This is a genomic window from Halopseudomonas xiamenensis (genome assembly GCF_014219065.1).
GTDB lineage: Bacteria > Pseudomonadota > Gammaproteobacteria > Pseudomonadales > Pseudomonadaceae > Halopseudomonas > Halopseudomonas xiamenensis.
Map to the genome: position 1 here is coordinate 1 of NZ_JACLGO010000022.1, position 56,260 is coordinate 56,260.

Sequence of the window (56,260 nt, forward strand, 5' to 3'; positions counted from 1 at the left end):
GGTTGTCGAAGCCTTCCGAGGCTGTGCGCTCGATCAGGACGATACACTTGCAGATCTCATCGGGGCCCGCAGTCAAGCACTGCATACAGAGGCCGGATATACGACAGACAACCTGCTCTTGTCATTGAATGTTGAAAGCCTTGCAATGAGGGAGGAGACCATATACGACAACCCAAGCTCCGCCGCAATGGGGCTACATTTCCCCACCCTGATAACCACAGCCCCTGAGCCGCTGCCCATCACGCACCAGCACGGCGCTCAGGTGGTAATAGTCGCCGGTGCTGCGGTCGATGCAACCGGAGGGGTACAGCCACAGTTCCAGCCCCTGGTCCTGCACGCCGCGGAACCCCAGCACGCCGTCGGGCATCTGCTCGGAGATCATCGACAGCTGCCGACCGCTTTCCGCATCCTCGCTGGTCAGCCGCATGCCCTGGGCGGTGATGTCCACCCGCCAGGCCGGATCGAAGCTGAAGCCGACCCACTGGCTCGCCGCCGCGCTGCTATCCATGCAACCCCGGCCAGTGGACTGCACCCGATGGGTCTTGCGCACTATCCAGCGGCCATCCTCCTCGGCCACCTCCAGCTCGGCGAACATCGACTGCTGCCCCGGCTGGCCGACGTCATCGAACAGCCGACGCAGCTCAGGGGTCGGTTGCAGCAGGCGATCGTGTTCCTGCCCACAGGCGCGCAATGTCCAGTGCCTGTCTCCGCGCTCGAGCATTCCCGCGACGCGCTGCGGCCCCGATTCATCACCCTTGGGCCACAGCGACCAGGAGGCGCACCCGCTCAGGCTGAGCGCCATTCCCAAGGCCGCCAAGAGCGGAAATCGGCCATTGCTAACTGCCATAGTGTGAACCTCTTTGAAGAATCGTCTATAAACCGATGAATTGCTTGTGTTTGATGGTCACATTCTGCTTTTGCAGTGGTAATCTGTGACCACTTTTCCAATTGGCCCGGGTTTACCCACTGTCTGGATAGAACATGAATATCATAAAAACCGTGACGCTGGCTTCGCTGGTTCTCCTTAGCGCCTGTTCCTCGAAGCAGGAGGTAGTACAGGCTCCCCCGGCACCGTCCTGGGCCGACTCCCGCATCGACAACCTCACCGCACTGGCTACCCAGCAAGGTTACGAGGTCGAACGTGAAGGCGAGCAGATCCGCCTGCTGATCCCGGTCGATGGCAACTTCCACCCCAAGCGTACCCTGTTGCTGCCCTCCGGCCTGGTGCCACTGAGCAAGGTAGCACAAGCGCTGAAGATCGATGGCGCCAGCCGCCTCACCGTGGTCGGCCACAGTGACAGCGATGGCAGTCACGAACTGAACGAGAAGCTGAGCCTGGAACGGGCCCAGGCCGTGGCTAACGTGCTGCGCCTGGGTGGCATCGAGCGCCAGCGCATGCACCTGCGCGCCATGGCCGACAACCAGCCACGTGCCGATAACAGCACCTATACCGGCCGCAAGCTGAACCGCCGGGTCGAGATCATCCTCACTCCGTACCAGGCTACCAGCGTCGCCCTGGCCGAGTGATGGTGTGATCCGCCAACAGGTGTAGCACTCCGGTCTGGGATCGGGTGCTATGCCTGCTTCATTGTTGCTGAGGCGTGTCGTCGAGTCGAGCCGCTCGACAAGCCGGGTATCCCGCTATCGCCCCGGGGCGGGGCTTGTATGGTTTTCCTACAGGTCCAAAATGGACCTGTCAGGGTGGAGGGCGCGGCAATCCACAGGTGCCGGCGACACCGTGCCCGTGGATTGCTTCACCGCGTTGCGGTTCGCAATGACGGAGTAGAGAGGGGCCGCAGTTGCATGGGACCATAGAAGCTCCCACCGGATGTCAGCTCCCACCATGAACTCTGTCAGTGCTTCCAGGGCTCGCCCCGGGTCCGCCCTTCCCTCCTGACCTGCAACTGCATCGCCGCCTTGGCCAGCATGCTGGCACTGGTCGGTGCGGTCATGAACAGGAAAATGCTGATCAGCAGCTCATGCAGCCCCAGCTCGCCAGTGCTGCTGAAATACAGCATGGAGCCCAGTACCAGCGCACCGACACCCAGCGTGGTGGCCTTGGTTGGCCCGTGCAGACGCATATAGAAATCCGGCAACTTGAACAGGCCGAAGGAGCCGATCAGGGCGAACAGACTGCCGGTCAGCAACAACCCCGCCACCAGCCACTCGATCAGGTCAGGCATGTACGCTCCTATTCGATGATATTGCCGCGCAGCAGGTATTTGGCCACTGCCACGGTGCCGACGAAGCCCATCACCGCGATCAGCAGCGCCACCTCAAAATACAGGTTCGAGCGCAGCAGTAGGCCGAACAGGATCAGCAGCGCGATGGCATTGATATACAGGGTGTCCAGCGCCAGCACCCGGTCGGGCATGTCCGGCCCCCTGAGCAGGCGCAACAGGCACAGCAGCATGGCCAGCGACAGCATGCCCAGGCAGATGATGATCACGGTCTGGAGCATTCGAATGCCTCCATCAGGGGTTTTTCGTAGCGCTGCTTGATGGTGTCGATCAGCTCCTGTGCATCCGGCACATCCAGGCCGTGGATCAGCAGGCAGGCGTGATCGTCACTGATATCCGCCGATACCGTACCCGGCGTCAGGGAAATGGTATTGGCCAGCACGCTGATGGCGAACTCGTTGCGCAGCTCCAGCGGATAGACCACGAAGGCCGGGCGCAGCCGGGCATTTGGCCCGAGTACCAAGCGCGCCACCTGGACGTTGGCGACGACGATATCCCCCAGCACCCGCAACGCAAAACGCGCCAGCACCAGCGGTCGGTACAACGTCGGCGGCCGGGGCCAGAAGCGCCGGGTCAGTTGCGGAATGAGCAGCGCCAGCACCAGCCCCAACAGCAGCGAACCGACCGACAGCTGGTTGACCAGCAGTTGCCAGATGCCCAGCAGTACCAGGCTCAGCCAGGGGTGCGGCAACCAGCGCCGGCGCGTGGTCATGGCCGCCCTCCTTCCAGCACCTGCCGGGTGTAGGCTGCCGGCTCCAGCAACTGTGTAGCTGTGGCATCCAGGTAGCCCAGCAGCGGCTCGGCAAACACCACCAGCAGCAGCGAACACAGCAGCAGCGAGCTGGCCGCCAGCAGGCACACCCGGTCCAATGCCTGGCCCGGCGCCGCTGCCGCGTCGATACGCCAGAACAGCGTGCTGCCGGCGCGGCTCAATGTGACAATGGCCAGCAGGCCGCTGCCCAGCAGCAACCCATAGAACCAGGCGGCGGCCACCCCGGTGCCGGCCGCGCGCAGCAACAGCAGCTTGCCGACGAAGCCGGATAACGGCGGCAGGCCGATGACTGAGATCGCCGCGAGAAAAAACAGCCCGCTGAGCAGCATCGGCCTGGGCAATGCCGGGCCCGGCACCAGCCGCCCGACGAAGCGCCGCCCCCGGCAGTCCGACAGCACCCCGGCCAGCAGGAACAGCGCGCCGCAGATCCAGGTGGAGTGCACCAGGTAGTACAGGCTGCCAACCAGCGCCGCCTGACTGTGCAGCGCCACGCCGGCCAGCAGGGTGCCGACCGAGACCAGCAGCAGATAGGCGACCAGGCCATTCAAGGTACTGGCGGCCAGTGCGCCGAGGCTGCCCAGCAGCATGGTCAACAGGCCCGCCGGCCACAGCCAGGTGTTGGCCAGTTGCGCCAGCGGCCCGGCGGCAGTCTCACCGAACACCTGCAAATAGACCCGCAGGATCGAATAGATACCGACCTTGGTCATGATGGCGAACAGCGCCGCCACCGGTGGGGTGGCCGCGGCATAGGCCCTGGGCAGCCAGAAGTACAACGGGAACACCGCCGCCTTGAGGCCGAACACCACCAGCAACAGCATGGCGGCCGTACCGACCAGCGGCACATCGGCTGGCGGCAGCTGGGCTACGCGCTGGGACAGGTCGGCCATGTTCAGCGTCCCGGTCACCCCGTACAGGGTACCGACCGCGATCAGGAACAGCGCCGAGCCGAACAGGTTGAGCAGCACATAGTGCAGCCCCGAACGCACCCGCGCCGAGCCGGCACCGTGCAGCAGCAGTGCATAGGAGGCGATCAGCAGGATCTCGAAGAACACGAACAGGTTGAACAGGTCGCCGGTGAGGAAGGCACCATTGATACCCATCAGCTGGAACTGGAACAGGGCATGAAAATGCGCGCCCAACGCATCGCTGCCACGCACGGCATAGAGCATCGCCGCCGCGGCCAGCACGGCACTGACCAGCAACATCAGCGCCGCCAGGTGGTCCACCACCAGGATGATGCCGAAAGGTGGCAGCCAGTTGCCGGCGGCGTATACCTGCACTCCGGCGCTGGCCTGCCCCATCAGCAGCATCGCCAGCGGCAGCTGCAGCAGTGTCGCCAGCAGGCCGAGTCTGCGCCTGAGTTGCAGGCGCCGCGGCCCCATTAACAGCAACAGCGCCCCGCAGAACATCGGCAGGATGATCGGCAGCACCGCCAGATGATCCATCATTGGCCTCCCTTGCCGTCCACATGATCGTTGTCCAGCTCACCCCGGGCGCGCAACGCCAGCACCAGGGAGAAGGCCGTCATACCGAAACCGATGACGATGGCGGTGAGTACCAGCGCCTGGGGCAACGGGTCGGTGTGCTCGGCGACCTGGCCGATGACTGGCGGCATGCCGGTGTGCAGCCGCCCCATGGCGAACAGGAACAGGTTGACCGCATAGCTGATCAGGGTCAGCCCGACCACCACCGGGAAGGTTCGCGCACGCAGCAGCAGGTACACACCGGACATGGTCAGCACCCCCAGGGTCAGGGCATACAGCAGCTCCATCAGTTGACCTCCCTGGTACGAGGAGACAGACGGCCCAGGTTGGACAGGATCAGCAGCATGGCACCGACCACCGTGAGATACACGCCCAGATCGAACAGCATCGCCGTGGCCAGTTCGACCTCGCCCACCAGCGCAATGCCGATATGACCGAAGGCGCTGGTCAGGAATGGATAGCCGAACGCCCAGGCACCCAAGCCGGTCAGGCCGGCGATGATCACCCCGCCAGCGGCCAGCCACTGGTAGTTCAATGACCAGCGCTGGTCGGTCCAGGCATTGCCGCTGGCCACGTATTGCAGGATCAGCGCCACCGCGGTGATCAGCCCGGCGATGAAGCCACCGCCGGGCAGGTTGTGCCCGCGCAGGAAGATGAACACCGACACCATCAGCGCCAGCGGCAGGATCAGCCGTGACAGCTTGACCAGCAGGAAGGGCCGGCGGTCCTCTGCCCAGGGGCGTCCCAGAGTGTCACCCGTTGGCCGCCGCAGACGCAGACCATCGAGCAGGGCGAAGATCGCCGCGGCGGCAATCGCCAGCACGGTGATCTCGCCCATGGTGTCGAAGCCGCGAAAATCGACCAGAATCACGTTCACCACATTGCTACCCCCGCCACCGGACAGGCTGTTGGCGAGGAAGTAGCCGGCAATGCTGTCATAGGGTCGGGTCAGCACCGCCAGGCACAGCACACTGACCAGCACCCCGGCCAGCCCGGCGATCACCAGGTCACGACCACGCCGCAGCGCCGAGGACTCCACCGGCGTGTGGTCCGGCAGGAAGAACAGCGCCAGCATCATCAAGATGATGGTCACCGACTCCACCGACAGCTGGGTCAGCGCCAGGTCCGGCGCCGAAAAGCGGGCGAATGCCAGCGCCACGAACAGCCCCACCACACTGAGCATGACCAGCGCCAGCAACCGGCGCCGATGCCAACAGGCGGTAGCCACGGCGGCTGCCATCAGCATCAGCGCGCAGGCCAGGGTGGCACCATCCACCGCGGACATCGGCACCGCGCCACGCAGCGACGGCAACTGCAGCAGCCAGTAACCGCTGACCAGCAACGCCGTCAGCAGCATCCAGCTCATGTACCGCTGCAGCGACATACCCTCGAAACGCAGGGTGAACAGCGCCGCCAGGTTGACCAGGCGCTGGGTCTGCTGTTCGAAGATATCCTTGGCATTCAGGTGCGGCAGATGCACGTACCAGCCCAGTAGCCGGCGGCGGAGAAAGTAGATCAGACAGCCCAGCAGCAACACCACCATACTCATCAGCAGCGGCAGGTTGAAGCCGTGCCAGAGCGCCAGGCTGTAGGACGGCAGCTCACCCCCGAGGGTCGCGCCCGCCGCCACCGCCAGCAGGCCACCCACGGTCACCCCGGGCAGCAGCCCCAGCAACAGGCACAGCGCAACCAGGATCTCCACCGGCACCTTCATGTAGCGAGTCGGTTCGTGCGGCGGGAATTTCGGCAGGTTCACCGGCTTGCCATTGAAGAACACGTCATGGATGAAGCGCAGTGAATAGGCCACCGAAAATACCCCGGCGACCACCGCCACCAGCGGCACTACCCAGCTGTAGTTGCCGAACTGGTGCTGCTGCAGGGTCTCGGTGAAGAACATCTCCTTGCTCAGGAAGCCGTTGAGCAGCGGTACCCCGGCCATCGATGCCGCCGCGACCATGGCCAGCGTCGCGGTATGCGGCATGTAGCGCCACAGCCCGTTGATACGGCGCATGTCGCGGGTGCCGGTCTCGTGGTCGATGATGCCGGCGGCCATGAACAGCGAGGCCTTGAAGATCGCATGATTGATGATGTGGAACACCGCGGCGACCGCCGCCAGCCGGGTATCCAGGCCCAGCAGCAGGGTGATCAGCCCCAGGTGGCTGATGGTCGAATAGGCCAGCAGGCCCTTGAAGTCATGCTGGAACAGCGCGGTGCAGGCGCCCAGCAGCAGGGTGAGCATGCCGGTGATGCTGACCAGCAGGAACCACAGCTCGGTATCCGACAGCGCCGGGTACAGGCGCGCCAGCAGGAACACCCCGGCCTTGACCATGGTCGCCGAATGCAGGTAGGCCGAGACCGGCGTGGGTGCCGCCATGGCATGCGGCAGCCAGAAGTGAAACGGGAACTGCGCCGACTTGGTGAACACACCCAGCAGCACCAGCACCAGGACCAGCGGATACAGCGCGTGGGCACGGATCACCTCCCCCGCCGCCAGCACGTCGCTGAGCTGATAGCTGCCGACCACCTGCCCCAGCAGCAATATCCCGGCGAGCAATGCCAGGCCGCCACCGCCGGTCACCACCAGCGACATGCGCGCGCCCTTGCGCGCATCGGCCGAATGCGACCAGTAGCCGATCAGCAGGAACGAGGACAGGCTGGTCAGCTCCCAGAAGAACATCATCAGCAGCAGGTTTTCCGTCAGCACCACGCCGAGCATGGCGGCCATGAATACCAGCAGCAGGCTGAAGAAGCGCCCCATCGGGTCCTGCCGGGACAGGTAGTAGCGTGCGTAGAGGATGATCAGGATGCCGATGCCGAGGATCAGCAGGGCGAACAGAAACCCCAGGCCATCCAGGCGAAAGCTGAGATGCAGGCCCAGCCGTTCGATCCACGGCCAGCTGTGCACCAGCACCTCCCCGGCAAATACCGCGCTGGCTTGCGTCCACAGCAACACCAGTCCCGCCAGCGGTGCCAGCATGGTCGACAGCGCACACAGCGAGCGGCCACGACCGTCCGCCAGCAGCGGCAGGACCGCGCCCAGCATCGGCAGTAGAACGATCAGCGCCAGGATCATCCCGGGTACTCCATGGAAGTTTCATCGGCGGCACCTCAGCCCGCGGGCATGCCGCCTGAAACAACCATAGACCATGGGAAGGATTGCCGTTTCCATAACGGCATGGAGACGAGAGTTGTCGAGCGCCTGCTCGACGACAGCGGCGGACCGGGCGACCGCTGCGGATCACCCGGTTGCATCAGGAATGACTACTTGCTTACCCGGGAAACGCCATTGACCGTAAGAATGCGTACCCGCTCACCGGCGGCGAAGGACACGTTCGGATCGACTTCCTGCACATAGGCCCGGGTAGTACCGCCATCCTCGCGCACCGTGATCTCGATACCCTGGTTGCGGGTGATGCCTTCTTCGGCGGCCGCACCAGCCATACCGCCTGCTACCGCGCCCAGCACACCGGTGATGATGCTGCCGCGTCCGCCACCGACCGAGCTGCCGGCTACCCCGCCGATCACCGCACCGGCGCCGGTACCGATATTGGTCTTGGTACCCTCGATCTGCACCAGCCGCACCGACTCCACGGTCCCCATGCGCACGGTCTGCGGCGCCCGCGCCTCGGAGCGGCTGTAGGTATCGCCGGTCAGGTTCGAGGCACAGCCACTGAGCACCAGCAATGCGCCGAACAGGCAGCTCATGAGAATTCGTATGTTCATGTGTCACCATCCCGTTTGCAGTGTGAGACCCGCGTCAGGTCATCAATCATGCGCTTTTGCCATCTGTCTCAGCGTTGGACTGCAAACAGTGGAAAATGTTGCGCATGGCCTTTTATCGGTTTTATCCGCCAGCCGGTCGAGCATAGCCGGTATTTGCTATAGAATCCGCGCCAGTTTCCAGCGGCATGGCACGCCATGCATCGCTACCATACCTGCTTTCGCCGTACCCACCAGAATAATAACAACGCCTGCGGGACACGGACACCGACTTTACCGGAGGCAATTGCATGCCCATATTTCAGGCTGCGTGGATCTACTATCTGAACAACAGCGCCCTGGTGCTCAACGGCCTGGCGCTGTTCTATGCACTCAGTGGCAGCTGGCTGATCCTTGCCACCCAACTGCGCACCGCCCGCGCCCTGCGCCTGCTGAGCAGCCCTGGCGCGGTACTGGCAACCAGCCTGCCCGAGGCCACCCAGCGCAGCAACCGGCTGTTCCTGCTGGTCGGCGGTGTCTGCCTGGCCCTGGCGCTAGGCCTGAGCCTGGTCTCCCGCCTGGTCTGATACCCGCTGCCGGCTGATCACCGGATTGGCGTACTGGCGCAGCCACCACTGGCGCTGGTCCGCCGGGCAGGCCGCCAGGCGCTGGCTGAAGCGAGCCTGCTCCTCGGCCAGCACCGCCGCCTCGAACTGCTCACGCCAGCCGCTGATGTCCACGCCGGGCACCGGCTCCAGTTGTTCCATCGCCAGATAGTTGCTCGGATACAGGCGATACAGCCCGAGGATCTGCCGGTCGGCCTCCGCCGCCACTGCCTTGGCATCGGCATAGTCACCGGTCAACGGGCTGCCGAAGGCGATGTGGACCCGCCCCTTGTAGCCGGTCAGGCCCTTGGCGATGGAGGTATCATCCTCGCCCGGCTGCTTCTGGTAGCTGCCGGTACGTTCGCGCTGCTCCAGTTCCCGCGCCTTCATCTGGTCACACGGGTCCCACTCGTAGGCAATGGATACCGGCACTATGTTCAGCGAGCGCACCACCTCGGCGAATGGCTGGTCCTTGCGGCTCATGCACAGCATCTTGATGATCGCCGTATCGGTACGGTCGCAGCCGTCCTTGGCGCGGCCTTCGCTCTGCGCGATCCACACCGAATGGCCACCGAGGACCGAGTGGTTGATGTAGGCCGACAGCGTCTGGTAGACCGCCAGCTTCTCCCGCCGCCCGCTGACCGAGCGGTGCACGATGAAGCACTTGTTCAGCCGCATCAGGTCGCTGACGAAGGAGCGCTGCAGCAGGTTGTCGCCAATGGCGATGCGCGGCGTGGGATGCCCGCCGTGGTACAGCGCGTAGTTGACGAAGGCCGGGTCCATGGCGATGTCCCGGTGGTTGGCGAGAAACAGGTGCGGCTGGGTCTTGCTGAGGTTGTCCAGCCCGCTGTAGGTGACGGTCAGCGTGCTGCGCTCGATCACCTTGTCCAGCCAGGGCTCCAGGCGCTGCTGCAGATCGCTGACGCTATGCACTCCCTGCGCCTCCCGGCGCAGCGCCGAGCCGACCAGCTTCGATGTCACGCCCGGCAACCAGCGGCTCAGGCGGGGAAAGCGGTAACCGGCCAGTGTCTGCAATAGCTCCCGGTCCTGCAGCAGCCGCTGCATGACCGCAGGCACCTCATCATCTCCATAGGGCCGGATGGCATCGAACTCGCCCATGTATTCCTCATTACCTTGGGTGTAAAGCGCGCATTATGCGGCGCGCAGCAGGGACTCACAATTCCCCTGTTGCGCTTTCGTCCGTTCGAGCTGCACCCGGTGCACCGCGACATGGGCTAAACTACGCCTCCCACACCCCGCCCTGCCCCGGAGCCCAGCGATGCCGCTACTGGACGAACACGCCGATTACTGTCCGCACTGCGGTGAACCAATCAGCCTGCTGGTCGACCTCAGTGGCGGCTCGCAAAGCTATATAGAAGACTGCCAGGTGTGCTGCCAGCCGATCCATGTGAACCTGTGGGTGGATGCCGACCAGCAAGGCTATCAGCTGGATCTGCGCCGGGAAGAGGACGCCCTGTGAGTGGCCGGCTGGTACAGTTCAGCGCGCCGTTGGCCAACGTGCCGGCCAACTGGCAACCGAGCTGGAACCTGGCCCCCGGCCAGCGCCTGCTGATACTGCGCAAGGTCGACAACCAGCTTGAGTGCGTGGAGGTATTGTGGAACCTGACCCCCGGCTGGCTGCGTGACCTGAGCCGGGCACCGTTCAGCGCACAGGCCGAGTTCCTGCACGACAAGCCGATGTTCCGCGAGCCGCTGGTGCAGCGCCGCTGCCTGATCCCGGTGGATGGTTTCTATATGTGGAAGCAGCAGGGCCAGCGCAAGCAGCCGTGGTATCTGCGCCGCGAACAGGGCGGCCTGGCACTGGCCGGCCTGTGGGAGCGCTACACCCTGGACGATGGCAGCCAGTGGGACAGCTGCGCGCTGATCACCGCGCCGGCCAAGGGCCTGCCAGCGCAGCTGGGCGAGCGCATGCCGGTCACCCTGAACCGCGCCGAACAGGCCGTCTGGCTGGCCACCGCCACCGCACCCGGGGCACTGCAACCGCTGCTGCTCAACGCCACCTCCGAGGTCCAGCTGATGTACCCGGTCAACCCGGCGGTCAGCAATCCGGCGTCCCAGGGGCCGCAGTGCTGCAACCCGACCGGGTTGGCCGTACGGCAGGATTGACCGGGCTGCAACGACACCGGGGTGTGGCGTCGGCGAGCAGGCGCTCGCCAACCCGACAAAGTTACACCTTGAACTGATTGATCAGCCGGCGCTGGTGCTCGGCCAGCTTGGTCAGGCTGGAGCTGGCGGTGGAAGCCTCACCGGCGCCTTCGGCCACCGCGTTGGCAACCTCGCCGATGGTGCTGACGTTGCGGTTGATGTCCTCGGCCACCGCGCTCTGCTGTTCCGCAGCGCTGGCGATCTGGATGTTCATGTCGTTGATCACCGATACCGCCTGGGTGATCGAGGTCAGCGCCGCATCGGCCTCCTCGGCCTGCAGTACGCTTTCCCCGGTACGACTGCGGCTCTGCTCCATGACCTTGACCGTCTGCCGGGTGCCAGCCTGCAACTGCTCGATCATCTTCTGGATTTCCTCGGTGGAGTTCTGCGTCTTCAGCGCCAGGGTGCGCACCTCGTCGGCCACCACCGCAAAGCCGCGGCCCTGCTCGCCGGCCCGCGCCGCTTCGATCGCCGCGTTCAGCGCCAGCAGGTTGGTCTGCTCGGCGATGCCACGGATGGTATCGAGGATCGAGGTGATGTTCTCGCTGTCGCGCGCCAGGTTCTGCACGGTTTCGGCGGCACGCTCGATATCCGCGGCCAGTTCCTGGATGGTGGTAGCAGTCTGCTGCACCACCTCGCGGCCATGGCTGGCCGACCCATTGGCATTGCCCGCCGCCTCGGCGGCCAGGCTGGCGTTGCGCGCCACGTCCTGGGCGGTGGCGGTCATTTCCGTCACCGCGGTGGCCACCAGTTCGATCTCGCTGAGCTGGCGTTGCACGCCATCGTTGGTGCGCATGGCGATGTCGGCAGTATGCTCGGCGGCGTCGGTGACCTGCTGCACCGAGCCGACCACCTCGCGGATCATGCCCTGCAGCTTGTCGAGGAAGGCATTGAAGCCACGGGCGATATCGCCGAACTCGTCGCTGCGCCGCCCATCCAGGCGCCGGGTCAGGTCACCCTCGCCGCGGGCCACGTCATTGAGCATGGCGACCAGTTGCCGTGCCGGTCGGGCCAGGCCGTAACCCACCGCCAGCATCACACCCAGGCCAGCCAGGGCGGTGATCACGCCGATCACCGCCAGGGTCATCGCCTCGCCGGACTGGCGCTGGGTCAATTCGGCATCCAGCGCCTGCAGGTCGGCCATCACCACCTGCAGCGGCAGGCTGATCAGCAACGCCCAGTTGGTACCGGTGTCACCGATCGGAACGGGCATCCACAGATCCACGCGATCAGCCTCGGTATCCAGCTGATAGAGCGGCTGATCGCCCAGACGCTGCAGACCACTCAATTGTGCGCTGCTCAGCGCCTGCGTTGCCGGATCGCCCGGCGCCGCGCCGGTGCCGGTCCAGGCCACCAGACGGCCATTGGTACTGACCAGCGCCTGAGTACCCTGGCCGTCATAGAGCCGGCGATCACTCTGCTCCAGCATCGATTGCAGAAACGCCAGCGACAGATCAGCGCCGGCGATACCCGCGAACTGCCCATCGAGCATGATCGGCACGGTGAAGGACGACAGCATGACACTGGTACCACCCAGCTCATAGGGCGCAGGATCGATCACGCAGGCACGCTGTTCATCGCGCGGACAGAAATAATACTCACCAGCCCGCACCCCGGTCTCCAGCATGCTTTCATCGGTCAACTCGACCAGGATATCCAGCTTCACCGAGCCATCCGCCTCACGAAACCAGAACGGCATGAAACGGCCATTCTCGTCATGCCCCGGCTCACCCCTGCCCCGGTAGAAGTCGTCCAGGTCATCGAATACACCTGGTTCCCAGGTGACATAGGTGGCCAGCAGCGAAGGCTGCTCCTCCAGTATGCGGCGGACATAGCGCTGCATTTCCTCGCGACTCATGGCCAGGGCTGGCAGTCCATCCTCCTGCTCCTCGCCCAACTGCAGGTTAAGCAGTGCCAACTGCTCGATGACCAGCAGCGGCTGCTCCAGCTGTCTCTGGATGCGCAGGGTCTCGGCTGCAGCAATGGCTTCGACCTGGCTGCGCACACGCTGCTCCAGCATCTGCTCACTGCGCTCGAGCACCACGCTCTGGTTGCGCTCGAAGGCGAACAGCGCATACAGGGTCATGACGCCAACCGCAACGAATAGACAGGCGCCTGCCAGCGCGGCAATGGACAACTGGATGGATTTGAATTTCATGAGAGCCTCGGCCAGGGGTCTGATGAACGCTTTATCGGCAGGCGCAGTCAAACCTTCAATCCGATCTGCTATTGTTCGCAAAATCGAAGCCGTTATCGTCAACCCGAAATCACGGAAGGAAATCCGTCATGCGTACCCGCCGTCTACTTTGCTGCCTGCCATTCCTGCTGCTGGCCAGCTGTGAAAGCGTTCAGACCACCCAGGGTGGCGCCGTCGGTGTCGACCGCAGCCAGTACATGTTCAGCGCGCTGTCCAGCGCCGAGGTCGACCAGATGGCCGCCGAGTCCTACAAGGAAATGCTCGACGCCGCCAAGAGCAAGAACCTCTTGAATACCGATGCGGCCATGCTCAAGCGCCTGCGCACCATCGCCGACCGCCTGGTCAAGGAAGTCGATCACTTCCGCCCCGATGCCACCAACTGGGCCTGGGAGGTCAACCTGATCAAGAGCGATGAACTCAACGCCAGCTGCATGCCCGGCGGCAAGATCATCTTCTATACCGGTATCGTCAGCAAACTGCAGCTGACCGATGACGAGATTGCTCAGATCATGGGCCACGAGATCGCCCACGCCCTGCGCGAACACGGTCGCGAGGCCATCTCGCGTGCCTATACCACGCAGATGGGCACCCAGGTGATCGGCTCGCTGCTGGGCCTCGGGGACGGCGCCCGCCAGGCGGCGGACATGGCGGTGCAGTACGGCCTGACCCTGCCCAACAGCCGCTCCAACGAGACCGAAGCCGACCTGATCGGTCTGGAACTGGCGGCCCGCGCCGGCTACAAGCCGGAGGCGGCGGTGACCCTGTGGCAGAAGATGGCCAGCGCCGCCCAGGGCGAGCCCCCAGCCTTCATGAGCACCCACCCGTCCTCATCGGGGCGCATCCAGAACCTGCAGAGCAACATTCCCAAGGTGCAACCGCTCTACGACGCCGCCCGGTAAGCTCCGGAGCGACAGCGGCGGGCAGCGACGGATTGCCGCCCCACCGGCAGCCTGCAATCACAGGAGCAACGGGGCCTTGGGCACGAATGCGCCCGCCGCCACACCCAGACATTAGTCTATGTCCGGCAATCAGTTGTTGATTTTCCAGCTATTTCATTTATGTTACAGCGGTCGGAATAACCGGCCGCCCCGTGGGCACCCTGCATAAAGCACCCGAGGAGTAGCATGATGAAAAGAACACTGATCGCCAGCGCCGTTGCCGCTGGCCTGCTGAGTCTGCCAGCCCTGGCCGTAGCCCAGAGCGGCGGTTTTGTCGAAGACGCCAAGGCCAACCTGACCCTGCGCAACCTGTATTTCGATGGCGACTACAAGAACGCCACCGGTGCGCCGAGCGATCGTGAGTGGGGTCAGGGCTTCATGCTCAAGTTCAACTCCGGCTACACCCAGGGCCCGGTCGGCCTGGGCCTGGACGTGTTCGCCCGTTCGGGTATCCGCCTGGATTCCGGCAGCCGCTCCGGCAAGGCCGGCGCCAGCCGCCAGCCCGGCACCATGTTCCCGCTGGAAGATGATGGCAGCGCCGTCGACGAATTCAGCCAGATCGACTTCGCCGCCAAGGCCAAGATCTCCAACACCGAGCTGAAAGCCGGTCGTGGCCTGGAACCGAACCTGCCAATCGCCGTGCGTAACGATGGTCGTCTGCTGCCGCAGACCTACAGCGGCGCCATGCTGACCTCCAACGAGATCGACAACCTGACCCTGCGCCTTGGTCACCTGGATGAGGCCAGCGGCCGCGCCTCCACCTCCCATGAAGGTCTGCGCATCGGTGGCAGCTCCGAGGAAGTCAACAAGTTCCAGTACGTCGGTGGCGATGCCAAGCTGGGTGAGAACCTGGTGGCCAGCTACTACTTCGCCCAGCTGAAGGACTACTACAACCAGCACTTCCTGGGTGCGGTACATACCCTGGACCTGGGTGCCGGCCAACTGGTCACCGACCTGCGCTACTTCGACAGCAACTCCCACGGTGCCAATGACGACGGCCGAGCGGGCTACACCGCTCGCGGAGTCTACAACAACGGTGAAGTGGACAACCGCGCCATGAGCGCCCTGTTCACCTACAAGCTGAGCAATCATGCGCTGGGCCTGGGCTACCAGAAGATGAGCGGCGACAGCGACTTTGCCTTCCTGGATAACGGCGGCGGCTCCACTGCCTACCTGATCACCGACTCGCAGATCAACAAGTTCGAGCGTGCCGGCGAGAAGACCTGGGTCGGTGAGTACAGCTACAACTTCGCTGACTACGTACCCGGCCTGAGCTTCGCCGCCAAATACCTGCGCGGTAGTGACTTTGATACTCGCGTCGGCGAGAATGACAAGGAATGGGAACGCAACCTGCGCCTGGACTACACCGTCCAGCAAGGATTCTTCAAGGACCTGGGTGTTTCCCTGCGTCACGCCAGCCTGCGCACCGGTGCCAACCAGAACGACCAGGACCAGCTGCGGGTCTACCTGACCTACAACTTCGTTCTGCTCTGACCCTCCCCAAGCCCCGGCCCAGTGCCGGGGCTTTGTCATCACCAGCACCTTTTCGGGTGTACCATGGTCTGCATGTATAGCCATCCATGGGAGACCCGCTCATGAAATTCCGACCGCAGGGCTACGCCACAGCCTACAGCGCAACCGGCCTGCGCCGGAAGCTCACCCGTTACGCCACAGTGGCCGGCCGGGAAGTGGTGGAAAAGGCCCTCTGGCTGTTCTACGCGGCGCAAAGCCCGGATACACCGCGCTGGGCCAGGACCGCCATCTACGGCGCACTGGGTTATTTCATCTTCCCGCTGGATGCCATTCCCGACTTTGCCGCCGTGATCGGTTATACCGATGATCTTGGCGTACTCGCTGCGGCCCTGGCCACGGTGTCCATGTATGTCACCGAGGACGTCAAGAATCGCACCCGCCAGAGCATGGACAGATGGTTCGGGCCTGCCCCTTCTCCCCAGTAGAGCCATTGCACCACACTTATACTAAAAAAGAATAAATAAATTCGTTTTTATTCTTTTTTAAAAATACGCTTGTCGTTTATGTTACAGCTCTACGTCAGGGTGCCACTCGACCACGCAGAGCCGGATGACGCATCGTCAACACATGAACGGAGCTTGAACCATGAAATACCCTCTGCTTGCCGGCGCAGTGGCCACTGGCATTCTCAGCATAACCCTACCGACGCAGGCCTCTGCCGCTGACGGTTTCGTCGAAGGCGCCTCGGCTACCCTGGGCCTGCGCAACTTCTATATCAACCAGGACAATCGCAGTGGCACCGCCTCCCCCTCCAAAGCAGAGGAATGGGGCCAGGGCTTCGTGCTGGATTTCAGATCGGGATATACCCAGGGCCCGGTTGGCCTGGGGCTGGACGCATTCGGCCAGGCGGGCATCCGTCTGGACTCGGGCGGGCGCCAGGGCAAGGCCGGACGCAGCCGCGACCCGGGCATAGTGTTCCCGGTTGAGGATGATGGCAGTGCCGTACCCGAGTTCAGCCGCATCGACTTCACCGCCAAGGCAAAAGTCTCCAGAACCGAACTGAAATATGGCACCTTGCACCCCAAACTGCCGGTACTGACGCTGAACGACGGCCGCCTGTTGCCGCAGACCTTCCGCGGCGGCCAGCTGAGTTCCAACGATATCGACCGTCTGAGCCTGACCGCAGGCCAGATCAGCAAGGCCAAGGGCCGGGCCTCAACCGACTATGAGGAGCTGCGCATTGCCGGCGGTACCGAGCGGGTCGACCAGTTCCGCTTTGCCGGTGGCGATTACCGGGTCACCGACAACCTGACCGCCAGCTACTATTTTGGCGAGCTGGAAGACTATTATCGCCAGCATTACGTAGGTGCGGTACATCACATCAACCTCGGCGGCGGCAAGCTGAGCACTGACCTGCGCCATTTCGACAGCAATGCCCATGGCGCCAATGATGATCGGGATGCCGGCTATGGTGCAAAAGTCGACAACCGCGCCAGCAGCATCCTGTTCAGCTACGGGCACAGCGGCCACAACCTCGGCTTGGGCTACCAGCGTCTGAGCGGCGACAGCAACTTCCCGTTCATCAACAATGGCGACGGTGCCACCGCCTACCTGATCACCGATTCACAGATCGGCAAGTTCGAACGCGCCGGCGAGAAAACCTGGCTGGCGCGCTACGGCTACGATTTCGCCAATGCCGGTCTTCCCGGGCTGAAAACCACCGCAACCTATCTGCGCGGCAAGGACATCGATACCGCCGCCGGTGTTCGCGATACCGAGCGGGAACGCGACCTGCGTGTCGATTACACCGTGCAGGACGGCTTGTTCAAGGATGTCGGCTTTTCTCTGCGACATGCCAGTCTGCGCAGCGAAGTACAGCGCGACCGCGATGAGCTTCGCGCCATCGTCAACTACACCTTTACCCTGCTGTAACAGGCGGGCGGAGCCCCCAAGCGCCCCGAGACGGGGCTCCTGGAGCCCGGGCTGGAACGTCATCCTCGGCGTAAGCCGTAATGCTGTTCACTCAGCTCCATACCCCGTCATCCTTCGCGGAGGCGCATATCCGTCATCCTTCGCGAAGGCGAAGGATCCAGGGTGCGGGTGACCCCAGAGTGGCCGGTGGATCCTTCGCCTTCGCGAAGGATGACGGGGTGAGGTAAGGATGAAGGGGTGAGATAAGGATGACGGGATGAGGTAAGGATGACAACGCGAGGTAGAAAACAACGCCGCGCTTGGCAACAGCCAAATTTTCTCTTGTACGAGGCAATACCATGCATGATGAATTGATCCGCTATCTCATCCTGCCAGGCTGGCAGGGCTCCGGCCCCGACCATTGGCAAACGCACTGGCAGCAGTTGCTGCCCAACGCCCAGCGGGTGGAACAGGCAAACTGGCAGCATCCGCAACGGGGTGACTGGGTAACCGAGCTTGAAAACAGCATCGCCGCCGAGCCCACCCCCGTGGTACTGATCGCCCACAGCCTGGGCTGCATCACCGTTGCCCACTGGGCCACCACCACAACACCGGCATTGCATGCCCAGGTACGCGGCGCGCTGCTGGTGGCACCGGCGGATGTAGAACGCGACAACTGCGCCGCGCCGCTGCGCAACTTCGCACCGATACCGCGCCGGCACCTGGGTTTTCCCAGTGTGCTGGTGGGTTCGAGCAACGACCACGCCGCCAGCCAGCCGCGCACCCTGGAGCTGGGCAGCGACTGGGGCAGCCAGACGGTGATCCTCGACCAGGCTGGCCATATCAATACGGCGGCCGGCTATACCCGCTGGGAGGACGGCTTCGCGCACCTGTATCAATTGCAGAGCCGTATCGAGGAACACCGGCGTCAGCGCGCCTGACCCATTGCACGGAATGGCCATGACCACCTATCCAACCGCCAACAATCTACTGACGCTCGAGCACTGCGCACCCGGCCCGTTGAGTGTGCGCGCCAAGGCCCTGGTCTTCGTTGATCCCGCCTCGCAGCGCCTGCATGCCGAACTGGAACGCCTGGGTGCCGCTTCACTGGCCGTACTGATTCAGGGCGAAACCGGCACCGGCAAGGAGTTGCTCGCCCGCCAGCTGCATAGTGTCAGCCAGCGAGCCGGCCCCTTTGTGACTCTCAACTGCGGCGCGCTAAGCCAGGGCCGTGCCGAGCAAGAACTGTTCGGCACCCGTCTGAGCCATCAGCTGTAGACCGAGGGCGCAGGAGGTTCCCCAGTCAGCAGCCAGCGGCCGATATCCTTCTGCTTGTGATCCAGCGGGTCATGCAGGGTGTGTACCCGCACGTTGCGCCAGTAGCGATCGAAGCCAAACCTGGCCGAGGTCGCCCGGGCGCCCATGGTTTCGAACACCTGACTGGTGATATCCAGCGCCGCGCGGGCCGACAGCAACTTGGCTTCGGCAATCTGCAGAGCCAGTTCACCGCGCTCCAGCGGAGTCGGCTCGGCGCTTTCCCATAATTGCTGCAAGCGCTCTGCAGCCCGGTCCGCCAATGCGCTGGCGGCCTGCAGCTGCGTCCACAGGTCACCCATACGCAGTTGGATAAGCGCGTCCTCTGTCGGGCTCTCTGCCGTTGAACCGGGCCAGTTGCGTGCCCGCTCACGGATATAGCGCACCGCGGAGTCCAGCGCGCCCACCGCATTACCCAGATAGATCTGTACCAATACCAGTTGCGAGAAACAGGTACGCAAACTTGCCCGTACCGTTCCCAACCCCTGCTCCAGCAGATCGCTGGGGTCGACGAACACACCTTCGAAGTTCACCGTGCCGCTGTCGGTCTGGCGTTGGCCGAAACCATCCCAGTCGTCATTGACCAGCAGGCCGTCACGCTGCGCCGGTACCACCAGAAATACCCGGTCTTCCGGCCTCGGCCCACGCGGCGCACTGACCATCAGTACGTCAGCTCCCAATGCGCCGGAGCAGAACGACTTGCTGCCATGCAACTGGTAATGTTCCTCTTCGCGGCGCAGCTGCAGGCTGGTATCGCGACCATTGGTGGCATTACCCCAGAACCAATCCTGCTCCACCGTACGACTCAGCCACTGCTGCTGTTGTTGCGCGCTGCCGAACAGTTGCAGGGTCACTACCTGCAGATGGTGGAAGGCGAACAGGTGGGCCAGCGAGCTGTCCACCGCCGCCAGATAGCGGGTGGTACGGTAGATCTCCGGCCAATAGCTGCCGTAACCACCCAGGTACCGGGGAATGCTCAAGCGCAGCAGTCCACTCTGGCGAATCAGCTGCTTTTCTGCTTGTGCCGAACCACCCTGCCGATCCCGCTGTACGGCGCTCTCGGCCAGCCGTACAGTCAGGGAAAGCGTGGCCTGGCGCCAGGTGTTGTCATCCAGCGCCAGCAGGCGCGGATTGATGGTCGGGGCCACCTCAAGGGGTGATTGCAAGGGAACGTTCGAAATACGCATGCTCGCTCCTCAAGGTGCCCAGATGTCGACATCATTGGCATTCACTTTTACCGGCAACAGTCCTTCGGCATGGAAAGTGTCAGCAATACGCTGCTGCTCACTCAGGCTGTCACGCTGCACCAGGCGTACCTCATAGCTGCGCTTGCGGTTGGCTACCTCGACGATTTCCGGGTCCAGACCACCCCACAGCGGCCCGAGGATTTCGGCAGCCGCAGCAGGATTGGTCCGCAGCCACTCGCCGCTCTTGCGCAGCTCCTCGAAGAGGGTGGCGACAATCTCCGGGTGCTGCCGGGCAAAACCTGTCGAACTCAGGTAGTAACGCTGGTAATCAGCCAGTCCATCACTGCCGTCGGCCAGAATTCGCGGGTTCAGCTGACGCTGTGCACTGGTCAGGAAGGGTTCCCAGACCACCCAGGCATCCACATTGCGGTTTTCGAAGGCGGCACGTCCGTCAGCGGGCGTCAGGTAGGACGGGCGGATATCGGCAAAGCTCAGGCCAGCCTTTTTCAGCGCCTGGATCAGCAGGTAGTGGCTACCCGCCGCCTTGGTGACAGCAACACGCTTGCCCTTGAGATCGGCCAGATCATCAATCCCGGAATCACCATGCACCAGGATCGCCTGGGCAGTAGGGGACGGCGCCTCTTGGGCGACATACACCAGCCGCGCACCAGCCGCCTGGGCAAACACCGGCACGGTATCCGCCACATCAGCGGAAAAGTCCACGTTGCCCACGTTCAGCGCTTCCAGCAGCGGCAGACCACTGGGGAACTCATGCCAGGATACCTTGACGCCCTGCTCGCCCAGCACCTGCTCAAGCGTGCCCTGGCTGCGCAACAGGGTGATCAGGGTGGAAGATTTCTGAAAACCGATCCGTACCGTAGTGTCGGCGGCGGCGCTGCCGGCCAGCAACAGGCTGGCAGCAGTGAACAGGGAGGTCAGCAGTGCGCGACGCTTCCGATGCGAGGTCTTGCTTGGAGTGGACATATGACTTCTCTCTACAACGTGACAGGGATGATCCGTCTCGCCGCAGAGGCACAGCCGGATCAAGGAACAAGGGAGGCTGCGCCTCGATATGTCCGGTGATCCGGTCTGACAAAGCTAAACAATCTAAAAACAGAAAGGTAAATACTTTTTTGGAATTAAGTTATTATCACCAGCAGTAGCCATAAATAACCAAAAGAAATAACAAAATCACTATTTATTCTTTTTATCCCGATCAGCAGTCATGCATAGTGATCCTCATTGCCCGACATGCGCGGCATCCCCACAGATTATCAGGAGAGCACCATGAGCATCAGACTCGGCGATATCGCCCCGGACTTCGAGCAGGACTCCAGCGCCGGCACTATCCGTTTCCATGACTGGCTGGGTGACAGTTGGGGGATTCTGTTTTCCCACCCCGCCGACTTCACCCCGGTATGCACCACCGAGCTGGGCCTGACCGCCAAACTCGAGGACCAGTTCGCCGAGCGCAACGTCAAGGCCATTGCCCTGTCGGTGGACCCGGTCGACTCGCATATCGAATGGATCAAGGACATCAACGAGACCCAGAACACCATCGTCGGCTTCCCGATCATTGCCGACCATGACCGCAAGGTGTCCGAACTCTACGATCTGATCCACCCGAATGCCAACGACACCCTGACCGTACGCTCGCTGTTCGTCATCGACCCGAACAAGAAGGTGCGCCTGATCATCACCTACCCGGCCAGCACCGGGCGCAATTTCGATGAGATCCTGCGCGTGGTCGATTCGCTGCAGCTGACCGACAACCACAAGGTCGCCACGCCGGGCAACTGGAAGGACGGTGACGAGGTAGTGATAGTGCCATCGCTGCAGGACGAGGAAGAAATCCGCCAGCGCTTCCCGGCCGGCTACCGTGCGGTGCGTCCGTACCTGCGCCTGACGCCACAGCCGAATCGCAAGACTGCCTGAAAGAATCCGCTTGACCACTTTGCCGCCTGGTTTCGACCAGGCGGTTCTTTTACCTGACTTGACCTCAAGAAGGAGAAACCATGCGACCGATATAAGAAAGGAGTCATTACATGCAGCTGTCCTCCTGGCGTCGCCGCCTTGCCGCCGCCATCATTGCCTTAACCCCCTTGCCCGCCCTCAGCAATAACGGTGAAGTCAGCCTCGATTATGCCTACTACTCGCCACCCAGCCTGGTAATCCGCGATCAGGGCTGGCTGGAGGAGCATTTTTCCGAACAGGGCAGAAATGTGAAGTGGATACTGTCCCGCGGCAGCAATAACTCCCTGGAGTTTCTCAACAGCGGCGCCACGCAGTTCGCCTTGACGTCCAGTATCTCCGCCTTCGTCAGCCGCGCCAACGGCCAACCGGTCAAGACGGTCTACAGCTATCTGTGGGCAGAGCCCAGTGCCTTGGTGATACCACAACAGTCGGAGATCGATGGATTTGAGAGTATTCGCGGAAAACGGGTGGCCGCTACCAAGGGTACCGATCCCTATTTCTTTCTGCTGCGCGCCCTGGAGCACCACAACCTGAGTTCAAAGGATGTGCGAATCGTGCATCTGCAACATCCGGAAGGACGAACCGCGCTGGAGCAAGGCCGGGTCGACGTCTGGGCCGGACTGGACCCGCATATGGCAGCTTCTGAGGCGGCCGGCGCCCGGTTCCTCTACCGCAATCCCGACTTTGGCCTGGCCGCGTTTCTGAATACCAGTGAACGGGTTCTGGAGACCGAGCCAGAGACGGTGGCAACCGTCCTCCGCGCCTATGAGCGAGCGCGCCAGTGGATCATCGATCACCCGGACCAGACAGCGGAGCTGGTAGCCCGCGAAACCGGCCTGCCGGCGGAGGTCATTCGCCTGCAACTGGCGCGCTACGACTTCAGTCGCCCGGTACCGGGCCAGGCGCATCTCGCTGCCATCGAGCCCATCATCCCCTTGTTGAAAGCCGACAACATCCTGCGCCGTACCGCAGACACCGAGGCCACTCTGGCATCGCTTCTGGCGTCAGATATCGCCCAGGGTATCGTCGAAGGCAAGACCCGATGAGCACCCGCAGCCAATCCCTTGAGCGACCGGCATCGGCGTGGCGGCCGGCCAGACGACAGGTACGCTTCGCTCCCGTCGGCTTGCTGTTGCCACTGGCCGTCCTCGGCCTGCTGGAGATCTGTGTATACAGTGGCTGGATTCCAGCCCACCTGATGCCGGCTCCGAGCACACTGGTGCTGACCTTCCATGAACTGGCCGCCGGGCCCTTGTGGAGCCATATCCTTGCCAGTTCCCAGCGGGTTCTGCTGGGCTTCGCCATAGGTTCCGGGCTGGCGATACTGCTGGGCACCCTGGTGGGCATGAGCCAGCGGCTCGAAGCATACCTCGATCCCAGCTTCCAGGCCCTGCGGGCGGTACCGGGTCTGGCCTGGGTGCCCTTGCTGTTGATCTGGCTCGGCATAGACGAAGTCTCCAAGGTGACTCTCATTGCCATAGGCTCCTTCTTCCCCGTGTACATGAACATGGTGGCAGGAGTGCGTAACGTGGACCGCAAACTGGTTGAAGTAGGCACCCAACTCGGGTTCAGCCAGACGACCCTGATGCAGCGAATCATGCTTCCGGCAGCCCTGCCTTATCTCTTCACCGGCTTGCGCAACGGCCTGTCGATGGCGTGGCTATGCGTGGTGGCCGCTGAGTTGCTGGCAGCCACGGAAGGTATTGGCTATCTGCTCACCGATGGGCGGGAGGTCTCGCGTCCCGACCTGGTGCTGACGGCCATCATCACCCTGGCCCTGATGGGCAAACTGACTGACAGTCTGTTGAAGCACGTGGAAAAGCGCATGCTGCGCTGGCGGGACAGTTTCTCGGGACAGGAGCAGAAACCATGAGCGCCCTGCTGAGTCTGCACAATATCCGCAAATCCTTCGCCGAACTGACCGTGCTGGACGATGTCAGCCTGGCACTGGCCGGCGGCGAGATCGTCAGCCTGCTCGGCCCCAGCGGCTGCGGCAAGAGCACCCTGCTGCGTATCGCCGCCGGGCTGGACCGGCACTACCAGGGGCAGCTCGAACGCAATCCATTGCTCGACTTCGGCGCCAGCTCGGGGATTGGTGTGGTGTTCCAGGAGCCCCGGCTGATGCCCTGGCTCAATGTCGCCGAGAATATCGGCTTCGTCGACGGGCACAAGGCCGATGCGCGCTGGGTACGCCAGCTGCTGCGCGATGTCGGGCTGGAAGGCCGCGGCGATGCGCTGCCCAAGCAGCTGTCCGGCGGCATGGCCCAGCGCGTGGCCATCGCCCGCGGACTGTATGGCAAGCCGCAGGTACTGCTGCTGGACGAGCCGTTCAGTGCGGTGGATGCCTTTACCCGGATGAAGCTGCAGGATCTGGTGACAGAACTCGCCGCCCAGTACGACATCAGTGTACTGCTGGTAACCCACGACCTGGACGAAGCGGTATACCTGAGCGACCGGGTGCTGATCCTCGGTGGGCAACCCAGCCGGATCGTCAGCGAATTGCATGTTCCGGTGCCCCGGCCCCGCGACCGTAGAGCAGCGGAACTGGCCTTGCTCAAGGGCCAGGCCCTGACCGCCCTTTACCAACAACCGTATTAGAACAATATAGAATTACAAAATGAAAATTAATGATTTTAAACAATATAAGATCACTGCTAATGTTTCCTCACCCGGGAATATCCAGGTCCCCGGCACTGATCAACACAAGGAACGCCTTTCATGCTCGTGGTAACCATTGGCGGCAGTCCCAGCCTCCGCTCGCGCACTGGCCTGCTGCTGGATCAAGCCGGGCGTTGGCTTGAGCAACGCGGTGTCGAAAGGGTGCATTTCGATATCCACCAGTTCGAACCGGCAGACCTGCTGCTGGCCCGCTTCGACAGCCCAGCGATCCGCCATTTCAGTGAGCAGGTCAGCCATGCCGACGGACTGATCGTCGGTACCCCGGTATACAAGGCATCCTTCGCCGGCGCACTCAAGGTACTGCTGGACCTGCTGCCGGAGCGGGCACTGGCGCACAAGGTGGTGCTGCCGATTGCCACCGGCGGCACCCATGCCCACATGCTGGCGGTGGACTATGCACTGAAACCGGTGCTGGCGGCGCTCAAGGCCCAGGAAACCCTGCAGGGCGTATTCGCCACCGACAACCTGATCCACTACGGCGAACCAGCCCGGTTCGAGGAAAGCCTGCTGGAGCGATTGGACGAAGCGCTGGAGCAGTTCGTCGCGGCGCTGGCCCGGCGCCCGGCACCGATTGACCCGACTGTACTGAATGACCGTTTGATTCACGCTCGCTGGAGCATCTGACCACCTGACCGACCCATCCGGGTCACCCGCCTTACTCTCCCGCCAACGGGTCAGCAGGCTACCAACACCTACCGCAAAGGAGACGACCATGAAACAGGTCACTTTGCGCCGGGGATTGGCAGCATTCCTGACCGCTGCCCTTGCCTTTGGCGCCGTAACACAAGTCACCGCCGACACTCTGCGTATCGGCTATCAGAAATACGGCACCCTGACCCTGCTGCGGGCCAGTGGCGCCCTTGACCAGCGGCTTGCCGAGCAAGGCGTGAAGGTCACCTGGACGGAGTTTCCCGCTGGCCCGCAATTGCTCGAAGGTCTGAACGTCGGCGCTGTCGATTTCGGCACCACAGGCGAAACCCCGCCGGTGTTCGCCCAGGCGGCGGGCGCGGATCTGCTCTACGTTGTCCATGAACCGCCCGCGCCAACCGGCGAAGCGATATTGCTGCCAAAAGACTCGCCGATCCAGAGCGTAGCCGAACTCAAGGGCAAGAAAATTGCCTTGAACAAGGGCTCGAATGTGCATTACCTGCTGGTTCGCGCGCTGGAGGATGCCGGACTGAGCATCACTGACATCACGCCCATCTACCTTCCCCCGGCTGATGCCCGCGCCGCATTCGAACGCGGCTCGGTGGATGCCTGGGTCATCTGGGACCCCTTCCAGGCCGCCGCCGAGCAACAGATCGGTGCCCGCACCCTGATCGACGGCAGCGGACTGGTCAGCAACCACCAGTTCTATCTGTCGACCGGCGCCTATGCGCAAGCCAACCCCGAGGTGATCCAGGCCCTGATCGAGGAAATCGATGCCATCGGCCAGTGGACGCTGAACAACCTCGACCAGGCCACCGCACAGATTGCCCCGGTCATCGGCCTGAGCCCGGATATCACCCGCATCGCCATTCAACGCCAGAGCTACGGTACACGCCTGCTGAGCCCTGAGGTGGTCAAGGCGCAGCAGGACATCGCAGATACCTTCCATGCGCTCAAGCTGATTCCGAAACAGCTGGAGATCAGCGAGGTGATCTGGACGCCACAAATTGCAGCTGCACAGGTGCCTTGAGGCCTGGGGCCGATGGATTGCCACGCTGCTGCGCAGCTCGCAATGACGTTCCCCCCACTGCGTCATTGCGAGCCCGAAGGGCGTGGCAATCCAGGACACCCGGACACACACAACAACTGGAGAACGAAACATGTCACTGAATATCTTCTGGTTCCTGCCTACCCACGGCGATGGCCGCTACCTGGGCACCACCCAGGGCGCCCGCGCCGTGGACCACAGCTACCTGCAGCAGATCGCTCAGGCCGCTGACAAACTCGGTTACGGCGGAGTGCTGATCCCCACAGGACGCTCCTGCGAGGATTCCTGGCTGGTGGCTGCCTCGCTGATTCCGGTCACCCAGCGCCTGAAGTTCCTGATCGCCCTGCGCCCGGGGATCATTTCCCCCACAGTCGCAGCGCGCCAGGCCGCCACGCTGGATCGACTGTCCAATGGTCGCGCCCTGTTCAACCTGGTCACCGGCGGCGACCCGGACGAATTGGCCGGTGATGGCCTGAATCTCAGCCACGCCGAACGCTACGAAGCCTCCGTCGAGTTCACCCGCATCTGGCGCCGCGTCCTGGAAGGCGAGACCGTGGACTATGACGGCAAGCATATTCAGGTAAAAGGCGCCAAGCTGCTGTTCCCGCCGGTTCAGCAACCACGCCCGCCGCTGTACTTTGGCGGCTCGTCCGATGTCGCGCAGGAGCTGGCGGCCGAACAGGTCGAGCTATACCTGACCTGGGGCGAGCCACCGGCCGCCGTGGCCGAGAAGATCGCCCAGGTGCGGGAAAAAGCCGCCAGACAGGGCCGTAGCGTGCGCTTCGGCATCCGCCTGCATGTGATTGTGCGGGAAACCAACGAGGAAGCCTGGCAGGCCGCCGACAAGCTGATCGCCCACCTGGATGAGGACACTATCCGTCGCGCCCAGGCATCACTGGCACGCTTCGACTCGGTGGGTCAACGGCGCATGGCGGCGCTGCACGGCGGCAGCAAGGACAACCTGGAAGTCAGCCCGAACCTGTGGGCCGGCGTCGGCCTGGTGCGCGGCGGTGCCGGCACGGCGCTGGTCGGTGATGGCCCGACGGTAGCGGCGCGCGTGAAGGAGTATGCCGACCTCGGTATCGATACCTTCATCTTCTCTGGCTATCCACATCTGGAGGAATCCTACCGGGTGGCCGAACTGCTGTTCCCGCATCTGCAGCTGGTCCAAGCCGAACAACCGAGCGGCAAGCAATACATCAGCCCGTTCGGTGAGATGCTGGCCAACGACATCCTGCCCAAAGCCGCAGCTCAGAGTTGAGGGGGAGACGATGAAGACCTCCGATCAATGGCTGGACAGATTGGCACCCTGGGCATTGCCCTTGCTGCTATTGGCAGCCTGGCAGGTTTTGGTAAGCAGCGGCTGGCTGTCCAGCCGCATCCTGCCCCCGCCTACGGCCGTATTGAGCGCCGGCTGGGCCCTGCTGAGCAGCGGTGAAATCTGGTCGCACCTGGCCATCAGCAGCTGGCGCGCCGGGGTCGGCCTGGCTATTGGCGGCGGGCTCGGGCTGGCGTTGGGCTTCATTTCCGGCCTGTCTCGCTGGGGCGAGCGCTTTCTCGACAGCTCGGTGCAGATGATCCGCAATATTCCCCATCTGGCGCTGATTCCACTGGTGATCCTCTGGTTCGGTATCGACGAGTCGGCAAAGGTCTTTCTGGTCGCACTGGGCTCACTGTTCCCGATCTATCTCAATACCTACCACGGCATCCGCAACGTCGATGCCGGGTTGGTGGAGATGTCACGCAGCTATGGGCTGTCCGGCTTCAGCCTGTTCTGGCAGGTCATCCTGCCCGGTGCCCTGCCCTCGATCCTGGTTGGTCTGCGTTTCGCACTGGGGTTCATGTGGCTGACGTTGATCGTCGCCGAGACCATTTCCGCCAGCTCCGGGATCGGCTATCTGGCGATGAACGCCCGCGAATTCCTGCAAACCGATGTGGTGGTGCTGGCCATCGTGCTGTACGCCCTGCTCGGCAAGCTGGCCGACACCGCCGCGCGGCTGCTGGAGCGGCTATGGCTGCGCTGGCACCCGGCCTACCAGAAAAAAGGAGCCAATGCATGACCGCCCAACAGCCACCACGGCAGAACAACGGCACCGCACTGAAGATCCGCACGCTGAGCAAATCCTTCGGTGATCTGCAGGTATTGAACAATATCGACCTGGATATCCCTGCCGGCCAGTTCGTTGCCGTCGTCGGTCGTAGCGGCTGCGGCAAGAGCACGCTGCTGCGGCTGCTGGCCGGGCTGGATCAGGCCACCAGCGGAGCGCTGCTGGCCGGCGGCGCCCCGCTGGCCGACAACCGGGCCGATACCCGGCTGATGTTCCAGGATTCACGGCTGCTGCCGTGGAAAAAGGTCATCGACAATGTCGGCCTGGGACTGCGCGGTGATTGGCGGCCCAGGGCATTCGACGCCCTCAGGGCAGTGGGTCTGGCGGACCGCGCCTGGCAGTGGCCAGCGACCCTGTCCGGTGGGCAGAAGCAGCGCGTGGCGCTGGCCCGCGCCCTGATCCACCAACCGCGGCTGTTGTTGCTGGATGAACCGCTCGGCGCGCTGGATGCACTAACCCGGATCGAGATGCAGCAACTGATCGAAAGCCTCTGGCAGCAGCACGGCTTTACCGTGCTGCTGGTTACCCATGATGTCAGCGAAGCGGTCAGTGTCGCTGATCGGGTAATCCTGATCGAAGAAGGCGAGATCGGCCTGGACCTGACCATCGACGTACCTCGTCCACGTGCCCATGGCTCCTTCCGCCTGGCACAACTGGAAGCCCAGGTACTCGACCGGGTCCTGGCCAGACCGGCCAATCCGGAACAGCCGGAAAAAGTTTCACCCCTGCCCACGCAATTGCGCTGGGCGCTATAACCTTCATCCAAACAAGGAAACCACCAGCATGACCATTCAAGCCATCAACGTACGCAACCAGTTCAAGGGCCACATCCGCGAGATCCTGCGCGGCGATGTTCTCTCGGAGATCGACGTACAGACCGCCGCCGGTATCGTCACCTCGGTGATCACCACCCGCTCGGTAGACGAGCTGGGGCTCAGGGTCGGGTCGGAGGTGATTGCCTTTGTGAAGTCCACGGAGGTGTCGATCGCCAAGTTGTGAGGTTGTGGCCCCCTCTCCCCAGCCCTCTCCCGCGAGGGGAGAGGGGGCATGAATGTGCCCGCTGGGAAAACCCTCTCTCATGCAGGCGAAAAGTATCAGGAAGACAGATTACATCCACAGAGCACGGACAGCCCCCTCTCCCCTCGCGGGAGAGGGCTGGGGAGAGGGGGCAATCCAACCACCACCTCAGAACCTGAACACCGCCGCCGCCCCCGCCCCATCCGGCAGCAAACCAGGCGGCACCACCACCACCTCGGCACCTGTCTGCACCGCCCGCGGTATCAATTGGTCCAGCACGTCGGCACCCGCCTCCGCGGCCTTGCCATCCCCATCGAGCTCATACAGATCCACCGCACCGCTCTGCTGATTGACCACCCCGGGCAGGTTGCGTCCCGATTCGACCAGCAGCACCGCAACCCGTCCGGCAAACACCGCCTCGCCGATCTCCGGCACGTTCTCGCAGGCCAGTTGCTTGCCCTGGGCCGCTCCGTAGCGTTCCAGCATGGTGTCCAGCCAGGCGCTGTAGCGCTTGCTCATGATCTCGCCGCAGGGCTGGCGCAGCGCATCGCCATCGAGCAGCGCCGGGTCCAGGGTCACGCCCTCGTCCAGCAACTGAGGATTGTGGCTGACGGCGCGGAAGGCCGCCTGGTTGCGCGGCAGCGCGGCGAGAATCAACGGTAGCCCCGAGCGCCGGGAATGGTGTTCACTGATCGTCTTGTCGATGGCGCGGAAGTAGCGTTCGCGGTCGATATCGATCTCATCCTGTTTGCCGCCACCGCCGGACTCGTGCATGGTCATGCCGCCGGCCTTCTCCGCGGCGCGGCTGAAGCCATCCGGGTGGCCTGACTGGTTCTTCTCGGTCAGTTCCGAGCCCAACGCCTGTTCCAGGTTGCGCGGCACCGCCGGATGCAGTTCGACCTCATGCAGCACATCATGGTCGCCTTCGAACAGTCGCACCGCATCGCGGGTCACGCACAGGACCTGGAAGGTACCGGCAGCCTGGCTGAGGCGCAGCAGCGGCTTGAGATAGGGCTGGCGATCCACCCGCACCTGCTCCGGCACCGACTGATGCAGGGAGAATACGCGGAACAGGTTGTCGCCACCGATCACCGCCAGGCCACTACGCGGGCTGTTCCATAGCCGGTCATCACTCAACAGCGCCTCGAAGGGCTCGAGCAGGCTGTGCTGGCCTGCGGCGCCGGTACTGAGATCCAGATGCTCGCGCAGTTGACGCAGCAGGTTGCGGTAGCGGATCGGGTTCTGTTCACGCCCGGGGAAAGTACGCTCCATGGGCATGTACAGCGAGAGGAAGGTGTGGCCCTGGAGTTTCAGCAATTCCGACAGCGCCGATTGGGTGATGTGTTCGTACATGGCAGTACCTCGCATCGTGGTTGGACATGCCGTTCCGTCAGGCGGAACGGGGCTTCTGGCATTCCATACCTGTTACGACGAGTGCAAGCGCGGGGGAGTTCAGACAGAACGACGCTGGGGCGACTCGCTGCGTCCAGAGCAGCGCCTGGCTTCGCGAGGGCGATTCTTGACGTCCTGCGGCTTTGCATGACGTTCTGGGGTGCTACCATGGGGCATCTTCCGCAACCCAGCGCATATTCATGAAACAAGATCACGACTGGCAGCTCGACGGCATCGTCAAACAGCTGCACGAAGCCCGCTCCGAGTGGCGCTCGGCACAGGGGCGCACCCACGAACCCGGCGACCGCGAGTTGCCATCGCGTACCGTGATGCAGGGCATCATCGAGGCTCTGGCCGGGGCGCTGTTCCCCATGCGCCTGGGGCCAGCCGACCTGCGCAAGGCCAACGAGAACTTCTATGTCGGCCACACCCTGGACTCGGCGCTCAACGCCCTGCTGCAGCAGGCGGTACTGGAACTGCGCCATGCCAACCGCAAGCAGCCGGTGCAACATGAGGAGCTGGTGCAACAGGCCAGGGCCATCGTCAGGCGTTTCGCCGCTGCCCTGCCCGGCCTGCGCCGGCTGCTGGATACCGACGTGATGGCTGCCTATCACGGTGACCCGGCGGCCAAATCGGTGGACGAGGTATTGCTATGCTACCCGGGAGTCATGGCGGTCGTGCATCACCGCCTGGCCCACCTGCTGTACAAGGAGGGGCTGACGCTGCTGGCGCGAATCATCAGTGAACTGGCGCATTCGGATACCGGTATCGATATCCATCCCGGCGCGCAGATCGGCCCGAGTTTCTTCATCGACCATGGTACCGGGGTGGTGATCGGCGAGACGGCGGTGATCGGTGAGCGGGTGCGCATCTACCAGGCGGTGACCCTGGGCGCCAAGCGCTTCGAGGCGGATGAACAGGGCAACCTGCTCAAGGGTCATGCCCGCCACCCGATCGTCGAGGATGATGTGGTGATCTATGCCGGTGCGACCATTCTCGGGCGCATCACCATAGGTGCCGGCTCCACCATCGGCGGCAATGTGTGGATCACCCGCAGCCTGCCACCGGGCAGCAACGTCACCCAGGCCACGCTGAAGAACCAGCCCTGTACCGACTGAAATAACCTTGCAGGCCGCACCGATGCCGTTACCGGCCTGCCCGCCCCAGGGTGTAGCCCCCTGCACAATGCTGCGCGGTTTGCCCTGGGGGTGTAGCGCCCCTGCGCTACGCCGCTGCACTGCCTGAGACTGCGCAGCGGCCCGAACCAGGTCGGCGAGCAGGCGCTCGCCAACCCCGGGGAGTGCTACGCGGTTTTCCTGGGAGGCGTCGCCCCCTGCGCAGTGCTGCGCGGCTTGCCCTGGGGGTGTAGCGCCCCCCGCGCTACGCCGGGTCGCCTCGCAGCACATTTCCCTGCATCAGCGTCTCGCCGCCCTGCCACAGCCGCCACTCCCCCGGCTGATAGCCGTGCCACTGCTCGTTGCTGGTCAGCGGCTCGGTGGCAATCACTGTCACCACATCGTTCGGCGTGGTGTGCTCACGGAAGTCCACCGCCACCTCCAGGTCCCGCAGGTGAGCCGGGCCGAAGGGCGCGCGGCGGGTGATCCAGGACAGTTTGCTGGAGCACAGGGTGAACAACCACTCGCCGTTGCTCAGCAGCAGGTTGCACACGCCGCGGGCGAGATAGCCGGCGCAGGTTTCGGTCAGGCAGTCGAGAATGTCTTCCCGGCTCGGCTGCTGGGCAAAGCGCGCCCGCAGGCGGTTCAGCAGATCACAGAAGATCGCTTCGCTGTCGGTATTGCCGACCGGCTGGAAGGGCCCCTCCCCGGCAGCGAAATCATTGATCTGGCCGTTATGCGCGAAGGTCCAGTACTGCCCCCACAACTCCCGGGTGAACGGATGGGTATTGGCCAGGCTGACCCGGCCGACGTTGGCCTGGCGGATATGACAGATGACGTTCTCGGATTTGATCGGATAGCTCTCGATCAGCTGGGCGATAGCCGAACTGTGGCAGGGCGCCGGGTCATGGAAACAGCGCACCCCGCGCCCTTCGTAGAAGGCCACACCCCAGCCATCGCAATGCGGCCCGGTACGGCCGCCACGCTGCATCAACCCGGAAAAGCTGAAACAGATATCCGTCGGCACGTTGGCACTCATGCCCATCAATTCACACATGCTTTCTCCTCACTTACCCTGCCAGCGGGCAATCGGTCATGGTACTGCAAACGCCGCCAATCAGCCTCGTCTATTACTGCAAGAGCAGCCCACCCAGCGGCTGGTATCGCACCGGCAGCTGGGCCATCATATGCCCCCATGACATTCTCCCCTGCTTCTTCACCATTGCAATCCTGGCACCAGGCCCTGGAGCAGGGCTTCGTAGCCGACACGGCCCAGCAAAAAGCGGTCCTGGCGCTGCAGGCCCTGCACCAGTCCCTGCATGACGGCAGCACCACGCCGGCACCCATGGGCGTCTACCTGTGGGGCCCGGTAGGCCGGGGCAAGACCTGGCTGATGGACAGTTTCCACAACAGCCTGCAGGTGCCGAGCCGGCGCCAGCACTTCCATCATTTCATGCAATGGGTGCACCGCCGCCTGTTCGCCCTGACCGGCAGCGCCGATCCGCTGAGCATCATCGCCCGGGAACTGGCTGCCGAGGCGCGGGTACTGTGTTTCGACGAGCTGTTCATCAATGATATCGGCGATGCCAGCATACTCGGCCGACTGTTTCTGGAGATGTTCGCCCAGGGCATGGTGCTGGTCGCCACCTCCAACCAGCCACCCCAGCAGCTATATGAACATGGCCACAACCGCGAGCGCCTGCTGCCAGCCATCGCTGCCATACAGCAGCACATGCGGGTGCTGCAGGTGGATGGCGGACAGGATCACCGTCTGCACCCGGCACAAGCGGTTCAGCGTTACTGGGTGCGGGACGAGCAGGCGCTGGCCGGGCTTTTCGACCAGTTGTGTGAGGGACAGAGCTGCTCTGACCGCCCATTGACCGTCAACCACCAACAGCTGCATCCCCTTCGCCACTGCGCTACGGCCATCTGGTTCGACTTCTCGCAGCTGTGCGAGCAACCGCTGGCCGCCCAGGATTTCATGGCGCTATGCGACCGCTACCCGGTCATTCTGCTGGGCCGGGTTCCCGGCCTCAGCGGCACACTGCGCGAAGCAGGCATCGCCCGGGGTACCGAGGATGCCGTGGAGCAGGTGCAGGCCGGGGATCGGGTGCTGCCACCACTGACCCGCCAGGACGATAGCGTGCGCCGGCTGATTGCCTTGGTGGATGAATGCTATGACCGACGGGTACCGCTGTATATCGAGGCGGACGTGCCGCTGGATGAGCTGTATACCAGCGGCGCGCTGACTTTCTCCTTCCGCCGCACCCTGAGTCGCCTGACGGAAATGCAGTCAGAGCGCTTCGGGGCAAATGCTGTTTCCCCCTGAGGTGTAGCGCCCTCGGTTCGTGTTCGGGCGCTACGCCAGGCAGACCGGGAAGCAGCCGCTCAATCAAAATCCTCCGCCGAATGCCGCTCCGGCACCTGCTCGTCCAACTCGCCCCAGGTGCGGTTGACCTTGCGCCCGCGCTCTACCGCCGGACGCAGCCCAATCTCTTCCGCCCAGCGCAGTACGTGGGTATAGGTGTGGGCTTCAAGGAACTCCGCCGCCCCGTAGACCTGGTTGGTCGCAACGCCGCCATACCAAGGCCAGATGGCCATGTCGGCGATGCTGTACTGGTCCCCGGCAATATAGCGATTGTCGGCCAGCTGCCGGTCGAGCACATCCAGCTGACGCTTGACCTCCATGGTGTAGCGGTTGATCGGATACTCGAACTTTTCCGGCGCATAGGCGTAGAAATGGCCGAAGCCACCACCGAGCAGAGGCCCGCTGCCCACCTGCCAGAACAACCAGTTGAGACACTCGGTGCGCCCGCGGATATCCTGCGGGATAAAGGCGCCGAACTTCTCGGCCAGATACAGCAGGATGGAGCCGGACTCGAACAGCCGCAGCGGCGGATTCACGCTGGTGTCGAGCATGGCCGGGATCTTCGAGTTGGGGTTGACCCCGACGAAGCCGCTGCCGAACTGGTCGCCTTCGCTGATGCGGATCAGCCAGGCATCGTATTCGGCCTCGGCGATGCCCAGCTCCAGCAGCTCTTCGAGCATGATGGTGACCTTGACCCCGTTGGGTGTGGCCAGCGAATACAGCTGCAGCGGATGCTTGCCGCGCGGCAGCTCACGGTCATGGGTCGGGCCGGCGATCGGACGGTTGATGTTGGCGAACTGGCCGCCATTGTCCTTGTCCCAGGTCCAGACCCGGGGCGGTGTGTAGGTGTCGTTGCTCATCGTATCCTCCCATAGTGGTTCCGACGGCAGACGCCCGTCGGGAACAATGCCATGCAGGGATACTACCTGTGGCCGGCACGGCTGACCACCGGGTCAGCCAGGGACTGGCCTTGCCGGTGCCGCTCAACCCGCCTGCAGCTCACCGTCCTCCAGGAACACCCGGCTGTTGACCGGCCTGATCCAGGCATCACTGCCCTGCCCCAGGCCCAGCTCGCGGAAGCGGTGCTTGGTCAGCTCGGCCTGCACCACGCTTTCGCTGTTGTCGGTGCGCAGTTCCAGGCGCACGGTCGGGCCGACCACCGAGACCAGTTCGATCTGCGCGTGCAGTGCATCGTCACGGCGGTCACCCAGCACCTCGATATCGTGCGGGCGCACATAGGCCAGAGCCCGACTGTCACGCTGGCCGGCGTATTCCGGAGCGGCCAGGCTGACACTGCCGATGCGCGCCACACCATCCTGCACCCGGGCATGGAACAGGTTGACGTTGCCCAGGAACTGGTAGACGAAGGGGTTGGCCGGATTGTCGTAGACCTGTTCCGGGCTGCCATCCTGCTCCACCTTGCCCTTGTTCATCACCACCACCCGGTCGGAGACTTCCAGCGCCTCTTCCTGGTCGTGGGTAACGAACACGCTGGTGACGTGGATTTCATCGTGCAGCCGCCTGAGCCAGCGGCGCAACTCGGCGCGCACCTTGGCATCCAGCGCACCGAACGGCTCGTCCAGCAGCAACACCTTGGGTTCCACAGCCAGCGCCCGGGCCAGGGCGATACGCTGTCTCTGCCCGCCGGACAACTGCGACGGCAGGCGATCGGCGGTCCAGTCCAGCTGCACCATCTCCAGCAGGTGCATGACCTTCTTGCGGATCTCCGCCTTGCTTGGCCGCTGGCTGCGCGGCCGGACGGTCAGGCCGTAGGCGACGTTCTCATACACGCTCATGTGCTTGAACAACGCATAGTGCTGGAACACGAAGCCGACACCGCGATCACTGACATGCAGGTCGGTGGTGTCCTGGCCGTGAAAGCGGATACGTCCGCTGTCCGGCTGTTCCAGCCCGGCGATGATACGCAGCAGCGTGGTCTTGCCCGAGCCGGATGGCCCGAGCAGTGCGGTCAGTTCACCATCGTTGAGGGTGAGGCTGACATTGTCTACAGCGACGAAGTCGCCGAAACGCTTGTTTACCCGATCGATCTCAATGCTCATATCAGCTCTCTCAATGACTGGCGATAGCTGGACGATTACGCTCATCCAGCCACTCGACGAAACTCTTGACCGCGATGGTGACCAGCGCCAGGCCGGTCAGTAGCGACGACACAGCAAAGGCGGCGGTGAACATGTATTCGTTGTACAGCACCTCGATATGCAGCGGCATGGTGTTGGTCTCGCCGCGGATACGCCCGGACACCACCGCCACCGCGCCGAACTCGCCCAAGGCGCGGGCGTTACACAGGATCACTCCGTAGATCAGCCCCCACTTGATATTCGGCAGGGTCACGTACCAGAAGGTCTTCCAGCCGCTGGCCCCAAGGGTCAACGAGGCTTCTTCCTCTTCCTTGCCCTGCTGCTGCATCAGCGGGATCAGCTCCCGGGCGATGAACGGCATGGTGCCGAAGGCGATCACGATGACGATACCGGGCACGGCAAAGATGATGCGCATATCGTGGGCCGCCAGCCAGGGGCCAAGCCAGCCCTGTGAGCCGAACAGGATGACGAAGATCAGCCCCACCACCACCGGGGAGATGGCAAACGGCATGTCGATCAGCGAAATCAGGATCGGCTTGCCACGGAATTCGAACTTGGCGATGGCCCAGGCAGCGGCCACGCCGAACACCAGATTGATCGGCACCACGATCAATACCACCAGCAGCGACAGGCGAATCGCCGCCAGCGCATCCGGCTCGCTGATCGCCGCCCACCACACCTGCAGCCCCTGCTCGAAGGCGCCGTAGAGCACCACCAACAGCGGTAGCACCAGGAACAGGGCGAGGAAGGTCAGGGCCACGCCGATCAGCGTCCAGCGTACCCAGGCTGGTTCTTCGGTGGCGCGGCGCCAGCGGGCGGCCAGTTCCGGGTTGGCCACATGGGTCAGGGTTTGCGTCGTCATGCGGTTATCCTCACAGGCCTCGACGTTGGGTCCACCACTGCAATCCATTGATCAGCAGCAGCAACAGGAAGGCGGCTACCAGCATTACCGTACCGATGGCGGCAGCGCCGTTGTAGTCGTACTGCTCGGCCTTGGCCACGATCAGCAGCGGGGTGATCTCGGTGCGATACGGCATGTTGCCGGAGATGAACACCACCGAGCCGTACTCACCCACGGCGCGGGCAAAGGCCAGTGCATAGCCGGTCAGCAGCGCCGGCAACAGCGATGGCAGGATCACCCGGCGGATGGTGGTAAAACGGCTGGCGCCCAGGCTAGCGGAGGCCTCCTCGCGTTCGGCCTCCAGGTCCTCAAGCACCGGTTGTACGGTACGTACCACGAATGGCAGGCCGATATAGGTCAGCGCGATCACCACCCCCAGTTGCGAGTAGGCGACCCGGATGCCGAACACATTCAGGTACTGCCCGACCCAGCCGGTCGAGGCATACAGGGTAACCAGCGCGATACCCGCCACCGCGGTGGGCAGCGCGAATGGCAGATCGACCAGCGCATCGACAATCTTCTTGCCGGGAAAGCGGTAGCGCACCAGCACCCAGGCAACCAGGGCACCGAACACCAGGTTGATGGTCGCGCCGATCAGCGAGGCACCGAAGGACAGTTTGTAGGACGCCACCACCTGCGGGTGGCTTACGGCGCTCCAGAACTCATCCCAGCTCATCAGCGAGGTGTACAGCAGCAGCCCGCCTACCGGAATGAGAAAGATGAAGCCCAGATACAACAGGCTGAAGCCCATGGTCAGCCCGAAACCGGGTATGACCCGTCGTTGCTTGGCGGAAAAGAACATGCATCACCTCGAAAAAAGCCCGGGCGTTGGCGCCCGGGTTATGTAAAAGCGCCGGTCGGTGTACTGCAGCCCCCTCTCCCCCTGCCCCATTACTCGCACTGGCGTGCTCGCCCTTCGGGCCAGCCTTCGGCTGTTCTGCGCTTCGCTTGTCCCGCAAGGGGAGAGGGGGGATCTAGGGCTGGGCTACAGAGGTCCGGGCTGATCAGCGTCTGGCGATGTTTTCCAGAATGCTGTCGAAGTGGCCACCGTCGTTGAAGTGCTCGTTCTGTGCCTTTTCCCAGCCGCCGAACACCTCGTCGATACCGAACAGTTCGACATCGACGAACTTTTCAGCGAACTCCTTGGCGATCTCCGGGTTGCTCGGGCGGTAGTAGTGCTTGGCCGCAAGACGTTGCGCGTCATCGCTGTACAGGTACTGCAGGTAGCCTTCGGCAGTCTTGCGTGTACCCTTGCGATCGACGTTCTTGTCGACCACCGTCACCGGCGGCTCGGCGAGGATGCTGACCGAGGGCACGACGATCTCGAACTGGCCCTTGCCCAACTGTTCTACCGACAGGTAAGCCTCGTTTTCCCAGGCAATGAACACGTCACCCAGACCACGCTGGACGAAGGTGTTGGTCGCACCACGGGCACCCGGGTCCAGTACCGGCACATTGGCGAAGAGCTTGCTGACGAAGTCATAGGCCTTGTCCTGGTCACCATTATTCTGCTTCAACGCATAACCCCAGGCGGCCAGGTAGTTCCAGCGTGCCCCACCGGAGGTTTTCGGGTTGGGGGTGATGACTGCCACGTCATCGCGCACCAGGTCGTCCCAGTCCCTGATGTTCTTCGGGTTGCCCTTGCGCACCAGCAGCACGATGGTCGAGGTGTAGGGCGAGCTGTTCTTGTCCAGACGGCTCTGCCAGTTTTCCGGGATCAGTTGGGCGTGCTGGCGCAGCGCGTCCACATCATAGGCCAGTGCGAGGGTCACCACATCGGCATCCAGGCCGTCGATCACCGAACGGGCCTGGGAGCCCGAGCCACCGTGCGATTGACGCACGGTAACGGTATCGCCGGTTTGCTGTTTCCAGTAGTCGCCAAACGCCCGGTTGTACTCGCGATAGAATTCGCGGGTCGGGTCATAGGACACGTTCAGCAGGGTGATATTGTCCGCCAGCACGGAGCCGGCCAGCAGAGTGGCGAGGCCACCCACCAGGGTATTGCGCAGAATTTTCTTCATGATAAGCACTCGGTAAAAGCAATCAGGGAAGCGTTCAGGGTCGGTTTGCTTACCGACACATTCGTCCACTGGTGCTGTTACAGAGTCGGGTCTGACTGGATGCGGCAAGCCGTGTCATGGTGTTCTCCATGTTGTAGTGTCGGTTGCACACACCTCTGGTGTTCCAGTCGGCGGGTGGTTACTGAAATCGTGTTGGCACTGTCCCGTGGTCGGGTAATTCAGGACGTTCGGGTTGGCGGCTGGAAGCGGATCTTTTCCTTGCGTTCGATCTGCACCACTTGGCCGTTGTGCAGGGTAATCTCCACTGCACCGAACTGAATGCTTTTCAGCGCTTCAGCAATGGCGGCCAATACCTTCTGATCGTCCACAGCCGCATGCAATTGGGTTGTTGCGGTCATGGTCTTGCTCCGGATCATGGATTGATACTTGCGTATCGACGGAGCAGATAGTAGACGGGAAACCGATATAGCGAAAAATACTATTTTGGAACTTATATATTCTTTTGGAGAATATAAAGTAAGACCAGCCACGGGTTATCGAGCCCCCGCTCGACGACAGCGGATCGGGCACCCATCCCCCCTGGGCGCCCGGTCACGCTGGAGCAGGCAGGCTCAGCCGACGGCCAACGCCTGCCAACCGGCATACAGTCCCAGCAGCAGGAAGATCAACGCGGTGATCCGGCGAATCAGGTCCAGCGGCAGCTTGCCGGCTGCGGCATTGCCGAGAAACACCACCGGGACGTTGGCCAGCATCATACCCAGGGTGGTACCCAGCACGACCCACAGATAGGCATCGAACTGCGCAGCCAGGACCACGGTGGCGACCTGGGTCTTGTCACCCATTTCCGCCAGGAAGAAGGCCACCAGCGCCGCCATGAAGGCGCCGTAGCGGCTGATCGGCGGGGTGTTGTCATCATCGAGCTTGTCCGGCACCAGCGTCCAGGCGGCAACAGCGATAAAGCTCACCGCCAGCAGGCTGTACAACCAGGTATCGCTGAGCAACTGGCCAACCAGTTGGCCAACGGCACCGGCCAGCGCATGGTTGACCAGCGTTGCCAGCAGGATCCCCCAGACAATCGGCCAGGGCCGACGAAAACGCACCGCCAGCAGCAGCGCCAGCAATTGGGTCTTGTCGCCGATCTCTGCCAGCGTGACTACCCCGGTTGAAACAAGTAAGGCTTCCACGGATATTCCATAAGAGGGCGGGTCGACCATTCCAATGACATACGAACACCCCCGCCCTCGGCTGGTGCGCATATGTCAAAGGTCTCGTCAAACCCAGTCACCCGAAGTGACGGCGGGTCGCAAACGCCACGGCCTGCGGGCCGAATATGTTGACGTTTGCCTTTGGAAGGCAGGCTTCCGGAGAGACTACTCCCCTAAGACGGCGGCAACTTTAGCAACTACCATCGGCCGAATCAACCCGGCGCCACCGCCGAGTACACCTTGAATCTGCTGTTCTCACGCAGCACGCGGCATTGGCCGATATGCGCCTCAATCAGCGGCGGGTACTTGAGAAAGCCATTGGCGACGATGCGCAGCTCGCCACCCGGCAACAGGTTGCGGGTCACCTCGTTGAAGAATTGCTCGGCGACACTGGTGTCATGGCGGATGCCGGTATGGAATGGCGGATTGCTCACCACCGCGGCGTAGCGGCCATGCACATCGCCCAGGCCATCGGAGGGGTAGACCTCCGCCTGCACCTGGTTGCGGCGCAGGGTCTCGCCGGCGCAATACAGCGCCAGCGCATCGACATCCACCAGTTCGAAACGGCAACCGGGATTGCGCCGCGCCAGCACCGTGGCCAGCACCCCGGCACCGCAGCCGAAGTCCAGCACCTTGCCGGTGGGCAGCGGCGCCAGTTCCTCCAGCAACAACTGGCTGCCCTCATCCAGCCGGCCATGACTGAACACCCCCGGCAGACTCAACAGTTCAACGCTCTGGTCGGGGAATTCCAGGGTGATGCTCTGCTGCCAATCCTGCAGCCGGAAAGGCGCGGCGTCGCCATGCACGACGCTGCGCCACAGCTGGCAGTGCCGCGCCGAATCGAGCTTCTCGATGGCGCTGCCGTGGCTGGCCAGCAGCTTTTCCGCGCGGCTGATGCCGCCCTTCTTCTCCCCGACCAGATACAGCGGACACCCGGCCCGCAGCAGCGGCACCATCTGCGCCAGGGCGAACTCGGCCCGCTCGATGGCCTTGGGCATCACCAGGATGGCGCCGTCCAACCCTTCAACCTGCGGGCAGAGGTGGGAAAACCTCAGATGCCCTTGCTCCAGGTTGGCACCCAGACCCTGCTGCACGAAGTAATCCCAGGTCCAGACATGCCAGTCGGCGGGCAACTGGCGGGTCAGCCCATCCACGGGGGGATTGACCAGCAGCAGGCGTTGACCGGCGAACAGTTCGGCGCTGCGTTGAAGAATCTGGCTGGTGTTGTCCACGGGCGTACTCCGAAGGTGAAACGGGGCTGGGCATTGTACGCGCGCCCGTCACTCTTCACACCCCCGTCATCCTTCACACACCCTCATCCTTCCCGTCTCCCGTCATCCTCAGTACACCGCATCCTTCGCTTCTCTCCGTCATCTTCGCTTCTCCCTCGTCATCCTTCGCGCAGGCGAAGGATCCAGGGTGCCGGCTGACTCGGAGTGGCCTGTGGATACTTCGCCTTCGCGAAGGATGACGAGGTGAGGCAAAGAGCAATCCCACCAGGATGACGAGGTGAGGCAAAAAGCAATCCCGCAAGGATGACGGGTTTTGGGAGAGATGTCGGCTTAAGTGAACACCTTTACGACCTGAGCCGGGGACGCCGGGGTCAACAGGCTCCCGTATCACCCCTTTCGCGGTTTGGCCCGCGTGGTCGGCTCGGCCTGCAGCGGATCATCCGGCCAGTAGTGCTTGGGGTAGCGGCCTTTCATGTCCTTCTTCACCTCGGCATAGCTGCCGCCCCAGAATCCGGCCAGGTCCTGGGTCACCTGCACCGGCCGGCGCGCCGGTGACAGCAGGTGCAGCTTGAGCGCCAGCCGCCCACCGGCGATCCGCGGCGTATCGGTGCTGCCGAACATTTCCTGCAGACGCACCGCCAGCACCGGCGGCTGTTCACTGTAGTCGATGCGGATACGCGAGCCGGTGGGTACCGTCCAGTGGGTCGGGGCCTGTTCGTCGAGTTGCTGGGGCAGCGGCCAGGGCAGCAGCCCGGCGAGTATCGCACCCAGCTCCAGCCCGGCAAAGTGCGCCAGCCGGCTGACCCTGTCCAGGTAGGGTTGCAGCCAGCTTTCCAGGGTATCGAGCAATGCCTGATCGGACAGGTCCGGCCAGGTACTGTCCCGCCCCGCCTGCAGGTCCAGCTGGCGCAGCAGCATGATCCGCGCCTGCCACTGGCGCAGCGCCGGGGTCCAGGGCAACAGGGTCAGGCCCTGGCGGCGCACCACGCCACACAGGGCGCGGCTGCGCTGGGCCGGATCGATGGCGCTCAGCGGCTCACGACTGAACACCAGCGAGCCGATGCGCCGTTGCCGCTCGGCAACCAGGGTTTCGCTGCGGGCATCCCATTCCAGGGTCTGCTCGGTGCTCAACAGCTCCGGCAGGTATTCCTCCAGCTGCTGCGGCTGCACCGCGGCGGCCAGGAAGATGCGCGCATTGCGCTGGGCGGCGTGGCCACCGAGGCTGGCCACCACCAGCCATTCCTGCTGCTGCAGGCTGTCGACCTGGGCAAAGCCCGCCGCGCGGCCATTGGCCAGGCGGTAGTCACTGCCCTGCTCGCCACGCCGCCGGGCGATACGATCCGGGTAGGCCAGCGCCAGCAGCAGGCCGGCCCAGCGCTCGCTGTGCGGTTCGGCCAGGGCATGCGAGGCGGCAGTGCCGGCGATCAGCCGCTGCCATTGTTCAGCCAGTTGCCGGGCACGTTGCAGCGCGCCGCGGTCCAGCGCCGGCTCGCCGCGTGGTGCATCGAATGCGGCCAGCCGGCGGCTGATATCGGCATCCTCCACGCCGCGCAGCAGGTCCCGCTCACCGAGTATCGCCGCCAGCCGGCAGGCCAGGCGCCCCAGGCCCAGGCTCTGGCCACGCACCAGCATATGCGCCAGGCGCGGGTGCATCGGCAGCGCGGCCAGTGCCGCGCCATGCCCGGTCAATTGCCAGCCGGTTGCAGTGGGCTGCAGCGCCCCCAGTTGCACCAGCAGGTCGCGGCCCTGCTGCAGTGCGGCGGACGGCGGTCGATCCATCCAGCGCAACTCCGCCGGATCATCGATACCCCATTGCGCCAGTTGCAATGCCAGCGGCGCCAGGTCCGCCTGCAGGATCTCGGCCTGCCCCTGGGCCACCAGCTGCGCATGCTGGTCCGCCGACCACAGCCGGTAGCAGACGCCCGGCTCCATGCGCCCGGCGCGGCCGGCACGCTGCTCGGCGGCGGCACGGGAAATACGCCGGGTGTGCAGCCGGGTCATGCCCGATACCGGGTCGAAGGCCGGCTCGCGGCACAGGCCCGAGTCGATAACCACACGCACGCCTTCGATGGTCAGGCTGGTCTCGGCGATCGGCGTGGCCAGCACTATCTTGCGCCGCCCCGGCGACGCCGGGCTGATGGCCTGGCGCTGGGCGGTGAAATCCAGATCGCCATACAGCGGAGTGATATCCACATCGGCACGGCTGGCCAGGGCATCCTGCAGGCGGCCTTGCAGCCGGCGGATTTCCGCCGCGCCCGGCAGGAACACCAGCAGGCTGCCGGTCTCGGTGGCCAGCGCCTGCAGGATGAGCCGCTCCAGTTGCGGTTCCAGCGGCTGGCCGGGCACGGCCGCGGCGCCATGCTCGATGCGCACCGGATACTGCCGGCCCTCGCTGCTGACCAGGGGTGCGTCATCCAGCAGGCGGCTGACCCCGGCGGCGTCCAGCGTCGCCGACATCACCAGCAACCGCAGCGGATGATCCTCACGCAGGTACTGTTGGGTCTGCAGGCACAGCGCCAGGCCCAGGTCGGCATCCAGGCTGCGTTCATGGAATTCGTCGAAGATCACCAGGCCCACGCCCGGCAATTCGGGATCGGCCTGCAGCAGCCGCTGCAGAATGCCCTCGGTCACCACTTCGATACGGGTGGCGGCGCTGACCCGCGTTTCCAGGCGGATACGGTAGCCGACGGTCTGCCCCACCGGCTCGCCAAGCATCTGCGCCAGGCGCTCGGCGGCAGCGCGCGCGGCCAGCCGGCGCGGCTCCAGCAGGATGATCTTCTGCCCGGCCAGCCACTCACTGCGCAGCAGCGCCAGCGGCACCAGGGTGGTCTTGCCCGCGCCGGGCGGCGCCTGCAGCACCACACAGGGATGGGTCGCCAGTTGCCGGTCCAGTTCGCCCAGCACGGCCTGTACGGGAAGGTCGCTCATCGGCTCTCGCAGTCAGGGTAAAGGCGGCATTATACGCCAGCGGATACGCCGCCAGCTTCAAGCGCAGGCAGCAGCAGCGTATAGTGGCATCTGTGTCATCATCTACCACCCATGAGGAATGAAATGCGCCTGAAGGCTCTGGCCAGCGTTCTGCTGAGCGCCACTCTGATTACCCAACTGTCCGCCTGCGGCACCCTCTTCTACCCGGAACGCCGGGGCCAGATCAGTGGTGAGATCGATCCGGGCGTGGCCATTCTCAACGGCATGGGCTTGCTGTTCTATATCATCCCCGGACTGATCGCCTTCGCCGTGGACTTCGCCACCGGGGCCATCTATTTTCCCGACGAGCGCTACACCCTGGCGCCGGAGCGCCTGAACCAGGCAGTCGACGCCGAGGGGCAGGTCGATCCGCTCAAGCTCAAGGCCATCCTGCAACAGGATCTGGGGCTGCAACTGCCGCTGGAGCAGGCCCGCCAATTGTCGCACCCGCCAGCTGAGCAACTGGCGCTGCTCGGCCTGCCGGCGCGCGGCTGATGGTGGACGACGCCACCTCCCTGACCCAGCGCAATGCCCGCTTGCTGCGCCAGGCGACCTATGCCTCGGTGGCGGTGGCGATCACGCTGATCGTGCTCAAGGCGGTGGTCTGGTTCATGTCCGGTTCGGTCAGCCTGCTGGCCTCGCTGATCGATTCGCTGATGGATGCCGGCGCCTCGTTGATCAACCTGATCGCGGTCAGCTATGCGCTGACGCCGGCGGACAAGGGCCACCGCTTCGGCCATGGCAAGGCCGAGGCCCTGGCCGGCCTGGCCCAATCCGCCTTCATTGCCGGCTCGGCGGTGCTGGTACTGCTGCAGGGGATCGACCATCTGCGCAATCCCAGGCCGGTGGAGGCGGCCTGGTTCGGGGTCGCGGTGATGCTTCTGTCGATCGTCGCCACGCTGTTGCTGTTGCGCTTCCAACGCCATGTCATCCAGCGTACCGGCTCCACAGCCATCCGCGCCGATGCCCTGCACTACCGCTCCGATCTGCTGATGAATACCAGCATCATTGCCGCGCTGGTGCTCGCCTGGTACGGCCTGCCGGGTGCCGATGCGCTGTTCGGTATCGGTGTTGCGCTGTTCATCGGTTTCGGTGCGCTGCAGATCGGTCGCGATGCGGTCCAGGTGCTGATGGACCACGAACTGCCCGACGAGGTGCGCCGGGAGGCGCTGGCCCTGGCCCGCGCCGTGCCCGGGGTGATCGACGTACATGATCTGCGCACCCGGCAGTCGGGCCAGCAGTGGTTCATGCAACTGCATCTGGAACTGCCCGGCGAGTTGCCGCTGACCGAGGCCCATGAGCTGGGCGAGCAGGTGCGCCATGCGATCCAACAGCGCTTCAGCCAGGCCGAGGTGCTGGTGCACAAGGACCCGGTGTGACCTGCCATTACGCACAAACGCAAACGGCCGACGAGGTCGGCCGTTTGCGCTGGGTCCGTCGGATATCCTTGTGGAATACTGCCTGTCCCGTGGCCTCGTGGGCTGGGTAGCCGGGTGACGATCGGGTCCGGTAGGGCCTGTCGTCTCGGCGCCGCTGATTGGCGGCAGCTGATTGGACTCGCCGGCTATGGCTTGAAAACATGTGGTTATAGTACCGAGGCTGCCGCGCCATTTCTTGCCTTTTATTGCCCTCCATGGCTTATATTGCGCAATAATATCTCGCCATATACCGGGTTCCAGCAATAACGAAAGGTGAGCACATGCATGACAACAATCTCGACCGTTATGACCTGAAGATCCTTGCCGCACTGCAGCAGGATGCGCGCATCAGCAACCAGGAGCTGGCCGAGCGGATCGGCCTGTCGCCCTCGCCCTGTTCGCGGCGGGTCAAGCAACTGGAGGAAAGCGGCTATATCACCCGCCAGGTGGCGTTACTGGACCCGCACAAGCTCGGCCTGACGCTGACCGCCTTCGTGATGATCGGCATGGACCGGCATACCCCGGACCGCTTCGCCGGTTTCGAGGAAACCATCCGCAAGTGCCCGGAAGTACTGAGTTGCAGCCTGGTCACCGGGATGGATGCCGATTACCAGCTGCGGGTGGTGGTCCCCGACATGGATCATTATCAGCAGTTTCTGCTGGGCACCCTGACCCGCATCGAGGGGGTCTCCAGTGTGCGCTCCAGTTTCGTGCTGAACCAGGTGGTATCCAGCACGGAATTGCCACTCAATCACCTGGTCAACCAATAAACATCTTTTTCCCATTAGGAGATCATCGTGTCCTACGAAGAATTCGAAGCCCTTGCCCTGCCCCTGACTCTTTTCGCCCTGGTCGCCTTCATGGCGTTCATCGTCTGGGACCTGGCGAAGAAGTCCAAGGCCGGACGCTATGGCACCATGGTGCTGTTCTTCGCCCTGGGCCTGGGGGTAGCAGCCTTCGTGATCAAGGAAATCGTCATCACCGTCATCGGCTGATCCCGGTGACCCCGGCCCCCTTGAATCCTGACTCACTGCGCGCATACTGGTGACACGGATAAGGAGCCACGACCATGACACCGCATACCTGTGCCGAAACCCATGAAGTCACCAATCAGGTTCCGCCATTGGATGGCCTCAACCTGTACAACAGCGATCTGCCGCTGCAGCAATGGGTGCACCGCTACCGTGGCGACTGGGCGAGCGAGCAACTGTCGGCCTACGGGCAGTTGGCCGGTGGCCCCCTGATGCAGGCCGGCTTTCTGGCCAATGCCAACCCACCGGTGTTCCACAGCCATGACCGCTATGGCCACCGCATCGATGTGGTGGAGTTTCACCCGGCCTATCATGAGCTGATGAGCGCCGGCATAGCCCACGGCATTACCAGCGCGCCCTGGGCCGACCCGCGCCCCGGCGCCCATGTCGCCCGCGCCGCGACCATGTACCTGCACAACCAGGCCGAGGCCGGCACCAGTTGCCCGATGACCATGACCTTCGCCTGCGTGCCGGCGCTGCGCCTGCAACCGGACCTCGCCGAAGCCTGGCTGCCGAAGATACTGTCGCGCCAGTACGATGCACGCAATCTGCCGATGGAGCGCAAGAGCGGATTGACCATCGGCATGGCGATGACCGAGAAGCAGGGCGGCACCGATGTGCGCGCCAATACCACCCGCGCCTCCGCGGTGGGCAGCGGCGGGCCGGGGCAGGCCTATGAGCTGGTCGGGCACAAGTGGTTCTGCTCGGCGCCGATGTGCGATGCCTTCCTGACCCTGGCACAGACCGACAAGGGTTTGAGCTGCTTCCTCCTGCCGCGTCACCGCCCCGACGGCAGTCGCAACCAGTTCTATATCCAGCGGCTGAAGGACAAGCTCGGCAATAAGGCCAATGCGTCCAGCGAGGTGGAGTTCCGCGGGGCGCTGGCGTGGATGCTCGGTGAGGAAGGCCGCGGGGTGCCGACCATCATCGAGATGGTCGCCATGACCCGCTTCGACTGCATGATCGGTTCCAGTTCGCTGATGCGCCAGGCGCTGACCCAGGCCGCCCACCACTGCGCACACCGGCTGGTGGGTGGCCGGGTACTGGTCGAACAGCCGCTGATGCAGAACGTGCTGGCTGACCTGGCACTGGAAAGCGAGGCGGCATTGGCGCTGACCATGCGTATGGCCAAGGCGCTGGACACTGCCGATGACCGGCATGAGGCCGGCTTCAGCCGCCTGGTCACCGCCATCGGCAAATACTGGATCTGCAAGCGCGCCCCGGCGATGATCAACGAGGCGCAGGAGTGCCTGGGCGGCGCCGGTTATGTCGAGGACAGCATCCTGCCCCGGCTGTACCGCGAGGCGCCGGTCAATTCGATCTGGGAGGGCTCCGGTAATGTGCAGTGCCTGGATGTGCTGCGGGCGTTGTCGAAGGAGCCGGATCTGGTCGAGATGCTGTTCACCGAGCTGGACGATGGCAAGGGCGATGCCCGGCTGCAGACGCATGTCGATGAGTTGAAACGGCATTTTGCCGACAAGGACGACATCCAGTACCGCGCCCGGCAACTGACCGAGGATATCGCCGTGGCGCTGCAGGCGAGGCTGTTGCTGGATGCAGGCAACAATGTGGTATCCGACGCCTTTATCGCCAGCCGGCTGGCGGGCCATGGCCGGGTCTACGGCACCCTGCCCCGCGGGGTGGATGTGCGCAAGCTGGTGGAGCGCAGTATGCCGCAGGGGGCTTGGTAGGTTTTTGGCTATGCTGGTGGTGATAGAGGGTGCTGTTTGGGGGTAGTGCGCTGTGATGGCGTTGGCGTTGGCGTTGGCGTTGATAAGTCTGGGGCGGGTCTGGAGTGGGGCCGCGATGACCAGCCGCCGTTGCAGAACGCGCACCCCGCCATCCATGGCGCTCGTCTACGGCCATCCCTGGCCGCAGACGGTTCTGCAACGGCGGCTGGTCACCACGGCCTGAGACTTCGGTGGTGCTGATGGATTGCAACTTCTGCGGTACTGATAGGAAACTCGACATACCGATCCAAATCTCGACTTCCTTCGCACCTCCCTGTCACCTCTCACCCCTCCTCGTCATCCTTTGCCTCTCCCCGTCATCTCTCGCCCCTTCCCCGCCTCCTTCGCCCCCTCCCCGTCATCCTTCGCGAAGGCGAAGGATCCAGGGTTCCGGCTGACTCGGTTTGGCCTGTGGGTCCTTCGCCTTCGCGAAGGATGACGGAGGGGCGGCGGGCCCGCCGCGATCGGGTACCATCCCAGACACCTGCACCAATCCCTGCATCTGGACTGCCCCGGCAAAGCTCATTAGCATGACCCTCCGCTCACAACCCCGATCGATCATGAAGCACGCCCCACGCAAACCTGCTCCAGCCCATCGCTCCGGCAAACCCCGCCGCCAGCCCACGCCTGCGCCGGCCACTCCCAGGCTGATCGCCTTGAACAAGCCGTTCGACGTACTGACGCAGTTCACCGATGGCCAGGGGCGCATGACGTTGAAGGATTTTGTCGATATCCCGGGCGTCTATCCCGCCGGTCGGCTGGACCGGGACAGCGAGGGGCTGTTGCTGTTGACCAACGATGGTCGGTTGCAGGCGCGCATCACCGACCCGAAGCACAAGCTGGCCAAGACCTATTGGGTGCAGGTGGAGGGCGAGCCGAGCGCGGAGCAGCTCGAACAACTGCGTGCCGGTCCGTTGCTGAACGACGGCCCTACCCGGCCCGCCGAGGTCGAGCGGATCGCCGAGCCGGCGCTGTGGCCACGCAATCCGCCGGTGCGTTTTCGCAAGAGCATTCCCACCAGTTGGCTGGCGATCACCATCCGTGAGGGCCGCAACCGTCAGGTGCGCCGCATGACCGCGGCCGTCGGCCTGCCGACCCTGCGGCTGGTCAGGATGCGTATTGGGGAATGGGAGTTGGGCGATCTGCAGCCGGGACAATGGCGGGAGGTCTGATTCCCGCACCAGCATCCCGGCTACGCCAGAGTGCGGTGTAATGACGGCCCCTCGCTGGTCGTCGCGCAGGCGCGCGACAACCCGGGTTGGGGTGTAGCGCCCACGATCCGTGCGGGCGCTACGTCAGCGATGTGCAGCTGCTATATCAGCCCTCAGCGTCCTGTGCAGCCGCCTGCCGCTCCTGCTTGCGGCGCGACAGGATCCAGACGAAGAACACCGGCACGAACAGCACGCCCAGGGCCGTCGCGGTGAGCATGCCGCCGATCACCCCGGTGCCGATGGCACGCTGGCTGGCTGCACCGGCGCCGGTGGCGATGGCCAGCGGCAGTACCCCGAGCATGAACGCCAGCGAGGTCATGATGATCGGGCGGAAGCGCAACCGTGCCGCTTCCACCGCCGCTTCGGTGAGGCTGCGGCCTTCGGCGTACAGGTCCTTGGCGAACTCGACGATAAGGATGGCGTTCTTCGCCGCCAGGCCGATGATGGTGATCAGGCCGACCTTGAAGTACACGTCGTTGGGCATGCCCAGCAGGGTCACCGCCAATACCGCGCCCAGCGCGCCTATGGGTACGATCAGGATCACCGACAGCGGAATCGCCCAGCTCTCGTACAGCGCCACCAGCAACAGGAACACCACCAGCAGCGCCAGCCCCAGCAGCATCGGCGCCTGGGCACCGGCCAGCCGCTCCTGGAAGGACAGCCCGGTCCACTCGTAGCCTACGCCGTGGGGCAGCTCGCTGACGATGCGTTCGATCTCGGCCATGGCCGCACCGCTGCTGTAGCCCGGCGCGGCATCACCGGAGATCTTGAATGCCGGGTAGCCGTTGTAGCGTACAAACTGCACCGGGCCGTTCTCCCACTCCATCTCGACGAAGGCGGACAGGGGCACCTGCTCGCCCTGATGATTGGGCACGTACAGACGGGTGATGTCCTCCGGCGTCATGCGGTTGTCCACATCGGCCTGCACCACTACCTTCTGCATCCGCCCGAAGTTGGTGAACTCGTTGATCAACGCCGAGCCGAAGGCGCTGGACAGGGTCGAGCTGATGGCATCGAAGCCGACGCCCAGGGTCTCGGCCTTCTGCCGGTCGATATGCAGGCGCAGCTGCGGCGCATCCTCCAGCCCTTCCATCATGGCGTAGGCGATCACCGGCGAGCTGTTGGCCTTCTGCAGCAGCTCATTACGCGCCGCGAGCATGGCTTCCCGGCCCAGTCCGCCGCGGTCCTGCAGGCGCAGGGCGAAGCCGCCCGAGGTGCCCAGGCCGTCGACCGAGGGCGGCTGCACGGCGAAGATGGTACCGTCGGCGACACCCGCCAGGCTCTGGTTGGCTCGTTGGGTTTCGGCTTGGACCGACTGGTCCTTGCCCCGTTCCGACCAGTCCACCAGGGTCGGGAACGCCAGCGCGGCGTTCTGGCCCATGCCCGAGAAGCTGAAGCCCATCACCGAGACGATCCCTGCCACGCTCGGCTGTGACAGGAAGTGCTCCTCCATCGCCTCGACGGTCTTTTCCGTACGTGGCGTGGTGGCACCCGGCGGCAGTTGCACATCGACGATCATGTAGCCCTGGTCCTCGGCCGGCAGGAAGGCCTCGGGCAGGCGGAGGAAGGAGAAGGCCAGCGCCGCGACGATCACCAGGTACACCAGCATGAAGCTGCCGGAGCGCCGGACCAGACCACCGGTGGTGCGCTGGTAGCCATTGGTCAGGCTGCCGAAGCGACGGTTGAACCAGCCGAAGAAGCCTTTCTTCTCGGCGTGCGCGCCTTTGGCGATGGGCTTGAGCAGGGTCACGCACAGCGCCGGCGTCATGCTCAGGGCCAGGAAGCCGGAGAACAGGATGGATACCGCCAGCGACAGGGAGAACTGCTGGTAGATCACCCCGACCGAGCCGCCCATGAACGCCAGCGGGAAGAATACCGCCGACAGCACCATGGTGATGCCAACGATGGCCCCGGTGATCTGTTTCATCGCCTTGCGCGTGGCCTCCTTGGGCGACAGCCCTTCCTCGGCCATGATCCGCTCGACGTTCTCCACCACCACGATGGCGTCGTCCACCAGGATGCCGATGGCCAGTACCATGCCGAACATGGTCATCATGTTGACCGAGAAGCCGAGCACCGACATCACCGCGAAGGTCCCCAGCAGACAGACCGGCACGACGATGGTCGGAATCAGCGTATAGCGAAAGTTCTGCAGGAACAGGAACATCACCAGGAACACCAGCACCACAGCCTCGGCCAGGGTAGCCACCACCTTCTTGATAGCCACGTTGACGAATATCGAGGTGTCGTAGGGTGTGGAGTACTCCATGTCTTCAGGGAACAGCGCCGATAATTCATGCAGACGCTGCTTGACCGCCTTCGCGGTGGCAATCGCATTGGCATCCGAGGTCAGCTGCACCGCCGCCGCGGCCGCCGGCTGGCCATTGAGCCGGGAGCTGAAACGGTATTCCTCGCGCCCCATCTCGACCCGCGCCACGTCCCCCAGGCGCACCGTGGAGCCGTCCGGGTTGGCGCGCAGCACGATATCGGCGAACTCCTCGGCGGTTTCCAGGGTGCCCTGCACGATCAGCGTCGCGGTCAGCTCCTGTTCGCTGGTGCCGGGCTGCTCGCCGAAGCTACCCGCCGGCACCTGAACGTTCTGCGCGGCAATGGCCCGGTTCACGTCGTCGACCGACAGGCCATAACCCACCAGGCGCGACGGATCGACCCAGACTCGCATGGCCCGCTCGGAGGAGAACATCTGTACCCGGCCGACGCCAGGCAGACGGCGGATCTCGTTATTGATGTTGCGCGCGGCATAGTCGGCCAGCCCGACCGGGTCCTTGTCGCCATCCTTGTAGCTGAGGGCGTAGATCATCAGGAAGTTGCTGCTGGCCTGCTCTACCTGTAAGCCCTGCTGCAATACCGGCTGCGGCAGGCGCGCCTCAGCACGCTTGAGGCGGTTCTGCACGTCCACCTGCGCCAGGTCCGGATCGGTGCCCGGCTCGAAGGTGACGTTGATCTCGGCCATGCCGTTGGAGCTGCTGGACGACTCGTAGTAGAGCAGGCCCTTGGCGCCGTTGAGCTCCTCCTCGATGAGGCTGGTGACCGTTTCGTTGAGAATGGTCGCCGAGGCACCGGGATAGGTGGCGTAGATCATGATCTGCGGCGGCGCCACGTTGGGATACTGGGCCACCGGCAGCGAGGGTATCGCCAGCAACCCGGCCAGACAGATGAAGATCGCCACCACGAAGGCGAAGTTGGGGCGATTGATGAAGAACTGCGGCATGCTCTTTCCTCTGCATTGGGCATTCGGTCGGGATCAACAAGGGTGAGGCGCCGGCGGCGACCTCAACGGCTGCTTCACTCCTGCGTTGCACTCTCCGACTGCTCGGCTGTCACCGGCTCCACCGTGCTGCCGGGCTGGAACTTGGCCACGGCCTCGACAATCACCCGCTCGCCCTGCTCCAGGCCGGAGGTCACCTGCCAGTCACTGCCGCGCATGGCGCCCAGTGTCACCTGGCGCTCCTGCACCTTGTTGTCCCCATCGACCACCAGCACCCGCGGGATGCTGTCGGTGCCGCGCTGCACCGCGCGCTGGGGAATGAATACCGCCGAGGGCTCGACGCCCAGCTCGGTCTGCACCCGCACATACATGCCCGGCAGCAGCACCGCATCGGGGTTGGGCAGTTCCGCGCGCAGGGTCACCTGGCCGGTGCTGCGGTCCACCGAGATATCGGAGAACAGCAGCCTTCCCTCCTGGCTGAAGCCCTGCTGGCCCAGGGTGATGCGCACCCGGGCGGCGCCGTCCTCCTGCAGCTCGATCCGGCCATCGGCAGCGGCGGCACGCAGACGCAGCAGGTCATCCACCGATTGGGTGAAATCGGCATAGATGGGGTCCAGCTGCTGGATACGCGCCATCGGTGTGGCCTCGCCCTGACCGACCAACGCACCTTCGGTGACCAGCGCCCGGCCGATGCGACCATCGATCGGTGCCGTTACCGTGGCGTAATCCAGGTTCAGGCGGGCAGTCTGCAGAGCCGCCTGGGCGGACAGTTTTTCCGCCTGGGCGCTCTTCTGCGCAGCGATGGCGTTGTCGTAATCCTGCTGACTGATGGCCCGGGCCTCGACCAGCGGCTCATAGCGCCGTACCAGGCTGTCGGCCTGGTACACACTGGCTTCAGCCCGCGCCAACGCACCACGCGCCTGGGCCACGGCAGCTTCCAGCGGCGCCGGATCGATGCGGAACAGCACATCGCCGGCCTTGACGTTGGCGCCTTCCTCGAACAGGCGCTGCAGCACGATGCCCGGAACCCGCGCGCGCACCTCGGCGGTCCGCGCCGGCTCGATACGCCCCGGCAGGTCGCCGGTCAGCATATGCGCCGCGGGCTCGATGACCTGCACCTTGGCCTGGGGCGGCGGCGGCTCCTGTTCGGCATCAGTCTGTTTCTGGCAGCCGGCAAGCGCCAGCACGATCAACGAAACGAGAATAGTGGGTCGGGAAAGATGCCATGGACTGGGCATTGTGCATTTCCTTGGTCAAAGAAGGCGGAATTAGTGCAAATGAAGGTAGACGAGCTCAAAAAACGCGATGCTACTCCCAAGAGTCATATGAATCAAACTTGATTCATATGACTCTTTGTGTACTTATGTGTAAACTCGCGGCTATTGACATCCGCCGCCCATTAGTGACAACTCGTCCACAGTTCCGTTACCAATCAGATGAAACCCGATACCGAACAAGCCCTGCTGCGCTCCCTGGCGCAGACCCTGACCGAGAATGCCAGCGCCACCCTGCAGGAAATGGCCAAGGCCGCCGGCGTGAGCCGGGCGACCCTGTACCGTTTCGCCGCTACCCGTGAACAACTGCTGGATACCCTGCAACAGCACGTAATGAGCGTCATGGCACGGATTCTGGATGACGCAAACCTGGACAGCCAGCCGCCGCTGGACGCGCTGCGCCAACTGATCGTCGGCTATATGGCGGAACGCGAGTTCTGCGCCTTCATCGTCACTCAGTTCGAGCCCTTCATTAAGCGGGATACGAACAGCCCCTTTCCGGAGGAATGTCTCATCCATGAGCAGCGCATGGACGACTTCTTCCAGCGTGGCCAGGACGCCGGTATCTTCCGCCAGGACATGCCCGCGCGCTGGCTCACCGACCTGTTCTTCGGCTTCATCCATACCCTGTGCGAATCGGAATACCGCGGCCGGATCGCCCGTGCGGACATGAAGAGGCTGTTCGAGGACATGTTTCTCAGCAGCGTATTGGCGCACCGGGACTGACTCGCCAGTGCTGGCCTGTACCGGCGACGGTGGGGGTAGGCACAGCTGCGGAACGCGCACTCCGCCATCCATGGCGCTCGTCTACGGCCATCCCTGGCCGCAGACGGTTCCGCAGCCGTGCCTACCCCCACCATCACCTACTTCTCAGCCAGCCCCCAGCGCCTGACTCAGAGACCGAAGCCAGCAACTTCCTCCAGCAGTGTTATAATCTCCGGTTCTTTCAGTACCGCACGTTTATGCCAGAGGAAACGCGCGAGCTGATCGCGCCGCCATACCGATAACCTGTCTGCTGATGGTAAGCTTGCCCCATGAATACACCTGCCCCCTTTCGCCCCGTCGTTCTCTGCCTGTCCGGCCATGACCCCAGTGGCGGCGCCGGCCTGCAAGCCGATATCGAAGCCCTGATCGCCCAGGGCTGCCACGCCGCTCCGGCAGTGACCGCCCTGACCGTGCAGAACACGGTCGATGTCATCGACTTCCGCGTACTGGACCGCGAGTGGGTACTGGCCCAGGCCAATGCCGTGCTCAACGACATGCCGGTATCGGCGGTCAAGCTCGGCATGCTCGGCAACCTGGAAATGGTCGACACCGTGGTCGAGATCATGCGCGCCCACCCCGAACTGCCACTGGTCTGCGACCCGGTGCTGCGCGCCGGCGGTGGCGGCTCGCTGGGCAAGGACGAGGTCGGCTATGCCATGCGCGAGCAGCTGCTGCCGATCGCCCGCATCGTCACCCCCAACCTGCCGGAGGCGCGCATTCTCGCCGAGTTGCCCGACGGCACCGCCGACCAGTGCGCGGACAAGCTGCTGCAACGCTGCCAGAACCTGCTGATCACCGGCGGCCATGGTGACGAGCAGGACATCCACAACCGCCTGTACTGCCAG

Annotated in this window: 55 protein-coding genes and 1 riboswitch (1 of these 56 cut by a window edge); of the genes, 30 read left to right on the forward strand and 25 right to left on the reverse strand. The window is 63.8% G+C overall.

Annotation, left to right across the window (positions count from 1 at the left end; all coding sequences use genetic code 11):
- Positions 1–193: 193 nt before the first annotated feature.
- Complete coding sequence (locus H6X51_RS14145) at positions 194–802, reverse strand: hypothetical protein (RefSeq protein ID WP_185268154.1); 609 nt, start codon at positions 800–802, stop codon at positions 194–196.
- A gap of 179 nt (positions 803–981) precedes the next feature.
- On the opposite strand from H6X51_RS14145, the gene H6X51_RS14150 reads away from it, so the two are divergent.
- Positions 982–1,527, forward strand: coding sequence for an OmpA family protein (locus tag H6X51_RS14150; protein WP_185268155.1), 546 nt, complete (start codon positions 982–984; stop codon positions 1,525–1,527).
- A gap of 326 nt (positions 1,528–1,853) precedes the next feature.
- Here H6X51_RS14150 and H6X51_RS14155 read toward each other — a convergent pair whose 3' ends face one another.
- From H6X51_RS14155 to H6X51_RS14185, 7 genes are all read right to left on the reverse strand, one after another.
- On the reverse strand, positions 1,854–2,183 hold the full coding sequence (locus H6X51_RS14155; protein WP_185268156.1) for a Na+/H+ antiporter subunit G: 330 nt from the start codon (positions 2,181–2,183) through the stop codon (positions 1,854–1,856).
- An 8-nt stretch (positions 2,184–2,191) separates the two neighbouring features.
- Positions 2,192–2,461: a K+/H+ antiporter subunit F gene (locus H6X51_RS14160; RefSeq protein WP_185268157.1), complete on the reverse strand. Its 270-nt coding sequence runs from the start codon at positions 2,459–2,461 to the stop codon at positions 2,192–2,194.
- Positions 2,446–2,952, reverse strand: a complete 507-nt coding sequence (locus tag H6X51_RS14165) for a Na+/H+ antiporter subunit E (RefSeq protein ID WP_185268158.1) — start codon at positions 2,950–2,952, stop codon at positions 2,446–2,448. Before H6X51_RS14165 ends, H6X51_RS14160 begins: the two co-directional genes overlap by 16 nt.
- Positions 2,949–4,457 (reverse strand): monovalent cation/H+ antiporter subunit D, encoded by a 1,509-nt coding sequence (locus H6X51_RS14170; protein ID WP_185268224.1) that lies wholly within the window; start codon positions 4,455–4,457, stop codon positions 2,949–2,951. The genes H6X51_RS14165 and H6X51_RS14170 overlap by 4 nt, the downstream gene beginning before the upstream one ends.
- Positions 4,457–4,783, reverse strand: coding sequence for a Na+/H+ antiporter subunit C (locus tag H6X51_RS14175; protein WP_185268159.1), 327 nt, complete (start codon positions 4,781–4,783; stop codon positions 4,457–4,459). The genes H6X51_RS14170 and H6X51_RS14175 overlap by 1 nt, the downstream gene beginning before the upstream one ends.
- The gene (locus H6X51_RS14180; RefSeq protein WP_185268160.1) at positions 4,783–7,569 is read right to left on the reverse strand and encodes a monovalent cation/H+ antiporter subunit A; all 2,787 of its coding nucleotides are present in this window, start codon (positions 7,567–7,569) and stop codon (positions 4,783–4,785) included. Before H6X51_RS14180 ends, H6X51_RS14175 begins: the two co-directional genes overlap by 1 nt.
- 188 nt (positions 7,570–7,757) lie before the next feature.
- Positions 7,758–8,219, reverse strand: coding sequence for an outer membrane lipoprotein (locus H6X51_RS14185; RefSeq protein ID WP_185268161.1), 462 nt, complete (start codon positions 8,217–8,219; stop codon positions 7,758–7,760).
- A 287-nt stretch (positions 8,220–8,506) separates the two neighbouring features.
- On the opposite strand from H6X51_RS14185, the gene H6X51_RS14190 reads away from it, so the two are divergent.
- Positions 8,507–8,782: a hypothetical protein gene (locus H6X51_RS14190; protein ID WP_185268162.1), complete on the forward strand. Its 276-nt coding sequence runs from the start codon at positions 8,507–8,509 to the stop codon at positions 8,780–8,782.
- On the opposite strand, the gene H6X51_RS14195 is transcribed toward H6X51_RS14190, so the two are convergent.
- Entirely contained in the window at positions 8,750–9,919 is a 1,170-nt protein-coding gene (locus H6X51_RS14195) for a 1-acyl-sn-glycerol-3-phosphate acyltransferase (protein WP_185268163.1), read from the reverse strand. The genes H6X51_RS14190 and H6X51_RS14195 overlap by 33 nt on opposite strands.
- 160 nt (positions 9,920–10,079) lie before the next feature.
- On the opposite strand from H6X51_RS14195, the gene H6X51_RS14200 reads away from it, so the two are divergent.
- Positions 10,080–10,280 (forward strand): CPXCG motif-containing cysteine-rich protein, encoded by a 201-nt coding sequence (locus H6X51_RS14200; protein WP_185268164.1) that lies wholly within the window; start codon positions 10,080–10,082, stop codon positions 10,278–10,280.
- Positions 10,277–10,927 carry an SOS response-associated peptidase gene (locus H6X51_RS14205; protein ID WP_185268165.1) on the forward strand — a complete coding sequence of 217 codons (651 nt, stop codon included), beginning with the start codon at positions 10,277–10,279 and terminating at the stop codon, positions 10,925–10,927. The genes H6X51_RS14200 and H6X51_RS14205 overlap by 4 nt, the downstream gene beginning before the upstream one ends.
- 61 nt (positions 10,928–10,988) lie before the next feature.
- Here the strand turns inward: H6X51_RS14205 and H6X51_RS14210 are convergent, their stop codons facing one another.
- Complete coding sequence (locus H6X51_RS14210; protein WP_185268166.1) at positions 10,989–13,124, reverse strand: methyl-accepting chemotaxis protein; 2,136 nt, start codon at positions 13,122–13,124, stop codon at positions 10,989–10,991.
- A 128-nt stretch (positions 13,125–13,252) separates the two neighbouring features.
- Between H6X51_RS14210 and H6X51_RS14215 the strand changes: the two genes are divergently transcribed.
- The 6 genes from H6X51_RS14215 to H6X51_RS14240 all read left to right on the forward strand — a co-directional run bounded on the left by H6X51_RS14215 (position 13,253) and on the right by H6X51_RS14240 (position 18,763).
- The gene (locus H6X51_RS14215; RefSeq protein WP_185268167.1) at positions 13,253–14,062 is read left to right on the forward strand and encodes a M48 family metallopeptidase; all 810 of its coding nucleotides are present in this window, start codon (positions 13,253–13,255) and stop codon (positions 14,060–14,062) included.
- Between the two features lie 228 nt (positions 14,063–14,290).
- Positions 14,291–15,595: an OprD family porin gene (locus tag H6X51_RS14220; RefSeq protein ID WP_185268168.1), complete on the forward strand. Its 1,305-nt coding sequence runs from the start codon at positions 14,291–14,293 to the stop codon at positions 15,593–15,595.
- 101 nt (positions 15,596–15,696) lie between these two features.
- Positions 15,697–16,059, forward strand: a complete 363-nt coding sequence (locus H6X51_RS14225) for a YkvA family protein (RefSeq protein ID WP_185268169.1) — start codon at positions 15,697–15,699, stop codon at positions 16,057–16,059.
- A 160-nt stretch (positions 16,060–16,219) separates the two neighbouring features.
- Positions 16,220–17,506, forward strand: coding sequence for an OprD family porin (locus tag H6X51_RS14230; protein WP_185268170.1), 1,287 nt, complete (start codon positions 16,220–16,222; stop codon positions 17,504–17,506).
- Between the two features lie 338 nt (positions 17,507–17,844).
- Positions 17,845–18,426, forward strand: coding sequence for an RBBP9/YdeN family alpha/beta hydrolase (locus tag H6X51_RS14235; RefSeq protein ID WP_185268171.1), 582 nt, complete (start codon positions 17,845–17,847; stop codon positions 18,424–18,426).
- A 19-nt stretch (positions 18,427–18,445) separates the two neighbouring features.
- Positions 18,446–18,763: a sigma 54-interacting transcriptional regulator gene (locus H6X51_RS14240; protein WP_185268172.1), complete on the forward strand. Its 318-nt coding sequence runs from the start codon at positions 18,446–18,448 to the stop codon at positions 18,761–18,763.
- Here the strand turns inward: H6X51_RS14240 and H6X51_RS14245 are convergent.
- Together H6X51_RS14245 and H6X51_RS14250 are read right to left on the reverse strand one after the other, a co-directional pair.
- Positions 18,754–19,986 (reverse strand): acyl-CoA dehydrogenase family protein, encoded by a 1,233-nt coding sequence (locus H6X51_RS14245; RefSeq protein ID WP_185268173.1) that lies wholly within the window; start codon positions 19,984–19,986, stop codon positions 18,754–18,756. The genes H6X51_RS14240 and H6X51_RS14245 overlap by 10 nt on opposite strands.
- Positions 19,987–19,995: 9 nt before the next feature.
- The gene (locus tag H6X51_RS14250) at positions 19,996–20,970 is read right to left on the reverse strand and encodes an aliphatic sulfonate ABC transporter substrate-binding protein (RefSeq protein ID WP_185268174.1); all 975 of its coding nucleotides are present in this window, start codon (positions 20,968–20,970) and stop codon (positions 19,996–19,998) included.
- A 303-nt stretch (positions 20,971–21,273) separates the two neighbouring features.
- On the opposite strand from H6X51_RS14250, the gene H6X51_RS14255 reads away from it, so the two are divergent.
- The 10 genes from H6X51_RS14255 (at position 21,274) to H6X51_RS14300 (ending at position 29,442) form a co-directional block, all read left to right on the forward strand.
- A complete protein-coding gene (locus H6X51_RS14255; protein WP_185268175.1) occupies positions 21,274–21,921 on the forward strand; it encodes a peroxiredoxin in 648 nt (215 codons plus the stop codon).
- Between the two features lie 110 nt (positions 21,922–22,031).
- The gene (locus H6X51_RS14260; protein ID WP_185268176.1) at positions 22,032–23,006 is read left to right on the forward strand and encodes an aliphatic sulfonate ABC transporter substrate-binding protein; all 975 of its coding nucleotides are present in this window, start codon (positions 22,032–22,034) and stop codon (positions 23,004–23,006) included.
- Positions 23,003–23,833 carry an ABC transporter permease gene (locus H6X51_RS14265; RefSeq protein WP_185268177.1) on the forward strand — a complete coding sequence of 277 codons (831 nt, stop codon included), beginning with the start codon at positions 23,003–23,005 and terminating at the stop codon, positions 23,831–23,833. Before H6X51_RS14260 ends, H6X51_RS14265 begins: the two co-directional genes overlap by 4 nt.
- Positions 23,830–24,558 carry an ABC transporter ATP-binding protein gene (locus H6X51_RS14270; RefSeq protein WP_185268178.1) on the forward strand — a complete coding sequence of 243 codons (729 nt, stop codon included), beginning with the start codon at positions 23,830–23,832 and terminating at the stop codon, positions 24,556–24,558. The genes H6X51_RS14265 and H6X51_RS14270 overlap by 4 nt, the downstream gene beginning before the upstream one ends.
- A 120-nt stretch (positions 24,559–24,678) precedes the next feature.
- Positions 24,679–25,263, forward strand: coding sequence for an NADPH-dependent FMN reductase (gene ssuE / locus H6X51_RS14275; protein WP_185268179.1), 585 nt, complete (start codon positions 24,679–24,681; stop codon positions 25,261–25,263).
- Between the two features lie 88 nt (positions 25,264–25,351).
- Positions 25,352–26,317: a sulfonate ABC transporter substrate-binding protein gene (locus H6X51_RS14280; RefSeq protein ID WP_185268180.1), complete on the forward strand. Its 966-nt coding sequence runs from the start codon at positions 25,352–25,354 to the stop codon at positions 26,315–26,317.
- A 130-nt stretch (positions 26,318–26,447) separates the two neighbouring features.
- The gene (gene ssuD, locus H6X51_RS14285; protein WP_185268181.1) at positions 26,448–27,596 is read left to right on the forward strand and encodes an FMNH2-dependent alkanesulfonate monooxygenase; all 1,149 of its coding nucleotides are present in this window, start codon (positions 26,448–26,450) and stop codon (positions 27,594–27,596) included.
- Between the two features lie 10 nt (positions 27,597–27,606).
- Positions 27,607–28,395, forward strand: coding sequence for an aliphatic sulfonate ABC transporter permease SsuC (ssuC, locus tag H6X51_RS14290; RefSeq protein ID WP_185268182.1), 789 nt, complete (start codon positions 27,607–27,609; stop codon positions 28,393–28,395).
- Entirely contained in the window at positions 28,392–29,198 is an 807-nt protein-coding gene (gene ssuB, locus H6X51_RS14295; RefSeq protein WP_185268183.1) for an aliphatic sulfonates ABC transporter ATP-binding protein, read from the forward strand. The genes ssuC and ssuB overlap by 4 nt, the downstream gene beginning before the upstream one ends.
- Positions 29,199–29,226: 28 nt before the next feature.
- Positions 29,227–29,442, forward strand: a complete 216-nt coding sequence (locus H6X51_RS14300; protein WP_185268184.1) for a TOBE domain-containing protein — start codon at positions 29,227–29,229, stop codon at positions 29,440–29,442.
- A gap of 186 nt (positions 29,443–29,628) precedes the next feature.
- On the opposite strand, the gene H6X51_RS14305 is transcribed toward H6X51_RS14300, so the two are convergent.
- On the reverse strand, positions 29,629–30,813 hold the full coding sequence (locus H6X51_RS14305; RefSeq protein WP_185268185.1) for a baeRF3 domain-containing protein: 1,185 nt from the start codon (positions 30,811–30,813) through the stop codon (positions 29,629–29,631).
- Positions 30,814–31,052: 239 nt separating this feature from the next.
- On the opposite strand from H6X51_RS14305, the gene epsC reads away from it, so the two are divergent.
- Positions 31,053–31,970, forward strand: a complete 918-nt coding sequence (epsC, locus tag H6X51_RS14310) for a serine O-acetyltransferase EpsC (protein WP_185268186.1) — start codon at positions 31,053–31,055, stop codon at positions 31,968–31,970.
- Between the two features lie 262 nt (positions 31,971–32,232).
- Here the strand turns inward: epsC and H6X51_RS14315 are convergent, their stop codons facing one another.
- Entirely contained in the window at positions 32,233–33,024 is a 792-nt protein-coding gene (locus tag H6X51_RS14315) for a class II glutamine amidotransferase (RefSeq protein WP_185268187.1), read from the reverse strand.
- Positions 33,025–33,162: 138 nt separating this feature from the next.
- Between H6X51_RS14315 and zapE the strand changes: the two genes are divergently transcribed.
- The gene (gene zapE / locus H6X51_RS14320; protein ID WP_185268188.1) at positions 33,163–34,296 is read left to right on the forward strand and encodes a cell division protein ZapE; all 1,134 of its coding nucleotides are present in this window, start codon (positions 33,163–33,165) and stop codon (positions 34,294–34,296) included.
- A gap of 59 nt (positions 34,297–34,355) precedes the next feature.
- On the opposite strand, the gene yghU is transcribed toward zapE, so the two are convergent.
- From yghU to hrpB, 9 genes are all read right to left on the reverse strand, one after another.
- Complete coding sequence (yghU, locus tag H6X51_RS14325; RefSeq protein WP_185268189.1) at positions 34,356–35,195, reverse strand: glutathione-dependent disulfide-bond oxidoreductase; 840 nt, start codon at positions 35,193–35,195, stop codon at positions 34,356–34,358.
- Between the two features lie 123 nt (positions 35,196–35,318).
- Positions 35,319–36,395 carry a sulfate/molybdate ABC transporter ATP-binding protein gene (locus H6X51_RS14330; RefSeq protein ID WP_185268190.1) on the reverse strand — a complete coding sequence of 359 codons (1,077 nt, stop codon included), beginning with the start codon at positions 36,393–36,395 and terminating at the stop codon, positions 35,319–35,321.
- Between the two features lie 10 nt (positions 36,396–36,405).
- The gene (gene cysW / locus H6X51_RS14335) at positions 36,406–37,296 is read right to left on the reverse strand and encodes a sulfate ABC transporter permease subunit CysW (RefSeq protein ID WP_185268191.1); all 891 of its coding nucleotides are present in this window, start codon (positions 37,294–37,296) and stop codon (positions 36,406–36,408) included.
- A gap of 10 nt (positions 37,297–37,306) precedes the next feature.
- Complete coding sequence (cysT, locus tag H6X51_RS14340; protein ID WP_185268192.1) at positions 37,307–38,137, reverse strand: sulfate ABC transporter permease subunit CysT; 831 nt, start codon at positions 38,135–38,137, stop codon at positions 37,307–37,309.
- 202 nt (positions 38,138–38,339) lie between these two features.
- Complete coding sequence (locus H6X51_RS14345) at positions 38,340–39,356, reverse strand: sulfate ABC transporter substrate-binding protein (RefSeq protein WP_185268193.1); 1,017 nt, start codon at positions 39,354–39,356, stop codon at positions 38,340–38,342.
- Positions 39,357–39,574: 218 nt separating this feature from the next.
- Positions 39,575–39,754 (reverse strand): DUF2292 domain-containing protein, encoded by a 180-nt coding sequence (locus H6X51_RS14350; protein WP_185268194.1) that lies wholly within the window; start codon positions 39,752–39,754, stop codon positions 39,575–39,577.
- A 213-nt stretch (positions 39,755–39,967) separates the two neighbouring features.
- The gene (locus H6X51_RS14355; RefSeq protein WP_328795679.1) at positions 39,968–40,540 is read right to left on the reverse strand and encodes a TMEM165/GDT1 family protein; all 573 of its coding nucleotides are present in this window, start codon (positions 40,538–40,540) and stop codon (positions 39,968–39,970) included.
- Between the two features lie 25 nt (positions 40,541–40,565).
- Positions 40,566–40,747, reverse strand: a riboswitch (yybP-ykoY riboswitch).
- Positions 40,748–40,773: 26 nt separating this feature from the next.
- Positions 40,774–41,793 (reverse strand): methyltransferase, encoded by a 1,020-nt coding sequence (locus H6X51_RS20355; RefSeq protein WP_185268196.1) that lies wholly within the window; start codon positions 41,791–41,793, stop codon positions 40,774–40,776.
- Between the two features lie 387 nt (positions 41,794–42,180).
- Positions 42,181–44,721 (reverse strand): ATP-dependent helicase HrpB, encoded by a 2,541-nt coding sequence (gene hrpB / locus H6X51_RS14365; protein ID WP_185268197.1) that lies wholly within the window; start codon positions 44,719–44,721, stop codon positions 42,181–42,183.
- A 123-nt stretch (positions 44,722–44,844) separates the two neighbouring features.
- On the opposite strand from hrpB, the gene H6X51_RS14370 reads away from it, so the two are divergent.
- The 6 genes from H6X51_RS14370 to H6X51_RS14395 all read left to right on the forward strand — a co-directional run bounded on the left by H6X51_RS14370 (position 44,845) and on the right by H6X51_RS14395 (position 50,111).
- Entirely contained in the window at positions 44,845–45,255 is a 411-nt protein-coding gene (locus H6X51_RS14370; protein ID WP_185268198.1) for a polyribonucleotide nucleotidyltransferase, read from the forward strand.
- Positions 45,255–46,139 carry a cation diffusion facilitator family transporter gene (locus tag H6X51_RS14375; protein WP_185268199.1) on the forward strand — a complete coding sequence of 295 codons (885 nt, stop codon included), beginning with the start codon at positions 45,255–45,257 and terminating at the stop codon, positions 46,137–46,139. The genes H6X51_RS14370 and H6X51_RS14375 overlap by 1 nt, the downstream gene beginning before the upstream one ends.
- 320 nt (positions 46,140–46,459) lie before the next feature.
- Complete coding sequence (locus H6X51_RS14380) at positions 46,460–46,948, forward strand: Lrp/AsnC family transcriptional regulator (RefSeq protein WP_185268200.1); 489 nt, start codon at positions 46,460–46,462, stop codon at positions 46,946–46,948.
- A 27-nt stretch (positions 46,949–46,975) separates the two neighbouring features.
- Entirely contained in the window at positions 46,976–47,173 is a 198-nt protein-coding gene (locus H6X51_RS14385; protein WP_185268201.1) for a DUF2788 domain-containing protein, read from the forward strand.
- Positions 47,174–47,247: 74 nt separating this feature from the next.
- Entirely contained in the window at positions 47,248–48,900 is a 1,653-nt protein-coding gene (locus tag H6X51_RS14390) for an acyl-CoA dehydrogenase family protein (protein ID WP_185268202.1), read from the forward strand.
- Positions 48,901–49,499: 599 nt separating this feature from the next.
- Complete coding sequence (locus H6X51_RS14395; protein ID WP_185268203.1) at positions 49,500–50,111, forward strand: pseudouridine synthase; 612 nt, start codon at positions 49,500–49,502, stop codon at positions 50,109–50,111.
- Positions 50,112–50,256: 145 nt separating this feature from the next.
- Here the strand turns inward: H6X51_RS14395 and H6X51_RS14400 are convergent, their stop codons facing one another.
- Together H6X51_RS14400 and H6X51_RS14405 are read right to left on the reverse strand one after the other, a co-directional pair.
- Positions 50,257–53,379 (reverse strand): efflux RND transporter permease subunit, encoded by a 3,123-nt coding sequence (locus tag H6X51_RS14400; RefSeq protein ID WP_185268204.1) that lies wholly within the window; start codon positions 53,377–53,379, stop codon positions 50,257–50,259.
- A 74-nt stretch (positions 53,380–53,453) separates the two neighbouring features.
- Positions 53,454–54,614: an efflux RND transporter periplasmic adaptor subunit gene (locus H6X51_RS14405; RefSeq protein ID WP_185268205.1), complete on the reverse strand. Its 1,161-nt coding sequence runs from the start codon at positions 54,612–54,614 to the stop codon at positions 53,454–53,456.
- Between the two features lie 198 nt (positions 54,615–54,812).
- On the opposite strand from H6X51_RS14405, the gene H6X51_RS14410 reads away from it, so the two are divergent.
- Together H6X51_RS14410 and H6X51_RS14415 are read left to right on the forward strand one after the other, a co-directional pair.
- Complete coding sequence (locus H6X51_RS14410) at positions 54,813–55,376, forward strand: TetR/AcrR family transcriptional regulator (RefSeq protein ID WP_185268206.1); 564 nt, start codon at positions 54,813–54,815, stop codon at positions 55,374–55,376.
- A 308-nt stretch (positions 55,377–55,684) separates the two neighbouring features.
- Positions 55,685–56,260 carry the 5' portion of a hydroxymethylpyrimidine/phosphomethylpyrimidine kinase gene (locus H6X51_RS14415; protein ID WP_185268207.1) on the forward strand. The gene runs 225 nt beyond the window's last position, so only the first 576 of its 801 coding nucleotides appear in the window; it begins with the start codon at positions 55,685–55,687; the stop codon falls past the right edge of the window.

Excerpts from the sequence above, each read along its gene's own strand:
- H6X51_RS14145 (WP_185268154.1), bottom strand. The coding sequence starts at position 802 with ATGGCGCTCAGCCTGAGCGGGTGCGCCTCCTGGTCGCTGTGGCCCAAG.
- H6X51_RS14150 (WP_185268155.1), top strand. The coding sequence starts at position 982 with ATGAATATCATAAAAACCGTGACGCTGGCTTCGCTGGTTCTCCTTAGC.
- H6X51_RS14155 (WP_185268156.1), bottom strand. The coding sequence starts at position 2,183 with ATGCCTGACCTGATCGAGTGGCTGGTGGCGGGGTTGTTGCTGACCGGC.
- H6X51_RS14160 (WP_185268157.1), bottom strand. The coding sequence starts at position 2,461 with ATGCTCCAGACCGTGATCATCATCTGCCTGGGCATGCTGTCGCTGGCC.
- H6X51_RS14165 (WP_185268158.1), bottom strand. The coding sequence starts at position 2,952 with ATGACCACGCGCCGGCGCTGGTTGCCGCACCCCTGGCTGAGCCTGGTA.
- H6X51_RS14170 (WP_185268224.1), bottom strand. The coding sequence starts at position 4,457 with ATGGATCATCTGGCGGTGCTGCCGATCATCCTGCCGATGTTCTGCGGG.
- H6X51_RS14175 (WP_185268159.1), bottom strand. The coding sequence starts at position 4,783 with ATGGAGCTGCTGTATGCCCTGACCCTGGGGGTGCTGACCATGTCCGGT.
- H6X51_RS14180 (WP_185268160.1), bottom strand. The coding sequence starts at position 7,569 with ATGATCCTGGCGCTGATCGTTCTACTGCCGATGCTGGGCGCGGTCCTG.
- H6X51_RS14185 (WP_185268161.1), bottom strand. The coding sequence starts at position 8,219 with ATGAACATACGAATTCTCATGAGCTGCCTGTTCGGCGCATTGCTGGTG.
- H6X51_RS14190 (WP_185268162.1), top strand. The coding sequence starts at position 8,507 with ATGCCCATATTTCAGGCTGCGTGGATCTACTATCTGAACAACAGCGCC.
- H6X51_RS14195 (WP_185268163.1), bottom strand. The coding sequence starts at position 9,919 with ATGGGCGAGTTCGATGCCATCCGGCCCTATGGAGATGATGAGGTGCCT.
- H6X51_RS14200 (WP_185268164.1), top strand. The coding sequence starts at position 10,080 with ATGCCGCTACTGGACGAACACGCCGATTACTGTCCGCACTGCGGTGAA.
- H6X51_RS14210 (WP_185268166.1), bottom strand. The coding sequence starts at position 13,124 with ATGAAATTCAAATCCATCCAGTTGTCCATTGCCGCGCTGGCAGGCGCC.
- H6X51_RS14215 (WP_185268167.1), top strand. The coding sequence starts at position 13,253 with ATGCGTACCCGCCGTCTACTTTGCTGCCTGCCATTCCTGCTGCTGGCC.
- H6X51_RS14220 (WP_185268168.1), top strand. The coding sequence starts at position 14,291 with ATGAAAAGAACACTGATCGCCAGCGCCGTTGCCGCTGGCCTGCTGAGT.
- H6X51_RS14225 (WP_185268169.1), top strand. The coding sequence starts at position 15,697 with ATGAAATTCCGACCGCAGGGCTACGCCACAGCCTACAGCGCAACCGGC.
- H6X51_RS14230 (WP_185268170.1), top strand. The coding sequence starts at position 16,220 with ATGAAATACCCTCTGCTTGCCGGCGCAGTGGCCACTGGCATTCTCAGC.
- H6X51_RS14235 (WP_185268171.1), top strand. The coding sequence starts at position 17,845 with ATGCATGATGAATTGATCCGCTATCTCATCCTGCCAGGCTGGCAGGGC.
- H6X51_RS14240 (WP_185268172.1), top strand. The coding sequence starts at position 18,446 with ATGACCACCTATCCAACCGCCAACAATCTACTGACGCTCGAGCACTGC.
- H6X51_RS14245 (WP_185268173.1), bottom strand. The coding sequence starts at position 19,986 with ATGCGTATTTCGAACGTTCCCTTGCAATCACCCCTTGAGGTGGCCCCG.
- H6X51_RS14250 (WP_185268174.1), bottom strand. The coding sequence starts at position 20,970 with ATGTCCACTCCAAGCAAGACCTCGCATCGGAAGCGTCGCGCACTGCTG.
- H6X51_RS14255 (WP_185268175.1), top strand. The coding sequence starts at position 21,274 with ATGAGCATCAGACTCGGCGATATCGCCCCGGACTTCGAGCAGGACTCC.
- H6X51_RS14260 (WP_185268176.1), top strand. The coding sequence starts at position 22,032 with ATGCAGCTGTCCTCCTGGCGTCGCCGCCTTGCCGCCGCCATCATTGCC.
- H6X51_RS14265 (WP_185268177.1), top strand. The coding sequence starts at position 23,003 with ATGAGCACCCGCAGCCAATCCCTTGAGCGACCGGCATCGGCGTGGCGG.
- H6X51_RS14270 (WP_185268178.1), top strand. The coding sequence starts at position 23,830 with ATGAGCGCCCTGCTGAGTCTGCACAATATCCGCAAATCCTTCGCCGAA.
- ssuE (WP_185268179.1), top strand. The coding sequence starts at position 24,679 with ATGCTCGTGGTAACCATTGGCGGCAGTCCCAGCCTCCGCTCGCGCACT.
- H6X51_RS14280 (WP_185268180.1), top strand. The coding sequence starts at position 25,352 with ATGAAACAGGTCACTTTGCGCCGGGGATTGGCAGCATTCCTGACCGCT.
- ssuD (WP_185268181.1), top strand. The coding sequence starts at position 26,448 with ATGTCACTGAATATCTTCTGGTTCCTGCCTACCCACGGCGATGGCCGC.
- ssuC (WP_185268182.1), top strand. The coding sequence starts at position 27,607 with ATGAAGACCTCCGATCAATGGCTGGACAGATTGGCACCCTGGGCATTG.
- ssuB (WP_185268183.1), top strand. The coding sequence starts at position 28,392 with ATGACCGCCCAACAGCCACCACGGCAGAACAACGGCACCGCACTGAAG.
- H6X51_RS14300 (WP_185268184.1), top strand. The coding sequence starts at position 29,227 with ATGACCATTCAAGCCATCAACGTACGCAACCAGTTCAAGGGCCACATC.
- H6X51_RS14305 (WP_185268185.1), bottom strand. The coding sequence starts at position 30,813 with ATGTACGAACACATCACCCAATCGGCGCTGTCGGAATTGCTGAAACTC.
- epsC (WP_185268186.1), top strand. The coding sequence starts at position 31,053 with ATGAAACAAGATCACGACTGGCAGCTCGACGGCATCGTCAAACAGCTG.
- H6X51_RS14315 (WP_185268187.1), bottom strand. The coding sequence starts at position 33,024 with ATGTGTGAATTGATGGGCATGAGTGCCAACGTGCCGACGGATATCTGT.
- zapE (WP_185268188.1), top strand. The coding sequence starts at position 33,163 with ATGACATTCTCCCCTGCTTCTTCACCATTGCAATCCTGGCACCAGGCC.
- yghU (WP_185268189.1), bottom strand. The coding sequence starts at position 35,195 with ATGAGCAACGACACCTACACACCGCCCCGGGTCTGGACCTGGGACAAG.
- H6X51_RS14330 (WP_185268190.1), bottom strand. The coding sequence starts at position 36,395 with ATGAGCATTGAGATCGATCGGGTAAACAAGCGTTTCGGCGACTTCGTC.
- cysW (WP_185268191.1), bottom strand. The coding sequence starts at position 37,296 with ATGACGACGCAAACCCTGACCCATGTGGCCAACCCGGAACTGGCCGCC.
- cysT (WP_185268192.1), bottom strand. The coding sequence starts at position 38,137 with ATGTTCTTTTCCGCCAAGCAACGACGGGTCATACCCGGTTTCGGGCTG.
- H6X51_RS14345 (WP_185268193.1), bottom strand. The coding sequence starts at position 39,356 with ATGAAGAAAATTCTGCGCAATACCCTGGTGGGTGGCCTCGCCACTCTG.
- H6X51_RS14350 (WP_185268194.1), bottom strand. The coding sequence starts at position 39,754 with ATGACCGCAACAACCCAATTGCATGCGGCTGTGGACGATCAGAAGGTA.
- hrpB (WP_185268197.1), bottom strand. The coding sequence starts at position 44,721 with ATGAGCGACCTTCCCGTACAGGCCGTGCTGGGCGAACTGGACCGGCAA.
- H6X51_RS14370 (WP_185268198.1), top strand. The coding sequence starts at position 44,845 with ATGCGCCTGAAGGCTCTGGCCAGCGTTCTGCTGAGCGCCACTCTGATT.
- H6X51_RS14375 (WP_185268199.1), top strand. The coding sequence starts at position 45,255 with ATGGTGGACGACGCCACCTCCCTGACCCAGCGCAATGCCCGCTTGCTG.
- H6X51_RS14380 (WP_185268200.1), top strand. The coding sequence starts at position 46,460 with ATGCATGACAACAATCTCGACCGTTATGACCTGAAGATCCTTGCCGCA.
- H6X51_RS14390 (WP_185268202.1), top strand. The coding sequence starts at position 47,248 with ATGACACCGCATACCTGTGCCGAAACCCATGAAGTCACCAATCAGGTT.
- H6X51_RS14395 (WP_185268203.1), top strand. The coding sequence starts at position 49,500 with ATGAAGCACGCCCCACGCAAACCTGCTCCAGCCCATCGCTCCGGCAAA.
- H6X51_RS14400 (WP_185268204.1), bottom strand. The coding sequence starts at position 53,379 with ATGCCGCAGTTCTTCATCAATCGCCCCAACTTCGCCTTCGTGGTGGCG.
- H6X51_RS14405 (WP_185268205.1), bottom strand. The coding sequence starts at position 54,614 with ATGCCCAGTCCATGGCATCTTTCCCGACCCACTATTCTCGTTTCGTTG.
- H6X51_RS14410 (WP_185268206.1), top strand. The coding sequence starts at position 54,813 with ATGAAACCCGATACCGAACAAGCCCTGCTGCGCTCCCTGGCGCAGACC.